The sequence below is a fragment of the Inquilinus sp. 2KB_23 genome (assembly GCF_052115705.1).
GTDB lineage: Bacteria > Pseudomonadota > Alphaproteobacteria > DSM-16000 > Inquilinaceae > Inquilinus > Inquilinus ginsengisoli_A.
Genome location: NZ_JBFRHF010000024.1, coordinates 56,030 through 111,507, shown reverse-complemented (window position 1 = coordinate 111,507; position 55,478 = coordinate 56,030). Strand labels below are relative to the sequence as shown.

General features: G+C 68.5%; 51 protein-coding genes and 1 tRNA gene (1 of these 52 cut by a window edge). 28 read left to right on the top strand and 24 right to left on the bottom strand.

The genetic code is table 11. From position 1 onward, the window contains the following. The first annotated feature begins 127 nt into the window (after positions 1–127). Positions 128–949 carry a class I SAM-dependent methyltransferase gene (locus tag AB4112_RS26700; RefSeq protein WP_441724041.1) on the top strand — a complete coding sequence of 274 codons (822 nt, stop codon included), beginning with the start codon at positions 128–130 and terminating at the stop codon, positions 947–949. A gap of 87 nt (positions 950–1,036) precedes the next feature. Here the strand turns inward: AB4112_RS26700 and AB4112_RS26695 are convergent. Next, a tRNA-Ser gene (locus tag AB4112_RS26695) sits at positions 1,037–1,126 on the bottom strand. 298 nt (positions 1,127–1,424) lie between these two features. Between AB4112_RS26695 and rplU the strand changes: the two genes are divergently transcribed. The 5 genes from rplU to AB4112_RS26670 all read left to right on the top strand — a co-directional run bounded on the left by rplU (position 1,425) and on the right by AB4112_RS26670 (position 5,071). Then, the gene (gene rplU, locus AB4112_RS26690) at positions 1,425–1,742 is read left to right on the top strand and encodes a 50S ribosomal protein L21 (RefSeq protein WP_309802108.1); all 318 of its coding nucleotides are present in this window, start codon (positions 1,425–1,427) and stop codon (positions 1,740–1,742) included. A 15-nt stretch (positions 1,743–1,757) separates the two neighbouring features. Further along, complete coding sequence (rpmA, locus tag AB4112_RS26685) at positions 1,758–2,024, top strand: 50S ribosomal protein L27 (protein ID WP_309802109.1); 267 nt, start codon at positions 1,758–1,760, stop codon at positions 2,022–2,024. 164 nt (positions 2,025–2,188) lie between these two features. Continuing rightward, positions 2,189–3,253, top strand: coding sequence for a GTPase ObgE (gene obgE, locus AB4112_RS26680; RefSeq protein ID WP_441724039.1), 1,065 nt, complete (start codon positions 2,189–2,191; stop codon positions 3,251–3,253). A 133-nt stretch (positions 3,254–3,386) separates the two neighbouring features. Continuing rightward, positions 3,387–4,241: a diacylglycerol/lipid kinase family protein gene (locus tag AB4112_RS26675; protein WP_441724037.1), complete on the top strand. Its 855-nt coding sequence runs from the start codon at positions 3,387–3,389 to the stop codon at positions 4,239–4,241. Next, positions 4,238–5,071: an inositol monophosphatase family protein gene (locus AB4112_RS26670; protein WP_441724035.1), complete on the top strand. Its 834-nt coding sequence runs from the start codon at positions 4,238–4,240 to the stop codon at positions 5,069–5,071. Before AB4112_RS26675 ends, AB4112_RS26670 begins: the two co-directional genes overlap by 4 nt. Positions 5,072–5,096: 25 nt before the next feature. Here AB4112_RS26670 and AB4112_RS26665 read toward each other — a convergent pair whose 3' ends face one another. Continuing rightward, the gene (locus AB4112_RS26665) at positions 5,097–5,444 is read right to left on the bottom strand and encodes a gamma-glutamylcyclotransferase family protein (protein ID WP_441724033.1); all 348 of its coding nucleotides are present in this window, start codon (positions 5,442–5,444) and stop codon (positions 5,097–5,099) included. Positions 5,445–5,604: 160 nt separating this feature from the next. On the opposite strand from AB4112_RS26665, the gene proB reads away from it, so the two are divergent. Both proB and AB4112_RS26655 read left to right on the top strand, forming a co-directional pair. Next, the gene (gene proB / locus AB4112_RS26660) at positions 5,605–6,720 is read left to right on the top strand and encodes a glutamate 5-kinase (RefSeq protein WP_441724031.1); all 1,116 of its coding nucleotides are present in this window, start codon (positions 5,605–5,607) and stop codon (positions 6,718–6,720) included. 108 nt (positions 6,721–6,828) lie between these two features. Beyond that, positions 6,829–7,293: a DUF1203 domain-containing protein gene (locus AB4112_RS26655; protein ID WP_309802119.1), complete on the top strand. Its 465-nt coding sequence runs from the start codon at positions 6,829–6,831 to the stop codon at positions 7,291–7,293. A gap of 8 nt (positions 7,294–7,301) precedes the next feature. Here AB4112_RS26655 and AB4112_RS26650 read toward each other — a convergent pair whose 3' ends face one another. Then, the gene (locus AB4112_RS26650) at positions 7,302–8,057 is read right to left on the bottom strand and encodes an AraC family transcriptional regulator (protein ID WP_441724029.1); all 756 of its coding nucleotides are present in this window, start codon (positions 8,055–8,057) and stop codon (positions 7,302–7,304) included. A 107-nt stretch (positions 8,058–8,164) separates the two neighbouring features. Here AB4112_RS26650 and AB4112_RS26645 point away from each other — a divergent pair, with 107 nt between their 5' ends. Further along, positions 8,165–8,575, top strand: coding sequence for a nuclear transport factor 2 family protein (locus AB4112_RS26645; protein WP_441724027.1), 411 nt, complete (start codon positions 8,165–8,167; stop codon positions 8,573–8,575). Positions 8,576–8,603: 28 nt separating this feature from the next. Here AB4112_RS26645 and AB4112_RS26640 read toward each other — a convergent pair whose 3' ends face one another. The 3 genes from AB4112_RS26640 to AB4112_RS26630 all read right to left on the bottom strand — a co-directional run bounded on the left by AB4112_RS26640 (position 8,604) and on the right by AB4112_RS26630 (position 11,931). Continuing rightward, entirely contained in the window at positions 8,604–9,518 is a 915-nt protein-coding gene (locus tag AB4112_RS26640) for a 1-acyl-sn-glycerol-3-phosphate acyltransferase (RefSeq protein WP_441724025.1), read from the bottom strand. A gap of 150 nt (positions 9,519–9,668) precedes the next feature. Next, positions 9,669–11,291, bottom strand: a complete 1,623-nt coding sequence (locus AB4112_RS26635) for a long-chain fatty acid--CoA ligase (protein ID WP_441724023.1) — start codon at positions 11,289–11,291, stop codon at positions 9,669–9,671. Positions 11,292–11,412: 121 nt separating this feature from the next. After that, on the bottom strand, positions 11,413–11,931 hold the full coding sequence (locus AB4112_RS26630) for a cysteine dioxygenase (protein ID WP_441724021.1): 519 nt from the start codon (positions 11,929–11,931) through the stop codon (positions 11,413–11,415). A gap of 134 nt (positions 11,932–12,065) precedes the next feature. On the opposite strand from AB4112_RS26630, the gene AB4112_RS26625 reads away from it, so the two are divergent. Then, on the top strand, positions 12,066–12,626 hold the full coding sequence (locus AB4112_RS26625; protein ID WP_441724019.1) for an Lrp/AsnC family transcriptional regulator: 561 nt from the start codon (positions 12,066–12,068) through the stop codon (positions 12,624–12,626). Positions 12,627–12,875: 249 nt separating this feature from the next. Here AB4112_RS26625 and AB4112_RS26620 read toward each other — a convergent pair whose 3' ends face one another. Together AB4112_RS26620 and AB4112_RS26615 are read right to left on the bottom strand one after the other, a co-directional pair. Beyond that, positions 12,876–14,090, bottom strand: a complete 1,215-nt coding sequence (locus AB4112_RS26620) for a sensor histidine kinase (RefSeq protein ID WP_309802131.1) — start codon at positions 14,088–14,090, stop codon at positions 12,876–12,878. 181 nt (positions 14,091–14,271) lie between these two features. Then, entirely contained in the window at positions 14,272–15,066 is a 795-nt protein-coding gene (locus tag AB4112_RS26615) for a response regulator (RefSeq protein WP_441724017.1), read from the bottom strand. 224 nt (positions 15,067–15,290) lie between these two features. Here AB4112_RS26615 and AB4112_RS26610 point away from each other — a divergent pair, with 224 nt between their 5' ends. Together AB4112_RS26610 and AB4112_RS26605 are read left to right on the top strand one after the other, a co-directional pair. Then, positions 15,291–15,506: a NepR family anti-sigma factor gene (locus AB4112_RS26610; RefSeq protein WP_309802133.1), complete on the top strand. Its 216-nt coding sequence runs from the start codon at positions 15,291–15,293 to the stop codon at positions 15,504–15,506. Between the two features lie 126 nt (positions 15,507–15,632). Beyond that, positions 15,633–16,235, top strand: a complete 603-nt coding sequence (locus AB4112_RS26605) for a sigma-70 family RNA polymerase sigma factor (protein WP_441724015.1) — start codon at positions 15,633–15,635, stop codon at positions 16,233–16,235. A gap of 74 nt (positions 16,236–16,309) precedes the next feature. On the opposite strand, the gene AB4112_RS26600 is transcribed toward AB4112_RS26605, so the two are convergent. Further along, a complete protein-coding gene (locus tag AB4112_RS26600; protein ID WP_441724013.1) occupies positions 16,310–17,545 on the bottom strand; it encodes an MFS transporter in 1,236 nt (411 codons plus the stop codon). Positions 17,546–17,712: 167 nt separating this feature from the next. Between AB4112_RS26600 and AB4112_RS26595 the strand changes: the two genes are divergently transcribed. Further along, positions 17,713–19,668 (top strand): adenylate/guanylate cyclase domain-containing protein, encoded by a 1,956-nt coding sequence (locus AB4112_RS26595; RefSeq protein WP_441724011.1) that lies wholly within the window; start codon positions 17,713–17,715, stop codon positions 19,666–19,668. Here AB4112_RS26595 and AB4112_RS26590 read toward each other — a convergent pair. Further along, positions 19,647–20,831: a citrate/2-methylcitrate synthase gene (locus AB4112_RS26590; protein WP_441724009.1), complete on the bottom strand. Its 1,185-nt coding sequence runs from the start codon at positions 20,829–20,831 to the stop codon at positions 19,647–19,649. The genes AB4112_RS26595 and AB4112_RS26590 overlap by 22 nt on opposite strands. Before the next feature lie 87 nt (positions 20,832–20,918). On the opposite strand from AB4112_RS26590, the gene AB4112_RS26585 reads away from it, so the two are divergent. Further along, a complete protein-coding gene (locus tag AB4112_RS26585; protein ID WP_441724007.1) occupies positions 20,919–21,977 on the top strand; it encodes a citrate synthase/methylcitrate synthase in 1,059 nt (352 codons plus the stop codon). Positions 21,978–22,007: 30 nt separating this feature from the next. On the opposite strand, the gene AB4112_RS26580 is transcribed toward AB4112_RS26585, so the two are convergent. The 6 genes from AB4112_RS26580 to iolE all read right to left on the bottom strand — a co-directional run bounded on the left by AB4112_RS26580 (position 22,008) and on the right by iolE (position 29,043). Next, positions 22,008–23,699 (bottom strand): calcium-binding protein, encoded by a 1,692-nt coding sequence (locus tag AB4112_RS26580; protein WP_441724005.1) that lies wholly within the window; start codon positions 23,697–23,699, stop codon positions 22,008–22,010. Positions 23,700–23,936: 237 nt separating this feature from the next. Further along, on the bottom strand, positions 23,937–25,046 hold the full coding sequence (locus AB4112_RS26575; protein WP_441724003.1) for a Gfo/Idh/MocA family protein: 1,110 nt from the start codon (positions 25,044–25,046) through the stop codon (positions 23,937–23,939). Beyond that, positions 25,043–26,173 (bottom strand): ABC transporter permease, encoded by a 1,131-nt coding sequence (locus AB4112_RS26570; RefSeq protein WP_441724001.1) that lies wholly within the window; start codon positions 26,171–26,173, stop codon positions 25,043–25,045. The genes AB4112_RS26575 and AB4112_RS26570 overlap by 4 nt, the downstream gene beginning before the upstream one ends. A gap of 15 nt (positions 26,174–26,188) precedes the next feature. Next, on the bottom strand, positions 26,189–27,193 hold the full coding sequence (locus AB4112_RS26565) for a rhizopine catabolism ABC transporter substrate-binding protein (RefSeq protein ID WP_441723999.1): 1,005 nt from the start codon (positions 27,191–27,193) through the stop codon (positions 26,189–26,191). Positions 27,194–27,244: 51 nt separating this feature from the next. Next, positions 27,245–28,147: a ChbG/HpnK family deacetylase gene (locus tag AB4112_RS26560; protein WP_441723997.1), complete on the bottom strand. Its 903-nt coding sequence runs from the start codon at positions 28,145–28,147 to the stop codon at positions 27,245–27,247. Beyond that, on the bottom strand, positions 28,144–29,043 hold the full coding sequence (gene iolE / locus AB4112_RS26555) for a myo-inosose-2 dehydratase (protein ID WP_441723995.1): 900 nt from the start codon (positions 29,041–29,043) through the stop codon (positions 28,144–28,146). The genes AB4112_RS26560 and iolE overlap by 4 nt, the downstream gene beginning before the upstream one ends. A gap of 325 nt (positions 29,044–29,368) precedes the next feature. On the opposite strand from iolE, the gene AB4112_RS26550 reads away from it, so the two are divergent. Then, positions 29,369–30,922, top strand: coding sequence for a calcium-binding protein (locus AB4112_RS26550; RefSeq protein WP_309802152.1), 1,554 nt, complete (start codon positions 29,369–29,371; stop codon positions 30,920–30,922). 113 nt (positions 30,923–31,035) lie between these two features. Here the strand turns inward: AB4112_RS26550 and AB4112_RS26545 are convergent, their stop codons facing one another. Continuing rightward, positions 31,036–31,785, bottom strand: coding sequence for a glucose 1-dehydrogenase (locus tag AB4112_RS26545; RefSeq protein ID WP_309802154.1), 750 nt, complete (start codon positions 31,783–31,785; stop codon positions 31,036–31,038). Between the two features lie 136 nt (positions 31,786–31,921). Further along, positions 31,922–32,821, bottom strand: a complete 900-nt coding sequence (locus AB4112_RS26540; protein ID WP_441723992.1) for a LysR family transcriptional regulator — start codon at positions 32,819–32,821, stop codon at positions 31,922–31,924. Between the two features lie 184 nt (positions 32,822–33,005). Between AB4112_RS26540 and mocR the strand changes: the two genes are divergently transcribed. After that, complete coding sequence (gene mocR, locus AB4112_RS26535; protein ID WP_309802157.1) at positions 33,006–34,463, top strand: rhizopine catabolism transcriptional regulator MocR; 1,458 nt, start codon at positions 33,006–33,008, stop codon at positions 34,461–34,463. 67 nt (positions 34,464–34,530) lie between these two features. Beyond that, a complete protein-coding gene (locus AB4112_RS26530; RefSeq protein ID WP_441723990.1) occupies positions 34,531–35,898 on the top strand; it encodes a serine hydrolase domain-containing protein in 1,368 nt (455 codons plus the stop codon). Positions 35,899–36,107: 209 nt separating this feature from the next. Here AB4112_RS26530 and AB4112_RS26525 read toward each other — a convergent pair whose 3' ends face one another. The 3 genes from AB4112_RS26525 to AB4112_RS26515 form a co-directional block, all read right to left on the bottom strand. Continuing rightward, the gene (locus tag AB4112_RS26525) at positions 36,108–37,283 is read right to left on the bottom strand and encodes an MFS transporter (RefSeq protein ID WP_441723988.1); all 1,176 of its coding nucleotides are present in this window, start codon (positions 37,281–37,283) and stop codon (positions 36,108–36,110) included. Between the two features lie 554 nt (positions 37,284–37,837). Further along, complete coding sequence (locus tag AB4112_RS26520) at positions 37,838–38,533, bottom strand: transposase (protein WP_441723986.1); 696 nt, start codon at positions 38,531–38,533, stop codon at positions 37,838–37,840. Further along, entirely contained in the window at positions 38,449–38,799 is a 351-nt protein-coding gene (locus tag AB4112_RS26515; protein ID WP_441723984.1) for a hypothetical protein, read from the bottom strand. Before AB4112_RS26515 ends, AB4112_RS26520 begins: the two co-directional genes overlap by 85 nt. Before the next feature lie 436 nt (positions 38,800–39,235). On the opposite strand from AB4112_RS26515, the gene AB4112_RS26510 reads away from it, so the two are divergent. From AB4112_RS26510 to AB4112_RS26490, 5 genes are all read left to right on the top strand, one after another. Then, positions 39,236–42,808 carry a hypothetical protein gene (locus tag AB4112_RS26510; protein ID WP_441723982.1) on the top strand — a complete coding sequence of 1,191 codons (3,573 nt, stop codon included), beginning with the start codon at positions 39,236–39,238 and terminating at the stop codon, positions 42,806–42,808. A gap of 35 nt (positions 42,809–42,843) precedes the next feature. After that, entirely contained in the window at positions 42,844–44,040 is a 1,197-nt protein-coding gene (locus AB4112_RS26505) for a hypothetical protein (protein ID WP_441723980.1), read from the top strand. A 319-nt stretch (positions 44,041–44,359) separates the two neighbouring features. Further along, positions 44,360–45,730: a glutamine synthetase family protein gene (locus AB4112_RS26500; RefSeq protein WP_441723978.1), complete on the top strand. Its 1,371-nt coding sequence runs from the start codon at positions 44,360–44,362 to the stop codon at positions 45,728–45,730. Positions 45,731–45,830: 100 nt separating this feature from the next. Next, positions 45,831–46,070: a DUF2630 family protein gene (locus AB4112_RS26495; protein WP_309802218.1), complete on the top strand. Its 240-nt coding sequence runs from the start codon at positions 45,831–45,833 to the stop codon at positions 46,068–46,070. Positions 46,071–46,193: 123 nt separating this feature from the next. After that, on the top strand, positions 46,194–46,727 hold the full coding sequence (locus tag AB4112_RS26490; protein WP_441723976.1) for a DUF3455 domain-containing protein: 534 nt from the start codon (positions 46,194–46,196) through the stop codon (positions 46,725–46,727). A gap of 126 nt (positions 46,728–46,853) precedes the next feature. Here AB4112_RS26490 and AB4112_RS26485 read toward each other — a convergent pair whose 3' ends face one another. Together AB4112_RS26485 and AB4112_RS26480 are read right to left on the bottom strand one after the other, a co-directional pair. Next, positions 46,854–47,507, bottom strand: coding sequence for a TerC family protein (locus AB4112_RS26485; protein WP_441723974.1), 654 nt, complete (start codon positions 47,505–47,507; stop codon positions 46,854–46,856). Between the two features lie 195 nt (positions 47,508–47,702). Beyond that, complete coding sequence (locus tag AB4112_RS26480) at positions 47,703–48,089, bottom strand: very short patch repair endonuclease (protein WP_441724069.1); 387 nt, start codon at positions 48,087–48,089, stop codon at positions 47,703–47,705. Between the two features lie 210 nt (positions 48,090–48,299). Here AB4112_RS26480 and AB4112_RS26475 point away from each other — a divergent pair, with 210 nt between their 5' ends. The 5 genes from AB4112_RS26475 (at position 48,300) to AB4112_RS26455 (ending at position 53,602) form a co-directional block, all read left to right on the top strand. Beyond that, positions 48,300–48,479: a hypothetical protein gene (locus tag AB4112_RS26475; protein WP_441723972.1), complete on the top strand. Its 180-nt coding sequence runs from the start codon at positions 48,300–48,302 to the stop codon at positions 48,477–48,479. Continuing rightward, entirely contained in the window at positions 48,476–49,738 is a 1,263-nt protein-coding gene (locus AB4112_RS26470) for a DNA cytosine methyltransferase (protein WP_441723970.1), read from the top strand. Before AB4112_RS26475 ends, AB4112_RS26470 begins: the two co-directional genes overlap by 4 nt. Before the next feature lie 332 nt (positions 49,739–50,070). Further along, positions 50,071–51,000: a hypothetical protein gene (locus tag AB4112_RS26465; RefSeq protein WP_441723968.1), complete on the top strand. Its 930-nt coding sequence runs from the start codon at positions 50,071–50,073 to the stop codon at positions 50,998–51,000. Between the two features lie 30 nt (positions 51,001–51,030). Further along, a complete protein-coding gene (locus tag AB4112_RS26460) occupies positions 51,031–52,743 on the top strand; it encodes a DUF262 domain-containing protein (RefSeq protein ID WP_441723966.1) in 1,713 nt (570 codons plus the stop codon). 193 nt (positions 52,744–52,936) lie between these two features. Continuing rightward, a complete protein-coding gene (locus AB4112_RS26455) occupies positions 52,937–53,602 on the top strand; it encodes a hypothetical protein (RefSeq protein WP_441723964.1) in 666 nt (221 codons plus the stop codon). Between the two features lie 222 nt (positions 53,603–53,824). On the opposite strand, the gene AB4112_RS26450 is transcribed toward AB4112_RS26455, so the two are convergent. Beyond that, entirely contained in the window at positions 53,825–54,493 is a 669-nt protein-coding gene (locus tag AB4112_RS26450) for a cupin domain-containing protein (RefSeq protein ID WP_441723962.1), read from the bottom strand. Positions 54,494–54,619: 126 nt separating this feature from the next. Here AB4112_RS26450 and AB4112_RS26445 point away from each other — a divergent pair, with 126 nt between their 5' ends. Continuing rightward, positions 54,620–55,478, top strand: the 5' portion of a protein-coding gene (locus AB4112_RS26445; protein WP_441723960.1) for an aspartate aminotransferase family protein. Its footprint extends 485 nt past the window's final position; 859 of the gene's 1,344 nt are visible here — the first part of the coding sequence; it begins with the start codon at positions 54,620–54,622; its stop codon lies off the right edge, out of view.

Here is a 55,478-nt window from a genome sequence, read left to right as displayed (position 1 = left end):
CCTGGATCTGGCCCATGAATCACAAAATCCCCCTGCGCGTCACGCACGGCGGTCCGCCGTCATCCCGGGAGGTTGCCACCCATCCGGCCGGCGCCTAGGCTCGGCCATGACGGTTGAGCGAGGCTCCATGAGCGGCAACGACCAGGGCGGCGCGTCCTCCGCGACCACGGGGATGGCCAGGCAGTACGGCGACAGCCGGAAGCTCGCGGCGCGGGCGCGCCTGCACCGGGAATACACGGTGGCCGAGATCCCCTGGTTCCCGTGGGTGGCGCGGCAATTGCCGCTCGAGGCCGGCGATCATGTGCTCGACATCGGCTGCGGCCCAGGCTGGTTCTGGGCCTCGGTGGCGGACATGCTGCCGGACCGGCTCGCCCTGACGTTGGCCGACCAGTCGCCGGGCATGGTCGAGGAGGCGACGGGCCGGTGCCGGCCGCTGCCGTTCGGCTCGGTCGCGGGCCGGCAGGCGGACGCTGCGGCCTTGCCCTTCGATGACGGCAGCTTCGACGCGGTCGTCGCGATGCACATGCTGTATCACGTGGCCGACCCGGCCGCCGGCATCGCCGAGATGGCCCGCGTGCTCAAGCCCGGGGGCGTCCTGGCGGTCACCACCAACGGCGCCGGCAACATGCGCGAGCTCTACGCGCTGACCACCGTGTTCGGCGGCGCCCCGTCCGAGCCGGTGGCTGCGATCTTCGGCTTCGACAGGGCCGAGCCATTGATGCGGTCGCAGTTCGGCAATGTGGCCCGGGCCGTCCATCCCGCGAGCCTCCGGATCACCGATCCCGAGGACGTGTTCCTGGCTCTGACGTCCTTTCCGCCGGGCGAGACCGCCAGCGAGGCTCAGCAGGAGGCCTTCCGCGAGGCCATCGACCGGGCCTTCGAGGAGGCCGGCGGAGTGCTGGGCGTGCAGACGGAGATGGGGCTGTTCCTCAGCCGCAAAAGGCCCTGACCGGGGCGGGCACGTTGCGGGCTTGCCCGTGCGCCGATCTGCGGTCCGTGCCGGAGGCCGCAGGGTCATCTGCTCTTGGAAGGAAAGTGGCGGAGAGGGTGGGATTCGAACCCACGGTGCCCTTGCAGACACAACGGTTTTCGAGACCGTCCTATTCAACCACTCTAGCACCTCTCCGCGAGGCGCGGCGGGCGGTGCAAGCACCCCCTCCGCGTGGTCGGCGCGGACCATAGTCGAGAGCGTCTGGCCATGCAAGCATGGATCGCGGGCCCGGCGCGGGGTCGCGCGCGGGCGAATTTGGGGCGGTCTGCGGGCGCTTCCGGCCATTCGTCGTTGACAGGCGGACGGTCCTGACTATAGTGCCGCGTTCACGGACACGGGTGCCGCCGACCGTTTCGGCTGGCGCCCGTGCGCGTTTTTGATCACCTGAGGACACTCCGCGAGGGGGCTCCTCGCAGTCCACGGCAGCCTGACCATGTTCGCAGTCATCCGTACCGGCGGTAAACAGTACCGGGTCGCCCCCGAGCAGCTTGTCACGGTGGAGCGTCTCGACGCCGAGCCGGGTGCGTCCATCACCCTCGACGAGGTCCTGATGCTCGGCGGTGGCGAGACCGCCATCCAGATCGGCACGCCGATCATCGCCGGTGCTTCGGTGACCGCCGAGGTGGTCGAGCAGACCCGCGGCCCGAAGATCATCATCTTCAAGAAGAAGCGCCGCCAGAATTATCGCCGGAAGAAGGGTCATCGTCAGGACCTGACGGTGCTCAAGATCACCGCCATCGCCGGCGCGTAAAGAGGAGATCGAGAGATGGCACATAAGAAAGCCGGTGGTTCGTCGCGCAACGGTCGTGATTCGGCTGGCCAGCGCCTCGGCGTGAAGCTGTTCGGCGGCCAGACCGCCGTTCCGGGCAACATCATCATGCGCCAGCGTGGCACCAAGGTTCACCCGGGCGTCAATGTCGGCATCGGCAAGGATCACACGCTGTTCGCGCTGGTCCCCGGCACGGTGCAGTTCAAGCTCAGCCGTGGCCGCATGACGGTGACGATCGCCGAGCAGGCGGAAGCCGCAGAGTAAGGCCTCGCCCCCATCGGGGGCTTGAGGCATGGGTTCGGGGGACGGGGGAATGGGCGACCATTCCCCCGTTTCGCGTTTGATGCGACAAGAGAGGGCGGCGGTCCCGGCGGGGCCGGCGCTGGACTCGAGATGGTCAGCAGCGTGCGGGTGAGAGCGGTCCGGTCATGAAGTTTCTCGACGAAGCCAAGATCTTCCTGAAGAGCGGCGACGGTGGGAATGGCTGCGTCGCGTTCCGGCGTGAGAAGTTCATCGAATTCGGCGGCCCCAGCGGCGGCGACGGCGGTCGCGGCGGCGACGTCTGGGTCGAGGCGGTGGATGGGCTGAACACCCTGATCGACTATCGCTACCAGCAGCATTTCAAGGCCGATCGCGGTCATCACGGCATGGGCTCCGACCGCTTCGGCGCCGCCGGGGCCGACGCCGTGCTGCGCGTGCCGGTCGGCACCCAGGTGCTGGACGAGGACAAGGAGACGGTGCTGACCGACCTGACCGAGGTCGGCCAGCGGGTGCTGCTGCTCAAGGGCGGCGACGGCGGCTTCGGCAATGCCCATTTCAAGACCTCGACCAACCGCGCCCCGCGCCGCTTCGATCCCGGCTGGCCGGGTGGCGAGCGCTGGGTCTGGCTGCGGCTGAAGCTGATCGCCGATGCCGGGCTGGTCGGGCTGCCCAATGCCGGCAAGTCGACCTTCCTGGCCGCCACCAGCGCCGCCAAGCCGAAGATCGCCGACTATCCCTTCACCACGCTGCACCCGAATCTCGGCGTGGTCCGCACCGACGACCACGAGTTCGTGCTGGCCGACATCCCCGGCCTGATCGAGGGTGCGCATGAGGGCGCCGGGCTGGGCGACCGCTTCCTCGGCCATGTCGAGCGCTGCGGCGTGCTGCTGCACCTGGTCGACGGCACCAGCGAGGACGTGGCCGAGGCCTACCGCGTGGTGCGCGGCGAGCTCGAGGCCTATGGCGGCGGCCTGGCCGGCAAGCCGGAGATCGTCGGCCTGAACAAGATCGACGCGCTGGACGACGAGACGGTGGCCGAGCGCCGCAAGGCACTGGCCAAGGCCGCCGGCCGCGGCGCCGTGGTGGTGACCCTGTCGGGCGCCACCGGCGGCGGCGTCCATGCCGTGCTGCGCCTGCTGTGGACCCGGATCGTCGCCAGCCGTCCGGCCCCGGCGCCGGAAGAGTCCACGCCGCAGGACATCAACCCCTGGGCGCCGCCGGAATCCGACTGAGCATTGCGAGGCGCCGGAATCGGCGATCCGGCCGCCGGCAACCGAGGTTGAATCTGCCGAAGCGGGGCGAGCAGAAGCGGGGCGAACGGAACCGGTGGGGCCTTCGGCTCATTAACCGGGCATGGATGTCTCGTTGTTTCACAATCCCAAGGCAGGCGATGGCGACTGGTCGCCCGGCCGGCTGATCCGCCTGCTCGAGATGTCCGGCTTCGCCCCGGCGCATTACTCGACCCAGACCAAGAAGATCGAACAGGCCCTCGAATCGCCGCACAAACTGGTGGTGATCGCGGGGGGCGACGGTGCCGTCGCCGAGATCGTGCTGGCGCTGCACGGCCGACCCCACACCATCGCCATCCTGCCCACCGGCGGCTCGAACAACATCGCCCGGTCGCTCGGCCTGCTCGATACGCCGCACCACCTCGTGGCGGGCCTGGCCGATGCCCGGAAGGCGAAACTGCATATCGGCTTGGTCAAGGGGCCGGAATGGGCCCGCAACTTCGTCGAGGCGGTCGGCGCCGGCCCTTTCCCGACCGCGATCCGGCAGAGCGTCGGCGCCAAGGAGCATGGCACCGACCTGGCCGAAGGGCGGCGCGCGGATCTGGCCCGGATCGTCGCCGACTCCAGCCCGGTAGGCTGCAGCGTCACCATCGACGGCCGGCGGCTGCGGCAGCCGGCGCTGATGCTGGAGATCATGAACATCCCGATGATCGGGCCGAACCTGCGGCTGGCCCCCGAGGCCGATGGGGAAGATGCGTCGCTGGTCGTGGCCTGTCTTCCGGTGGCCAAGCGCAGGGCCATGCTCGCCTGGCTCAAGGATCCCGAATCGTCGCCGTCGCCATTGCGGCGCATCAAGGCGCAGCGGGTGGAGATCCATCCCCATGGCGAACCCCTGCACATCGACGACGCGCTGATCGAGGGCGGCGAGGCGACACTGATCGTCTCGCTGGAGCCCAAGCCGCTGACCGTGCTGATCCCGAGGGACGCATGACCGACACGGACAATCCCGAACTGCCCGCGGCGCTGCTGCGGCAATTCGAAGAGACCGCGGTGGAACTGGCCCGGCTGGCGGGGGCGGAGATCGTCAGCGCCCTCGGCCGCACCCTCAACATCCGCTACAAGACCAGCGCCGACCCCGGCCACGACCTGGCCTGGCGGGATCCGGTCTCGGAGGTCGACCACAAGGTCGAATCGGTGATCCGGCATCGCCTCGGCGAGCTGTTCCCCGATCATGGCATCATCGGCGAGGAGATGGAGGACGCGCCGGCGGCGGCGGACTGTCCGGTCTGGGCGGTCGATCCGATCGACGGCACCACCAACTTCATCAACGGCCTGCCCCTGTTCGCCGCTTCGATCGGCGTGCTGCACCGCGGGCGGCCGATCGTCGGCGCGGTCTGGTGCTCGACCACCCACGCGCTGCGGTCGGGCATCTACCATGCCTGCAGCGGCGGGCCGCTCAGCTTCGACAGCGCGGCGCTGGAGGTCGGGCCGAATCCGGCGGTGCGCCGGCGCCTGGCGGGGGAACCCAACCTGGATCACGACCACGACCTGATCTGGGATGTCCGCAAGACCGGATCCGCCGCGATCGAATGCGCCTTCGTCGCCGCCGGGCTGCTGGAGGTGGCGCGGTTCGAAAGCCCCAATGTCTGGGACGTCGCCGGCGGCATCGCCCTGGTCTCGGCCATGGGCGGTGCTGCGTACACCTCGTCGGACGGCGAATGGGGCCGGTTCGCCGGCTTCGGCGACCATCCCCGCAGCTGGCGGCAGCCGCTGATCGTGGGGGGCGAGGCCGCCGCCCGCCGACGCACCGAAGCGGCGTGACACCCGACCAGGGATCAGGTCCCGCTCAGCCTTTGACGTAGACCCAGGCGTCGCTGCCGGATTTCAGCCGGACCAGGATCCGTTTGTAGTCCGACACCTCATAGGCATCGGCGGCGGCGAGCTCGGTGCCGGTGATGCGGAAGGCCATCCCGGACACCTCGTCCGCCGGGTCCCCGCTGGGCTCGACGATCGGGTGGAAGCGCTTGCCGCTGGTGCGGATCACCTCGGGATCGGTGATCTCGATCTCGCCCTGCCGCCAGCCCGGCATCGCGTCCGGCGTCCCCGCCAGTCGGCGGCCGAAAGACGTCAGCTGGACGTTCTCCTGCTGCAGCGTGCCGTAGGAGAACAGCAGGATGGTCGCGTCCTCGGTCATGGGTCGTCTCCGCCTGAACCCCGGCCGGCCCCGGCCGTCCGCGTCGCGCCCGGATCATATCCGCGGCGGCGCGAGGCCGGGAGGGGGCGCGGAACGGCTTTGCGTCGCAGGGCGGACGGGCTAGGAAGAGGACCCGTCCTTCTCGCCGCCGAATGCCTCCATGACCGCTTCCCTCGCCCAGGCCCGCCGCATCGTCGTCAAGGTCGGGTCCGCCCTGCTGGTTGATCAACGCACGGGGCAGTTACGCCGCGCTTGGCTGGATGCGCTGGCCGACGACGTCGCCCGCTGCCGGGCGCGGGGGCAGGAGGTGGTGATCGTCTCCTCCGGCTCGATCGCGGCGGGGCGCGAGCATCTCGGCCTCAAGGGCAGGGCGCTGCGGTTGGAGGAGAAGCAGGCGGCCGCCGCCACCGGCCAGATCCGGCTGGCCCATGCCTATCAGGAGACGCTGGCGCGGCACGACATCACCGTGGCGCAGATCCTGCTGACGCTGCAGGACACCGAGGACCGCCGCCGCCACCTGAACGGCCGGGCGACGATCGAGACGCTGCTGCGCCTCGGCGCGGTGCCGGTGATCAACGAGAACGACACGGTGGCGACGGCGGAGATCCGCTTCGGCGACAACGACCGGCTGGCGGCGCGGGTGTCGCAGATGATCTCGGCCGACACGCTGGTGCTGCTGTCCGACATCGACGGGCTCTACACCGCCGACCCCAAGCGCGACCCGTCGGCCACCCTGATCCCCGAGGTGCGCGAACTGACACCGGAAATCGAGGGCATGGCCGGCGAGGCGCTGCCCGGCTATTCCTCCGGCGGCATGGTGACCAAGCTGGTGGCCGCCCGCATCGCCATGGGCGCCGGCTGCCGCATGGTGATCGCCATGGGCAAGGAGGCGTCGCCGCTCGCCAGGATCGAATCCGGCGCGCCCTGCACCTGGTTCGTGCCGGGGGCGGAGCCGCGCACCGCGCGCAAGCGCTGGATTGCCGGGTCGCTGAAGCCGGTCGGCGCGGTGGTGATCGACGCCGGTGCCGCCAAGGCGCTGGCCGACGGCCGCAGCCTGCTGCCGGCCGGGGTGACCGGGGTCGAGGGCAGCTTCCGCCGCGGCGATGCCATTGCGGTCAAGGACGGCGAAGGCCGGGTGCTGGCGCGCGGCCTCTCGGCCTATGATTCCGACGACGCCAGCCGCATCCGCGGCCACAAGAGCCGCGAGATCGAGACCATCCTCGGCTATCGCGGCCGCGACGAGATGATCCATCGCGACGACCTCGTGCTGGGGTAGGACGCTGATCCCGCGTGACGGGGCAGACAATCGCATTCCCATCGCAAGAAACGGAGCGCATCCGGCGGCGACAACGACCATCTTCCGGTTGCAGACCAGGAGGATCAGATGTCCGATTTCCGCTGCGTCCCGATTCCCGCCGAGGTGGGAGGGCGCTGGAGCCGCACCGGCGTGGACGACAATGGCAACCAGCTGCGCCGGCTTACCGTCGACGGCGCGCCGTGCCGGCATTGCCTGCGCGATGCCGCGGCCGGCGAGGAATCGCTGCTCGGCTCGTACCGGCTGCCGCGGCCGCAGGGCATCTACTGGACCCCGAGCCCGATCTTCGTCCACGCCGAGCCGTGCCGGCCTTTCGAGGCGATCAACGAGGTCGCGCCGATCGTGCGCAACCGGCTGGTGTCGGTGCGCGCCTACGACCGCGACGACCAGTGCATCTACGATCTCGGCCATGTCGCCGACGGCAACGAGATCGACGAGGCGCTGCTGCGTGCGCTCGATGATGCGCGCACCGCATTCGTGAACATCCACACCGCGAAGCCGGGCTGCATGCTCTGCCGGGTGGAGCGCGCCTGAACCCGATCTCAGGCTGAGGGGGCTGCGTCCGGCCGATAGGCCGTCGGCGGCACGCCGATGATCTTGCGGAAGGATTGGCTGAAGGCGCCGACGCTCGCATGGCCCAGGGTCAGGGCGATGTCGGTGACGCTCTGCCCCTCGGCCAGCAGAGCGATGGCGGCGATGACGCGCCGGCGCAGCCGCCATTGCCCGAGCGACAGCCCGGTCTCCTGCCGGAACAGCCGGGTCAGGCTGCGCCGCGACAGCGCGAAGTCTCGGGCCAGGTCGTCCAGGCCGCGCCGCTCGGCCGGGTCCGCCATCAGGGCCGCGACCAGCTTCAGCAGGCGCGGGCTGCGCGGCAGCGGCAGGTCCAGCGCGTCCTGCTCGGTAGTGGCGATCTCGTCCAGCAGCACTGCCAGCAGGTGCTCGGTCCGGTCCACCGGCGCGTCGGCGGCGGCGTCGCCCAGGCGCTCCAGCACCGCCGCCAGTAGGGCGGTGCGGCGCAGCAGGGCCGGCGCCTCGGGCAGGCCGGCGCAGCGTGACGCCGGCAGGTAGGCGCCGAGAGCCCTCAAGCGGCCGTGGCTGACCGCCTCATGCTGCAGGCCGGGCGGGATCCAGGCGACATGCCCGGCGGGCATCGCCCAGGTGCCGCTTGCCGTGGTCAGCAGCAGGGCGCCGGCGGCGACCAGGAACACCTGCGCCCGGTCATGGCCGTGGGCGGGTGTGCGGTGGCCGTCCTCATGCTGCAGCCGCAGCGGGGCGAAGGGCAGGTCACGGTCGGGCATGCGGCCTCCGCTTTGGCCCGATAGGAACGAACGATGGCCCTTCCGCGCCAGCGGGCCAACTGGAATGGTCCTAGCATCCGGCCATCCCCAGCGGAAAGAGAGATCGGATGTCCCTGTTCATCACCCCCTGCGACGGCGCGGAGCTGAAGCGGCGGATCGCCCGGATGCTGCAGGCCGTGTTCGCCGACCCCGACCGGATCCCGGAATTCTTCACCGACGACTACGAGCAGGTGACGGATGGCGAACACAGCGACCGCGCCCGCTTCGACGCCCATGTCCGGCACGTCGCCGGGGCGGTGCGGTCGATCGCGGTCACCGTGCTCGACGCCGTCCGCCAGGGCGACGCCATCGCCGACCGGCATGTGGTCGAGGTCACCCATGCCGACGGCCGGCAGGCGGCGATCGAGGTCTATCTGTTCGGCATCCTGCGCGATGGCCGGCTGGCGCAGGTCAACGAGGTCACCCGGGTGCTGTCCGGCACCGAGGCGCTGCGCGAACTGGCGCGGGCGGTGGGGTGATGTTCTATGCGGGCCCTCTCGCCGTGAATCATGAGCCTGGTTCACGGTGAGGGAGCAAGGCGGGCGACAGTTCAAACACGCCGCGATGCAACCGCTGCAACAGCGCCTTGCGGTCACGCAATGGCGCGAGTTCTTCCCAGTCGAGCAGACGCCCTATCCGCGTCTCGATCGACTTGCCTGACAGGTGCGTGAATTCGCGTATCAGCAACGAAAGCCGCAGCGTCAGCGATAGCTTGCCGATGATCTTGGCAAGACGATTGTCGCGCTCGGTCAAATTCATCGCTCGACTGACAAGATGAAACAGGCGGCCGTTCTGGCCCGAGAAATGCACGGGAACGACTGCCGCCCTCGCTTCCTGAATAAGACGTGCAGCGAAGATCTTCCACGGCAGGTCCTGGGCCCCGCCGAACACATTCGGTGCGGTGGCGACGCCGCCGGCAGGAAACACAACGATCGTCACGCCCTGCTTCAGAAGGCGCAGCGCTTCATTGCGCATCGCGAGGTTGTTTTTGACAGCCTCTTTGGTTTCTGAAAAATCCACCGAGAGCGAATAGGCTTCTATCTCCGGCACCTTCAACAGGTCGGACGCGAGCATGACGCGGAATGGCCGGTCCAATTGTTCGGCCAGCGATAGAATGGCAATCCCATCGCCGATGCCGAACGGATGGTTGGCCAGGATGACCAACGGCCGGTCCGGCAAATCACGTGGCGGCCATTGGTCGGGGGTCCGAACGCTGACATCGATCAGCTCGAGCATGCGGGAAAACACGCGATCGCCGGTCGGCACGATATCTTTGCGCCAATGATCGTAAAGCGCTGCAAACCTGTCACGCCCGGACAGCCCCTCGACCGTCCGAATGAACCAGCGCTGCACCGCGTGTTGGCTTGGATTGGCGTAAGAAAGCTCGGGGAACGGCCGTTGCCGGATCTTCAACTTCATCATGTGGCCGCTCTACACCGGTTCCATGACAGGCGAATGAAGGCAGTGCGCGAACTGGCACGGGCGGTGGGGTGAGGGGCAACGCCGGCATCACGTCCCCTGTCATTGCCGGGCTTGACAGAATGGGAGGGGCCGTGAGAGGCGGGAGCCGACCTACGGTGAGAGATGGTCCCGATACCGTTTCCGCAGCTCGGTCTTCAAGAGCTTGCCGGTGGCGGTGTGGGGCAGTTCGTCGACGAAGATGACGTCGTCGGGCCGCCACCATTTCGCGACCTTGCCGTCGAACCATTCCAGGATCTCGGCCTTGGTCGGGGTGGTGCCCTCGGCTGCGACCGCGACCAGCACCGGGCGCTCGTCCCATTTCGGGTGGCGGGCGCCGATCACCGCGGCCTCGCGCAGCTTGGGGTGGCCGATGGCGATGTTCTCCAGGGCGATCGAGCTGATCCATTCGCCGCCCGACTTGATCACGTCCTTGGCCCGGTCGACGATCTCGACATAGCCGCTCTCGTCCATGGTGGCGACGTCGCCGGTGCGGAACCAGCCGTCGGCGGTGAAGGCGGGGTCGTCGTCATGGCCGAAATAGGCGGCGGCCACCCAGGGGCCGCGCACCAGGATCTCGCCGAAGGCGACGCCGTCCATCGCCACCTCGCGCCCCTCGGCGTCGACGATGCGCAGTTGCACCCCGGCGACCGGGCGGCCCTGCTTGCGCTTCAGCCTCAGCCGGTCGGCCGCGCTCCAGCCGGCCTGCTCGCGCTTCGGCGTGTTGTAGAGGCCGATCGGGCTGGTCTCGGTCATGCCCCAGGCGTGGTCGACGCAGGCGCCGTAGTCGCGCTCCAGCGTCTCGATGATCGGCAGCGGGCAGGCCGACCCGCCGATCAGCAGGCGCGGCGGCTTGGCGAAGCGGCTGCCGGTCTCGCGCAGGTGGTTGAGCAGGCCGAGCCAGATGGTGGGCACCCCGGCCGACAGGGTCACCCCGGTCTCCTCCATCAGCCGGAACAGCGAGGCGCCGTCCAGCCGCGGTCCCGGCAGCACCAGCGACGCCCCGGCCAGCAGCGCCACGAAGGGGATGCCCCAGGCGTTGACATGGAACATCGGCACGACCGGCATGACGGTGTCGACCGAGCGCAGCCCGAAGGAGTCCGGCTGGTTCGCGCCATAGGCGTGCAGCACGCAGGAGCGGTGGGAGTACAGCACGCCCTTGGGGTCGCCGGTGGTGCCGGAGGAGTAGCAGAGGAAGGCGGCGGTGTTCTCGTCGAATTCCGGCCAGTCGAAGGTCTCGGCGTGCCCGGCGATCAGAGCCTCGTAGTCCAGCACCTCGAAGCGGGCGGCAAGGGTGGCGGGCACCGTCTCGGCCGGCGGCTCCAGCAGCACCAGGGTCTTCAGGGCCGCCGGCACCCGGTCGCCGATCGCGCACAGGATGGGCAGGAACATCGGGTCGAGGAACAGGTGGGTATCGCCGGCATCGTTCAGGATGAAGGCGATCTGGTCCGGGAACAGCCGCGGGTTGACGGTGTGGCAGACCGCGCCGATGCCGGCGACGCCGTAATAGAGCTCGAGATGGCGGTGGTCGTTCCAGGCCAAAGTGGCCAGGCGCTCGCCCCGGGCGATGCCGCGCGCCGCCAGGGCATGGGCCAGCCGGGCGGTGCGGGCGGCGAGTTCGGGGTAGGACAAGGCGGCGGTGCTGCCGTCGCGGCGCTGGGTGGTGATCCGCGCCGCGCGGTGGAAACGCTCGGCGTAGCGGAGCAGGTGGGTGACCAGCAGGGGGCCTTGCTGCATCCGGCCGAGCATCCGATCCTCCCTTGTCGTGGCGGGTCGCGCCGCCTTCGGCAGAGGATAGGGGGAAACTCCGGTCGGCCCCAACCGGGAAACGCCGTCGCCGCGGCGGCGTGAGGGGTCCTCAGGCCGGTGCGAGCAGGTACTCCCGGTCGACGGAGGAGGCGTGCACCCGGGGGTCGTAGCCGTAGATGTGCAGCGAGATCGCGACCCTGTCGCTGTCGTTGACCATCTGATGGATGTTCGGGTGCGTCGTCGCCAGGCTCGCGATGTCGCCCGGCTGGTGCATGGCTTCCCAGGTCTTTGCCACCCGGATCCCGTCGAAGGCCCGGAAGCGGATCTCGGTCAGGTTGCCGCGGATCAGGCCGAAGGCGCAGGCGCAATGGTGGTCGTGGATCGCGGTCCGGGCGCCCCTGTCCCATACCATGGCCCACACGCTGGTCCCGGCATCGCTCCACAGCAGGTTGCGGGCGTAGGTGCCGGGTTGGCGTTCCAGGTCGAGATCGCAGATCAGCCCGGGATGCGCCGTGAAATGCTCCAGCATCGCCTGCGGTGATCCGCCGAAGTCCGGCAGGGTCTTCAGCCTCGGGCCGCTCCGCTGGGCGGTGGACTGGAAAGCTTCTGTGACAGCTGTGTGGTTCATGGTCCGGCCTGCCTCTCGACGCATGAGAACAGCGTAGGCCCGGCCGGTGGGAATCAGGTTGCGTTGTCGCCGGACGTCGACGCGTCGATGGCAAGCGGCTTTCGATTTTTGCCGGTTTGGTAGAATGTATTTCTATGTTTGACTTCTTGGGTGGTCTTTCCTACTCAGGATGGAGGTCGTTGCCGTCGCACAAAGGAGTTCATGCCGTGACCGCGCCGACGCCGCTCAAGCTCGACGAGATCGACCTCAGGATCCTGAAGGCGCTGCAGACCGATGCGACGATCGCGCTGGCCGACCTCGCGGTGAAGGCCGGCATCTCGGCCACGCCGTGCTGGCGCCGCGTGCAGAAGCTGGAACAGGCGGGCATCGTCCGCAGGCGCGTGGCGCTGCTCGACAAGGCGGCCCTCAATGTCGGCGTGACGGTGTTCATCGCCGTGCGGACGAGCCAGCACACGGTCGAATGGCTCGATCGCTTCAGCAGTGCCGTGCGCGACCTTCCGGAGATCGTCGACGTCTATCGCATGAGCGGCGAGATCGACTACCTGCTCAAGGCCTATGTCGCCGACATCGCCAGCTATGATGCGCTCTATCGAAAGATCATCGCGCGCATCGAGCTGGCGGATGTCACCTCCATGTTCGCCATGGAGGAGATCAAGTCGACGACGGAGATTCCGCTGACCTTCGTCAGTCCTTGACCGCCGTCATCCACACAAAAACAAGCCGCGGGGGACCGCGGCTTGGTTAAGGTCGTTAGGAAGCGGAAGGGTGCAGAAGGTACTGCACGACCGACTATAGCATGAATTCAGCAAGAGTGGAGCGTTTTTATAAAGGATCGGCGCGAGACGATTGATCGATAAAGACAATTTGCCATACAATTCGCTTGTTGCGAGTGATCAATACTATAGGGGCCAAAGTTAATCTGAATTATTTAAGTCGGTTCTGTATCAGTCTGATTCGGAACGGTTTTTAGAGGACTCTTTGGGCATGGGGAGGGTCAGCATCGTCCGGGTGCCGCCGTCGCGGGCGACCGCCAGCGTGCCGTCCAGCCGGCGGGCCATGGCCTCGACCAGGGTCATGCCCAGGCCGCGCCGCGTCACCTCGTCGGCGCGGCCGTCATCGACCACGGTCAGGACCAGCTGATCGGCCTCGGCGCGATGCAGCGACACCGCGATCCGGCCGCCCTGGCCGTCGTGGAAGCCGTGCTTCAGGCTGTTGGTCACCAGCTCGTTGACGATCAGGCCGAGATGGATGGCGCTGTCCAGTGGGATCGGCAGGGGCGGCGCCTCGACCGCCAGCGCCACCGGTCCGGTGGTGGCGGCGAAAGCCCCCTGCAGATGGGCGCACAGCTCATGGACATAGCCACCGGCATCGATATGCGACAGGTCCTGGGACCGGTAGAGCTTCTGGTGCACCAGGCTGAGCGACTGGATGCGGTTGCCGACCACCGCCAGCTCTTCGCGCACCGCCGGGTCCGAGGCGCGGGAGGTCTGCAGGTTCAGCAGGCTGGCGATGATCTGGAGGTTGTTGTTGACGCGGTGATGCACCTCGCGCATCAGCACGTCCTTCTCCTCCAGGCTGGCGCGCAGCGCCCGCTCGACCTCGCGCAGCTGGGCGTTGGCGGCGATCAGCTGCTCCTCGCGCTGGCGCAGCTCGGTCAGGCTGGCGATCTGCTCGATGGTCTGCCGGTGGACCTCCTCGAACGGGTCGACGCCGGTCTCGTCGGCCAGCGCCGCCATGGTCCGGTGCGCCAGCGCCGCCGGGTCCTGGCCGGTCGCGGCCTGCGCCAGCTCCTTGCGCATCACCAGCCGGACCACGCCGCGGGCGTGGCGCAGCTCTACCCAGTCCATCAGGGCGCGGACCGGCGTGGTGTCGAGGCGCGAACGCTGCAGCGGGCTGCCCTGTGGGCCCAGGGTGCGGCGTGGCGCGGCCAGCACGATCTCCAGCGCCGCCGGTGGGCCGCCCAGGATCAGGAGCGACAGGTTGGCCTGGCCGAAGCGGGCCAGGAAGCTGCGGGTCATGGCCGAGGCCGCGGCGACGATCCGCACCCGGTCGCGCCCGTCGAAGCCCAGTTCGGTGGCCACCAGCCGGACGCGCTGCCGGGCGGTGATGACGTCGCGCTCCTCGCGGGTGTCGATGGCGGTGATCAGGGCGCTGGTCATGCGGCCCGGCCCCATGTCTGATCCGCTGGCATGACACTCCCCCCGCCGATGATCGCGAAGCAGGGACGGCCCGGATCACGCCGATCCAGGGCCGGAGATGGGGCGATCACCGTCGGGGGGGAAACAGGCAAAACCCTGAAATGATCCATCCGGCGGGACCCCGGCCGGCGCATGGCCGCGGTCACGCCGCTGGCAGCGGGGGGTGCATGGCCAGCGCCTGGCCGATCACCGAGACCAGGGCATCGGGCTTGAACGGCTTGGTGACCACGAAGGTCGGCTCCAGCCGCTCGCCGGTCAGCAGCCGCTCGGGGAAGCCGGTGACGAACACGACGGGCACCGAGATGGCGCGAAGGATGTCCTGCACCGCGGCGATGCCGCTGTCGCCGCCCTTGAGCTGGATGTCGGCCAGGACGATGTGGGGCGCCGTCCGTTGCGACAGCGCCAGCGCCTCGGCATGGTCCGCCGCGGTGCCGCAGACGGTGTGGCCCATCTCCTCGACGATCCGGGCGATGTCCATGGCGATCAGCGGCTCGTCCTCGATGATCAGGATGCGGGCCGGGTGCTGGCGCTGCATCTCCTTCCGGGCGGCGTCGAGCTGGTCGCGGACCTCGGCCTCGGGCAGGTGCAGGATGTAGCCGACATCGGCAAAGGAGAAGCCCTCGAGCGAGACCAGCAGCAGCACCTGGCGCTGCACCGCCGACAGGTGCGACAGCCGCGCCTCGACCGGGATCAGCCCTTCCAGCGCCGGGACGCCGTCGCCGCCGGTGGCGTCGAGCAGGGTGCAGACGTCATGGAACACGGCGAACAGCTGGGCCCGCAGGTCGCCGTCCGGCGACACCCGCTCGGGATCGGCCAGGATCGCCTCCAGGAACACCCGCATATACTGGTCGCCGCGCTCCTGCGACCCGACCAGGGCCCGGGCGTAGCGCCTGAGGTAGGGCAGATGCTTCAGGATTTCCTTGGAAGTGCCGGTCATCGCGTCCACCTTGCCGAATTCGTATATGCTGGCCCGTCGGCTGCTATGCTTAGCGGCCGGAGACCGGGATCGCAATCCGTTCCCGCGCCGCAGGGCTGCGCCGCGCGGCGGGGTGCGGCCGCACTGGAACTTCCATCCCGGTCGCGGATTGGTAATGTAGCGCGGCACTATCGGCCGGGGCAAAGCGGGATCGAGTTCGGATGGACCGAAGGCGAGGCGATCGAATGCGGAAGCGCGAGGCAGGGGCACCCCGTCCGGCCGAGCCGGGCCGGGTGGCGCCGGATCGCCTGAAGAAGCCGCCGCAATTCGACAACTGGCTCTCGCAGCAGCTGAAATCCCTGTACGATCCGGTGCTGGACGAACCTTTGCCGGACGACTTGCTCGAAATGTTGGAGCAAGGTGCGAAGAAGCCAAAGCCCGAGGAGGACAAGGATCGTTGAGAGAAAGAGGCGAGATGGCCATGGGCAGGCCGGATTTCTGCCGTATTCGGTGCCGAAATTCCTGACCGCCATCAAGATGAATCCTGCGTGGGCGGTGGTGCCGTCGGCGACAACGAGGAGGGCAATGTGCAATTCGACTTTCACGCCGAGCTGACTGGGGCGATACCGCATCTGCGGGCCTTCGCCCGATCGCTCAGCGGTGATGCGGATCGCGCCGATGATCTCGTCCAGGACGCGATCCTTCGCGCCCTGCGGGCGGAATCCCAGTTCACGCCGGGCACCAACTTCCGGGCCTGGATCTTCACCATCCTGCGCAACCAGTACGTCAACCAGCTGCGGCGCCGGAAATTCGTGGCGGAACCCAAGGACGGGGTCGACCTCGACCTGCTGTGGGTACCGCCGTCGCAGGACGCCAAGCTGGAGTTCCAGGACTTCCGCCGGGCGCTGATGCTGCTGACACCCGACCAGCGCGAGATCCTGCTGATGGTCGGCGCCAGCGGCTTCAGCTACGAGGAGGCGGCCGAGATCTGCGGCTGTGCCGTCGGCACGGTCAAGAGCCGCCTGTCGCGGGCCCGCCGCGAGCTGTCGAGGCTGCTCAATTCGGGGCGAGAGTTGGCGAGACGAAGCGAATTCGTCGGCGAGCGGCGCGGACGCGGAACCGCCGCGGCGCCGGCGAAAGTGATGCGCCGTCGTCTCGCCGGTCCCTCCGCGCCACGGCAGGCCGCATAGCAGCCGCCGGGCAAGACCATACATCGGGGAAAGCGGGCGGCCTTCGGGCCGCCCGCTTCCGTTTGGACCGCTAATTACTCTCCGGCCTCACGCCGGGCCGCCAGCTCGCTGGCGATCGGGCTGGTCGCCGGCCGGTTGACGAAGGGCTCGCGCTCCTCGGCCGGGCGGGCGGGCCGCCGGGTCATGCGCCAGGCGGTGAAGATCGCGGTGACCGTGGCGATCGCGGCGCCGTACAGGAACAGACCGTCCGGCCCGATCGATCCCATGACGGCGGAGGCGATCAGCGGCCCCATGCAGGCGCCGACGCCCCAGCACAGCAGCAGGCTGCTCGACAGGGCCACGGCGGTGCCGCGCGGGGCGAAGTCGTTGGCATGGGCGACGCAGATGCCGTAGGTCGAAATCGAGGCCGCGCCCCACAGGCCGAACAGCACCGCCAGCAGCCAGTCCGATTCGGGCCGCAGCAGGCCCAGCGTCAGCGACACCAGGATGGTGACGACGCTGGACGCCAGCATGACCTGGCGCCGGTCGATGCGGTCGGAAAGGCGGCCCAGCGGCCATTGCGCCAAGAGGTTGCCGACCTGGGCCATCGCCGGGATGGCGCCGGCCAGGCCGACGCTCAGCCCGGTCTGCAGCCCCCAGATCGGGCCGATCGAGGCCACGGCGCTATTGATCAGCCCGCTGGAGACGCAGCCGATCACCGCGGCCGGGGCGATGCGGTACAACTGGCGCAGCGGCAGGGTGCGGATGGCGGCGATCGACGGGGTGGTGGCGCGGTTCATCGCCACGGGGATCAGCGACATCGAATAGAAGGCCGATGCGATCATGAACAGCCCCAGCACCACCGGCCCGCCGGTGAACAGCAGCACGAACTGGCCGCCGACCAGCGCCACCTTCTGGACGATGGTGTAGACCGAGAACACCCGGCCGCGATGGGCGTTCGGCGTCATCTCGTTCAGCCAGCTCTCGGCCACGGTGAACAGCCCGGCGGAGCAGAAGCCGGTGATCAGCCGCAGCGCCATCCACAGGGCCGGGTCGGGCGCGATGGTGAAGCTCAGCGCCGTCACCGAGGTGGCGGCGGCATAGGCGGCGAAGGCCCGGATGTGGCCGACCGCGCCGATGATCCGGGTCGACAGCATGCAGCCGAGCAGGAAGCTGAGCGAATGCGCCGTGGCCACCGCGCTGAAGGCCTGGATCGAATAGCCTGCCTCGGTCAGCGCGATCGGCAGCACGGTGACGAGGATGCCGTTGGCGACCTGGAGGACGGAGATGCCGAGGATGATGGCGGCGACGGGCAGGTAGAGGGCGAGCATGATCCTGGCGTCTCGAGGCGGTCCTTGCAGGCAAGCCCGGCGCGGCCGGCCCTGTCAAACGGCATGATCGAAGGGCCGCCCCGTTTTGTCGGTCATGACCCGATCGGGGAGGTTCCGGCCGGGCCGGCATCGGGATAGGGTGTCCGGGCACAACCGTGAGAAGGGGCATGCGGGGGGCGGCTGCAACCGGGCTTGGGCCGTGGAAGCTGCAGGTCGTGGTGGCGGCGGTTTTCGCCGTCATCGTCCTGGCGATCTCCGGCGGCCTGATCTGGTACAACCATGGCGAGGTGACGACGCTGGTCCGCGCCGATGCCGATGCCCGCTTCGACCGGATCGTCGCGCGGGTGCGGGACGAGTTCCGCAACGGACTGCACCTCGCCGATGTGGTGCTGGACACGGCGACGCTGACGATCGAGACCGACGTCCCGGAGGATCATCTGGGCGCGGTGATGCGCGGCACGCTGCGCGACCTGCAGGAGGTGCTGCCGGCCGCCGCATCCTTCTTCGTCGCCTGGGACGATGGCCGTTTCTTCCTGGTGCAGTCGCTGGCGACGGCGAATCTGCCGGAGGTCAAGGGCACGACGGTGCCCGGCGCGGCCTATGCGCTGGAATTCGTCGAGCCCATCCCGGATGGCGCGATCGCGCATTGGATGGTGACCAACGCCCAGGGGCGCCCGCTCGGCCCGCCGCAGGTGATGGCCACCAGCTTCGATCCCCGCACGAGGCCGTGGTACGCGCAGGCGACGGCGGCGGCCGGACCGGTCGTCACCCCGCCCTACCGCTTCGCCAACATGGACCAGGTCGGCGTCAGCCTGGCGCGGAAGTCTCAACTGGCGGAAGGCGTCGTCTTCGGGATCGACATCGGTCTCGCGGTGCTCGATCGCACCCTCTCCGACCTGCGCCGCGAGCATGAGCTCGAACTGGTGGTGTTCGACCGGTCCGGGGCGCTGATCGCGCATCCCGACGGCGTTCGCTACCGCACTGCGTTCCGGGAGGCTCGGGCGGAGCAACTGCCGCTCCTGAGCGAGTTGGGGTCGCCGATCCTGGCGGAGATGTACCGCAGCTTCCAGGCCATCGGCACCGGCCGGAACTTCACCGGTGTGCTCGGTGACCGGACCTATCTCGAGCGCTTCGAGCCGATGGGATCGAGCATGCCCGACGTCGTGCTGGGAATCTCCTATCCCTACGACCTCGTGGTCGGGCCGGCCGATCGCATCCGGTTGACGTCGCTGCTGATCGGCGTCGCCGCCACGCTGCTGGCGCTCGGCATCGTCATGGTCGCGGCACGGGCCTTGGCGCGGCCGCTGCGCCGGGTGACGGTGGAACTCGGCCAGATCATGCGCTTCGATTTCCGCCAACCGGGTGTTGCCGTGTCGCGGATCGAGGAGATCCGGTCGCTGGCATCCGCCATCGGCGTGCTGGAGATGACCCTGCGCACCTTTGCGGCCTATGTTCCCGGCCAGGTCGTGCGCAGCATCATCGCCCAAAAGCTGGCGCCCACCCTGGGCGGCCGGCGGCAGCCGGTGACGGTTCTGTTCTCCGACATCGCCGGCTTCACATCCCTGGCCGAAGGGCTGTCGCCGGAGGAGCTGATGGCGCGGACCTCGCGCTACTTCACCGCGCTGGGCGCGGAGCTGATCGCCACCGGCGCCACCATCGACAAATACATCGGCGACAGCGTCATGGCCTTCTGGAACGCGCCGGAGGCACAGCCGGACCATATCCGCCGGGCCTGCTTCGGCGCCTTGAACGCGGCGGCGCGGATCGACCGGCTGAATGCCGAGTTCGAGGCCGAGGGCCGCACGATGATGCTGACCCGCTTCGGCCTTCACACCGGCGAGGTGGTGGTTGGCAATGTCGGGTCGATCGACCGCATGAACTACACCGCGCTTGGCCACACGGTGAACGTGGCGGCGCGTTTGGAGGCGCTGAACAAGATCCATGGCACCACCATCCTGGTCAGCGAGGCGGTGCGTCAGGGGGCGGGCGAAGGGTTCGAGTTCCGCTTCGTCGGCAACGAGATCCCGCGTGGTGCCCGCGAGCCGGTGCCGATCTACGCCCTGGTCGGGCTGGCCGGCGAGGCGCCGCTCGCGACCTTGGCTCAGGGCTGCGGCCCGACATAGCGGGCGCGGGGGCGGATCAGGCGCGCCGCGGCGTACTGCTCCATGACATGCGCCATCCAGCCGGTGCTGCGGCCCAGGGCGAAGATCGCCAGCGGCGCCTCCGGCGGCAGCCCGGTCAGCCGTGCCGCCAGCACCAGGGCGAAGTCCAGCGCCGGCCGGTCGCCGGTCAGGTCGGCGACGGTGTCGACCAGGGTGCGGGCGACCGCCAGCTCCGGCGCGTCCGGCAGCGTCGCGACGATGCGGTCCAGCAGGTGCTGCCCGCGCGGGTCGCCATCGGGATACAGGGTGTGGCCGAAGCCGGGCAGGTCCTCGCCGCGCTGCAGCCGCTCCACCACCATGCGGCGGGCGTCGGCGGCGGCCAGCACCGCCTCCAGGAAGGCGCCGGTGCGCGCGCTCATCCCGCCATGCAGCGGGCCGTTCAGCACCGCGAGGCCGGCGGCGATCGCGGCATGCGGCGAGGCACCGGTCGAGGCGGCGATGCGGGCGGCGAAGGTCGAGGCGGTCAGCTCGTGGTCGGCGCACAGCACCAGGGCCCGGCGCACCAGGTCGGCGGCCTGCGGTGCGCCCCAGGCCGCGGCCAGGGCCTCATGGGCCGGGGTGGCATCGGCCGGCCGGCGCAGCATCGCCGCGGTCAGCCAGCGCAGCACCCGCATGCCGGTGCGCTGCAGCCCGGCGGCGGAGCGGGCGAGGGCGCGGTCGTCCTCGACCCCCAGCGCCGGCAGCACCGCCATCGCCCGCTCCAGCGGCGGCAGGGCCAGGCCCGCCGCGGCGATCGCGGCCGCGACCGGAGGCAGCGGCGGCACCGGACCGGCGAAGGGGTCGTCGGCGGCGACGCCCCACAGCAGGCCGGCCACGCTCTCCAGCGTCGCGCTTTCGGCCAGCCGCACCGCGTCGCGGCCGCGATAGTACAGGCGCCCGCCGGCCACCAGGGTGATCGCCGATTCCAGCACCGGCTGGCCCCAATAGAGCGGCGGCGGCGCGGTCTCGGGCTCCGATTTCCGGGCCAGGCGGCGGATGTCGGCGGCGGCGTAGCGGCGCGACCGCCGGCCAGGCTCGGCGATCGAGCGGATCATGCCGCGGCTGACATAGGCATAGAGGGTCGCCAGGCTGACCCCCAGCTCCGCCGCCGCCTCGCTCGCCGACAGGGTCGGTTCCTGGATCATCCCAATATATTGATCGTATCTATCAAGATTGACAACCTATGCCTCCCGTCCGACCTCTTGCTGCATCTGCGAAGAGGAGAGCGAGAGATGACCACAGGACTGGACGGAATCGTCGCCGCCGAGACGGTGATGAGCCTGGTCGACGGGCAGCGCGGCGTGCTGGTGATCCGCGGCATGGCGGTGGAGGAGGCGGCGCGGCGGCTCGATTTCGAGGGCCTGCTGGCGCTGCTGTGGGACGGCTTCGCCGACACCGCCGACCTCAAGCCCCGCCTCGGCGCCGCCCGCGCCGCCGCCTTCCGCCATACGCCGCGGCTGCTGCCGGCCGCCGCCGGGCTGCCGCCGGTCGACGGGCTGCGGGCGATGATCGCCGGGCTTGCCGATGACGCTGAAGGCACCCCGATCGGGCTGGTCGCGGCGATGCCGGTGTTCCTGGCGGCGCTGGTGCGGCAGGGCCGGGGCCAGGCGCCGGTGGCGCCCGATCCGGCGCTGGGCCATGCCGCCGACCTGCTGCGCATGCTGGCGGACAAGCCGGCCGACCCCGCTTCGGTGCGGGCGCTCGACGCCTATCTCGTCACCGTGGCCGATCACGGCCTCAACGCCTCGACCTTCGCCGCCCGCGTCGTCGCCTCGACCCTGGCCGGCACCGTGGCCTCGGTCACCGCCGCGCTGTGCGCGCTCAAGGGCCCATTGCATGGCGGCGCGCCGGGGCCGGTGCTCGACATGCTCGACGCCATCGGCACCGCCCAGGCCGCGCCCGGCTGGATCGAGGCGGAGCTGGCGGCCGGCCGCCGGCTGATGGGCTTCGGCCACCGCATCTACCGCACCCGCGACCCGCGCGCCGACGTGCTGAAGGCGGTCGTCGCCGGCCTGTCCAGCCCGCGCATCGCCCTGGCCGAGGCGGTGGAGAAGGCGGCCCTGGCGGCGCTGCACCAACACAAGCCGGACCGGCCGCTCGACATCAATGTCGAGTTCTACACCGCGCTGCTGCTCGACGCGGTCGGCCTCGACCGGTCGCTGTTCACCCCGGCCTTCGCCGTCGGCCGCGTCGCCGGCTGGACCGCGCATATCCTGGAGCAGGAGCAGACCGGCCGGCTGCTGCGGCCGGACAGCCGCTATGTCGGCCCCGGGGCCAGCCTGGCGGCCTGAGGCCGAGGGCACCCCCGGTGCGAACCGCGTCTATAGAAAGGCGAAGTCGTTGGCCTGCAGCGAGGCCCGGTCGACCCCCAGCAGGATGATCTTGTCCTGGGCGTCGACCGTGATCACCGTCCCGTCCGCGCCGTAGTCGGCGGCATGGGCCATGACCTCGGCGAAGCTGGCGAAGACGGCGCGGTCGAACAGGATCACATCGCCGGCCGCGCCGTTGAAATCCTGCACCACGTCGCGCCCGAAGCCAGGCTGGAACACCAGGGTGTCCGCGCCGTCGCCACCGGTGATCCGGTCATCCCCGGCACCGCCGAAGATGCGGTCCTCGCCGGTGCCCCCGGCGATGACGTCGGCACCGTCGCCGCCGACCAGCCGGTCGTCGCCGCCCAGCCCGCCGAGCCGGTCGTCCCCGGCCCCGCCGCGCAGGGCGTTGGCCGCGGCGTCGCCCTCGAGCCGGTCGGCGAAGGCGCTGCCCAGCAGGTTCTCGATGCCGGCATAGCTGTCTCCCGCCGCGTCGCCGGTGTTGCCGGCGGGCCGGTCGAGGCTGGCCTGGACCCCGGCGAGGCCGGTGGCGTAGCTTGCCGCGTCGATGCCGTCGCCGCCGGTCAGGGTGTCCGCCCCGGCGCCGCCGTAGAGCAGGTCGTCGCCGGCGCCACCGGCCAGGCTGTCGTCGCCGAGGCCGCCCGAAAGGTAGTCCTTGCCGCCACCGCCGTCGGCGATGTCGCCGGCCGCGCCCAGCAGCAGGACGTCCGGCCCGCCGGTGCCGGAATGGGTCGGGGCGCCGTTCTCCTGGAGGTAGACGTCGGAGCCGTCGTTGGTGTCGCCGGGCGCCAGCGCGTCGTCGGTGGCGATGACGGTGACACTGCCGTCGTCCGTGGTGTCGGTGGCCAGCGCCCCGCTGACGGAATGCTGCCCGGTGCTGCTGTCGTCGACCACCAGCTGGCCGTTCACGACATGCACGTGATAGCGCGGGCCGTCATATTCGGGGCCGGCCGACCCGAGATGGACACGGGTGGCGGCATCGAGGTCGCGCAGATACCAGCCGTCGCCCGTCCCGTCGGTGCTGTCCTGCCGGTAGACGACATATTTCGCATCGTCGGTGAGCGTGACGTTGAAGGCATCCTGCAGCACGGTCCGGTCGCCGGCTTCGGTCCGATAGAGGACGACGGGATGAAAATAATACCCCTCTGCGCCGAAATACTGTTCAGCGAACCAGGCCGCCGCGCCGTTCGCCAGCATGACCGGGCCGCCGTCGAACTCATAGGCGTCGCCATGGCTGCTGCCGGCGCTGACGGTGGTGCCGTCGGCCAGGTTCTTCAGCGTGATGCCATCGGCGCTGTAGATGCCGTTATAGGCATCGGCCCAGACCACCCATTGGCCGTCGCCGGAAATCAGCGGGCCTTCCCTGGAGATGGCCGGGTCCGCCGGATCGCCGGAGACGCGGTCGTAGGACTCGTCCGCGCCGACGACGAGGTTCAGGGTGGTGCGGTCGTCCGGCACGCCCGGCCCGCCGGCGCGCAGCACGATGGTGCCGGCCTCGGGCCCGGCATAGGCGTGCGACAGGTGGATCGAATTGCTGCCCGGCGCCACCTGATAGAGCTGCAGCGGGGAGCCGTCGCCCCAGTTGACCGCGAGCCGTGTGGCGCCGTTCAGGGCGACGTCGAGGCCCAGGGCCTGGCCATCGGTCGGGTCGGGCGAATAGGCGACATTGGTGATGAGCGGCATCTGAACCCTCCGAGATCAAGGATCGGTGGTTCGCGTCATGGCAGACAGGGCAGCCTCCGAAGCTTCTGTTTTCGGAAGGCTACCAGATCGATGCCGGACTCTGTGCCTTGAGTTGGAGGTTTCGTCCGGAATTGAAGGTTTAGGATCTCGGATCCTGAAGGCGTGTCGGGAAAGTCGAAGGCTGACTTCCGGCGAAACCTGGATTGGCTCGATCCCGCTTCCTCATCCGCGTGGTCCTCAGCCCGCGCCGGCCCGGCCGTCCGCCCGCTGCGCCAGGCCGATCAGCAGGGCCTGGTCCTGCCCGGCCTCCTCGATCGTGTTGCGCGGTGCGGCGCCGGTGGCGATCGCCGCCCAGAAGCCCTCGAGTTCGCGCACGAAGGCCTCCTCGAAATTCGGCCGGATCGTGGTGGTCTCCAGCCCGCCGGCGGCGCCGCGGCGGACCGTCAGCCGGGTCGGGTGATGGTTGAGGTAGGGGGCGGGGAACACCAGCTCGACAATCTCGTCGTCGAAATGCAGGGCGATGCGCTCGGTGTAGTCGGGCACCCCAGGCACCTCGACATGGGTCATGGTCCACAGCGCCTCGCCGTCGCGCAGCTGCACCGCCGCCTGGCCGCCGGCGCCGCCGGCGAAGACCGTCGCCGCCAGCACCGGCCCGGCGGGCAGCGCCATCGCCGCCAGCAGGCCGTGCACCGCGTTGACGTCGTGCACCAGGGCCGAGCAATAGGCCGAGGTGAAGCCGCTGAACACCGTCTCGGACGGCACGAAACCCAGCGCCGCCTCGACCTGCGCCCGGCGCCGGCGGTCGGTCTCTGCGCGCAGTTCCGGCGGCAGGTCGGTGGCGGCCACCAGCCGGTGGTGGCCCACGAAGGGGCCGGCGTCGGGGTCGTGCACCTCGACCGAGAGGTAGCGCAGCCGTGCGCCGCGGCCGGCGACGACGCCAAGCGCCGCCTCGTAGCTCGGGTCGAACCGCTTCATGTAGCCGACCTGCAGCACCCGGCCGGTGCGCCGCCGGATCGCCGCCAGCGCCTCGATCTCGGCCAGGCCGTAGCACAGCGGCTTCTCGCACAGCACATGCAGCCCGGCCTTCATCGCCGCGCCGGCCAGCTCGGCATGCCAGGGGTCGGGGGTGGCGATCACCAGCGCGTCGAGGCCGAGGCCGAGCAGGTCCGCCGCCTCCGGCACCGCGGCGATGCCGAAGCGGTCGGCGAGTGCCGCGCGCACCATCGGCGACGGGTCGCTGACCGCCTTCAGCTCGAACCGGTGGCCGAGCGCCAGCAGGTTCGGGATGTGCTCGACCTGGGCGATCAGGCCGCCGCCGGCGACGCCGACCTTGAGACGGTCCGTCATCGCGCCTCCGTCGCCTTGCGGCGCACATAGTTGTTGAACAGCACGGCGAGCAGGACCATCAGGCCGAGGAAGACCATGAACCAGTCGCTGTCGATGCCGGTGTAGAAGATGCCCATCTCGACGGTGCCGAACACCAGCGCCCCGAACATGGCGCCGATCGCCGAGCCGTAGCCGCCGGTGAGGAGGTTGCCGCCGATCACCGCGGCGATCACCGCCTCGAACTCCTTCTGGGTGCCGCGCAGCGTGTCGGCCGAGCCGGATTCCAGCACCTGGATGGTGGCGAACAGGGTGGCGGCGCAGGCGGTGCCGATGAACAGCAGGATCTTCACGCGCGCCACCGGCACGCCCATGCTGCGGGCGGCCTGCAGGTCGCCGCCGACCGCGAAGATCCAGTTGCCGAAGCGGGTGCGGGCCAGGATCCAGGTGGCCGCCGCGGTCAGCACCACCCACCACAGGATCGACATCGGCAGGCCCTGCACGATCGGCAGCCCGTCCGCCCGCAGCGGGATGGCGCCGATCTGGCCGAGCCAGCGGAACAGGCCGGTGGCGAACTTGCCGCCGAACAGCCACACCATCTCGGTCTCGGTGGTGCCCTTGGTGATGTAGGGGATCTGGGTGCGCCCGGTGATGGTGCGGGTGACCGCCAGCGACAGGCCGCGCAGCACGAAGTACCCGGCCAGGGTGACGATGAAGGACGGCAGGCCGGTGCGCATCACCAACAGGCCGTTGGCCGCCCCGACCAGGATGGCGAAGCCGAAGGCGACGGCGATCGACAGCCACATCGGCAGGCCGAACTGCACGGTGCAGAGGCCGATGACGATGCCGGCGAAACCGATCATCGAGCCGAGCGAGAGGTCGAACTCGCCGCCGATCATCAGCAGCGCCACCGCCGTCGCCAGGATGCCGAGCTGGGCCGACACCTGAAGGAAGTTGGTGATGCCCAGCACGCTGAACAGGCCGCTGTCGCCGGCGGTCAGGCCGAACACCAGGAACACGAAGATGGTGGCGCTCAGCGCCCCCAGTTCGGGCCGCCGCAGGGCGCGGGCGACGGCGCGGGCCAGGCGCCGGTCGCGCGGCTTGGCCCGTGGCGTGCCCCCGACTTGTGGCGGAGAGACGGTGCTGTCCATGCGGCGGTCCCTCGGTCAGCGGATGCCCTGGTCGGCCAGAGTTTTCACCGCCCCGGCCTCGGCCTTGGTGACGAAGGACGGGCCGGTGCGGATCGGCGCCTGCGGCAGGGTGCCGTACATCGCCTTGCCGGCCAGCAGGACGACCGGCAGATAGCCCATCAGGTACTGCTGGTTGTCGATGCCGAACATCATCTTGTCCTGCAGCAGCGCGTCCAGCACCTCGGGCGAGATGTCGAAGGTGCCCAGCTTGATCCGCCCGGCATAGCCGCGCTCGTCGAACATGGTCAGGATCGGGCCGGCCAGGGTGGTGCCCAGCAGCATCATGCCATCGGTGCCGGGATGGGCGGTCAGGTAGCCCTCGACCCGCCTGGTGGCGTCGGTCGGGTCCAGCGTCACCGCCACCACCGCCGACTTGCCGCCGGTCTTGGCCAGCCCGTCGGCCAGGCCCTGGCAGCGCTGGTCCTGGCTGACATTGCCGACCTCGTGGTTGACGCAGACCGCATCCTTGACCCCGGCCGACCCCATCAGCGTCCCGGCCTTGACCCCGTTGTCGTATTCCGAGCCGCCGCCGACGAACAGGTCGAGCTTCCAGGGCTGGACCTGGTCCTCGCCGGTGTCGATGACGATGACCGGGATGCCAGAGGCCTTGGCCGCCTCGATCGGGCCCTCCAGCGCCGTGGCGTCGGGGATCGAGACCACCAGCCCATCGGGATGGGAGGCTGTCGCCGCCTCGATCATCTGGCCCATCTTGACCACGTCGAAGGTGGCCGGGGCCTGGTAGTCGACCGTGACCTTCAGCGCGGCCGCCGCGGCCGTCATGCCGTTCTTGACCACGCTCCAATAGTTGTCGTTGGCCTGGCCGTGGGTGACGAAGACGATGCGGACCTGGTCCGGCGTCTTGATCTGCGCCGCGGCGGGGCCGGTCGTGGCCAGCAGCGCGCCGAGCGACATCGCCGCGGCGGCAGATAGGGTGGCGGCGGTGAAGAGGCGACGCAGCCCGGTTTTCGGCTTCTCGATCATGACGGTCTCCCTCTCTGTCTGGTTGCTGTTCTTGTTGGTGTTGCCCGGCGGTCAGCCGGGGGGTGTCGTCTCCTGAAAATCGCGCAGGCAGCCGCGCCGGACCGGCAGGCCGTCGATCCAGGGCGCGCTCTCGGCCGCGCGCAGCACCTCGTACTCCTCGATCCGGATATGGGCGGACAGCGGCTCGATCGCCTCGATCTCGCCCGGCGCATTGGCGTGCAGCGCCAGGTAGGTGAGGCCGGGACCGATGGCGCCGAACAGGGCGCGATAGCGCCCCGCCGCCGGCCGGTCGGCCTGCCACGGTGTCTCCAGCACCCGGTCGGCCAGTTGCCCGCCCGTTGCCTCGATCGTAGCCGCGTGCTCGTCATAGAGGGCTGCCGGCAGCGCGCCGAGATTGTGCACCGGGCCGTAGCTGCCGATCCGGCGCGGGAACAGCACCGGCACCCCGTATTCGGCGCCGAGCCTGATATAGATGCCGACGAATTCCGGTGCCAGCACCGCGCCCTGATGGGCATCGAAGTGGCACGGCGTCAGCCCGGCGCCGAGGAAGGCCTCGATCTGGGCCCGCAGTTCCGCCTCCACCGCCTCGGGCGCGGCCAGGCGGCGGACGTCGAGCGGGCTGCGGTGCAGGTAGCCGTCGCTGTCGACCAGGCCTGAGGCGCGGCCCGGCGCGGTCAGCGGCCGCCAGCGGTAATGCGCCTTCTCCGCGGTGATGGTCAGGTGCACGCCGAGCCGCAGCGACGGGTCGCGGGCACCGGCCTCGGCGATCTCCGGGAACCACGGGCAGGGCACCATCACCGAGCCGGAATCGCAGCGGCCGCGGCGGGCGAGGTCGAGATAGGCGGTGTTGGCGCCGTGGCACATCCCGACATCGTCGATGTTGATCACCACCATCGGCCGGTCGTCCGGCGCCGCAACTGTGGCGGTGGAGGAGGCGGGACCAGCCGTCCTCACGGCTCGACCGTCATTCCGGCGGCGACCGCGGCGGCGCGCAGGTTGTCGTAGCCCATGCGGGCATAGGTGGCGGGATGGGCCTTGGCCGGGTCCTGCTCGGCCTCGACCACCAGCCAGCCGGCATAGCCGTGCTCGGCCAGCCGCCGCAGCAGGCGGGGGAAGGGGAGGACGCCGTCGCCGGGCACGGTGAAGATGCCCTCCAGCACCGCGCCCATGAAACTCATGTCGGTGGCGCGGGCCTGGGCCAGGATGCCGGGGCGGACATCCTTGCAGTGGACATGCACCACCCGGCCGATGTGGCGGGCCAGCAGCGCCTCGGGGTCGCCGCCGGAGAAGGCGCAGTGGCCGGTGTCGTAGAGCAGGCCGACCGCGGCGCCGCTGTGCTGCATCAGGGCGCCGATCTCGGCATCGCTTTCGACGATGGTGCCCATGTGGTGGTGGAACGCCATGCCGACGCCGAACTCGGCCATGCGCTCGGCCAGAAGGGTGATCTTGGCGCCGTAGGCCGGCCAGTCCTCCGCCGCCAGGACCGGCCGCTGCGAGATCGGCTGGAAGATGCCGTCATGCCGGCCGCGCGAGGTGTCGGCGTAGACCACGCGGCTGGCGCCCAGGTCGCGCAGCAAGGTCAGGTGCGGCAGGATGGCGTCGAACTCGGCCTCGACCTCGCGCTCCAGGATGCGGCCGTCATACCAGCCCGACACCAGTTCCAGCCCGTAGCCACCGAGCACGGTGGCCAGGGCGGCGCTGTCGCGCGGGAACTTGCCGCCCAGCTCGGTGCCGCGGAACCCGGCGGCGCGGGTCTCCAGCAGGCAGATCTCGAGCGGCGTGTCGCCGCCCAGGGCCGGCACGTCGTCGTTGGTCCAGGTGATAGGGTTGATGCCGATCTTGACGCTCATGGCAGGGGCGGCTCCGGCTGTGCGTCCGCCATCTTCCCGAAGATCTGTCCTCATCACGAGAGCCAGTTCGGCAGCATTTGCAGGTGCCAGTTTGGGTATATCCGCGCCGACCGCTCCGCGGCATCCGGGCGGGCTGCAAAGTGTCGAGCCACAGAATTGATTGTTATTCCGGAATGAAAGAAAATTACCATATTCCTGTAACAATATAACAATTGGCGAAAATACGAGAAAAAGTGATTTTAAATGCATCTCAATACGATTGTATGCTAGCCTCCGAACGATTGGCAGAGTGACGCCAGTTTCCAATTTCCACGGAGACCATTTCATGACCAATTTCGTCGGCACGGCTGGCAATGACAGCCTGCCCAACCCTCAGCTGCTCGGTGCGTTGCTGGGCCTCGGCAACGACACGTTCCAGGGCCTCGCCGGCGACGACCTCCTAGTCGGCTACCTCGGCGATGACGTCATCAACGGCGGGTCCGGCGCCGACGTCATGCTCGGCGGCATCCTGACCATCAACCTCGGTATCGGCACGTTCCTCCTGGGCGGCGTCGACACGGCGACCTATGCCGGCTCGACTGCCGGCGTGACGGTTGATCTGGGGACCGTCCAGGACAACGTGTCTATCAGCATCGCGGGCATCACCATCAACTTGAACGGGGTTTCCGTTGGCGTCGGCGGCGACGCCCAGGGCGACCAGCTTGCCGGCATCACCAACCTCACCGGCTCGGATTTCGGCGACCGCCTCTACGGCAACGCCTCGGACAACACGATCCTCGGCGGCGACGGCAACGACACCCTGCGCGGCGGCGCCGGCGCCGACCATCTCGACGGCGGCACGGGCGTGGACATCGCCAACTACCAGGGCTCCGCCGCGGCGGTGACCGTCGATCTGCTCAATCACACAGCCTCCGGCGGTGATGCCCAGGGCGACGTCCTGACCAACATCGGGAACCTCTACGGGTCCAGCAACGCCGATCATCTGAGCGGTGACGACAACCGCAACATCATCGGTGGCGAGAACGGCAACGATGTCCTGGTCGGGAATGGCGGCGACGACGCCATGAACGGCGAAAACGGCGCCGACAGCCTCGATGGCGGCACCGGCAACGACCGGCTGGTCGGCGGTCAGGGCACCGACACCATCCATGGTGGCACGGGCAATGATTCGATCGATGGCGGCAGCGAGAACGATGTCATCTTCGGCGATGCCGGCATCGACACGATCTTCGGCGGCACCGGCGACGATCAGCTCAATGGCGGCGACGACAACGACGCCCTGATCGGGTCCGTCGGGGCCGACGCGCTGAACGGCGGCGCCGGCGTCGACGTGGCCCATTACGGCAACTCGTCGGCCGCGGTGACGGTGAATCTCGCCACCGGCCTCGGTTCGGGCGGCGACGCCCAGGGCGACACCCTGACCGGCATCGAGACCGTGGTCGGGTCGACCCATGACGACGTGCTGACCGGCGACGACAACGCCAACCAGCTGGCCAGCGGGGCCGGCGCCGACATCCTGACCGGCGGCGCTGGGGGCGATCTGCTGCGGGGCGGCACCGGCAACGACACCTTCGTCTACCTCTCGGTCAGCGACAGCACGGTGGCTGCGGCCGGCAAGGACTCGATCGGCGACTTCACGACCGGCGACCATATCGACCTGTCGGCGATCGACGCGGACGGCAACAGCGGCAACGGCAACTCCGCCTTCCACTTCAGCAGCGCGCCCGGCGGCTTCTCCGGCCAGCCCGGGGAGATCAAGGTGGTGGATATCAACGGTGTCCAGCTGGTGGGCGTCGACGTCAATGGCGACAAGTTCATCGACTTCGCCATCAACGTCTATGCCGACCACGCGCTGACGGCGGCGGACTTCGTGCTCTAACCGATATCGGCCCGGACGCCGCGTCGGCGTCCGGGCTAATTTCTCCAACACCTCCCGCTGGCCGGCCACGGTTCAATGGCTGGCCGGCTTTTTTGCGTTCGCCGCCTTGCGGATCACACCTGTGCCATGCCGCCATCCACCGCCAGGTCGATGCCGGCGACGAAGCTGCTTTCGTCCGAGGCCAGGAACAGGGCCGCGGACGCCAGCTCCTCCGCCCGGCCCATGCGGCCGAGCGGAATGATCGCCGCGAAATCCGACCGCAGCTTGTCCGCCGCCTCCCGGGTCGCCACCTGGCTGTCGATGATCGGTGTGTCGATCGGGCCGGGGCTGAGGGTGTTCACCCGGATGCCGCGATCCTTCAGCTCCAGCGTCCAGGTCCGGGCGAAGGACCGCACCGCGGCCTTGGTGGCGCTGTAGGTGCCGTGTGCCGGCATGCCCTTCACCGCCGCGATCGATCCGACCAGGATGATCGAGCCGCCGTCGCGGATCAGCGGCAGCGCCTTCTGCACCGTGAACAGCAGGCCGCGGGCGTTGATGCCGAAGGTCCGGTCGAAATGCTCCTCGCTGACCTCGCCGATCCGCCGGTGCTCGACCACCCCCGAATTGGCCATCAGGATGTCGATCCGGCCCTTCGTCTCCGCCACCGTGGCGTAGAGGCGGTCGAGGTCGTCCAGCCTGGAGACGTCGCCCTGGACCGCGGTGACGTTGCGGCCGATCAGCCCGACCGCCCGGTCCAGCTCCGCCTGGCGGCGGCCGGTGATGAAGACATGGGCGCCTTCGTCGACGAAGCGCCGGGCCGTCGCCAGCCCGATGCCGCTGCTGCCGCCGGTGATGACGGCAATCTTGCCCTCTAGTCTCGACATGGTCGGTTTCCTCATCTGCGGGCCGGTTCGATACCCGGCCGGTGTGCAGCAGATGACGCGGGCGGCGGCGATCAGGTAGGACGGCGACGGGAATAGCCTGCATTCCCAGCCGGAATACAAAGTCGAGGCGAGACCGCTACAGGCCGAAGCCGGTGCCGCGCAGCTGTTCCTCGACGAAGTCGGCGAAGGCGCGGGCCTTGGCGCTGGCGCGGCGGCCGGTCGGGAACGCCGCCCACAGGTCGATCGACGGCAGGGTCCAGTCGGGCAGCACCTGCCGGACCAGGCCCTGGGCCAGCGCAGGCTGGAACATCCATTCGGCGGCGACGCAAAGGCCAAGCCCCGCGAACACCGCCTCGCGCACGCCCTCCGCCGCGGTGACGCGCACGCTGTCCTTCAGCGTGACCGTCTCCTCTGCCGCCTCCCGGCGAAACGTCCAGGTCGCGCCACCGCCGCCCTGAGCATAGACCACCGCCGGATGGCCCGTCAGTTCCGCCGGCGTCGAGGGCTCGCCCGCCCGTTCGAAATAGGCGGGCGTGCCGAAGACCATCCGCCGGGACTGCCCGATCCGGCGCGCCGTCATCGTCGAATCCGCCAGGGCGCCCATGCGCAGCGCCACATCGATCCCCTCCTCGATCAGGTCGACAACGCGGTCGTCCAGGATCGCCTCGATGGTCAGCGCCGGATGCCCGGCCAGGAACAGCGGCAGCCGCGGGATGATGTGCATCCGGGTGAAGGTGATGGTGGCGCTGAACCGCAGCCGGCCCGACAGGCCGGTGCCGGCACCGCGCGCGGCCAGGTCGGCCTCGTCGGCCTCCTCGATCGCGCGCTTGGCCCGCTCGTAGAAGCCCTGGCCGGCCTCGGTCGGCGTCAGCCCGTGCGAGGAGCGCAGCAGCAGCCGGACGCCGAGGCGGTTTTCCAACTGGGCGACGGTCTTGGACACGGCCGGCTGGCCGACCCGCAGCTGCCGCGCGGCAGCCGAGAACGAGCCGGTCTCGATCACCCGGACGAAGGCCTCCATCGCGGTCAGCCGGTCCATGCCTATTCCTCTCGCGGGAACGGCCACGCCCATTCCCCATGGGAATATAAAGTATCACCGAGGCTGGCTCGCACCAACCGCCGGACCGGGCCCGTGCCGCGGCCGGCCCCGCTTCTGGCCGCTGGTCGCCGCCGGCCGGTTGGGGTCTAATCCGGCCCAGCGCCAGATGCCGGGGAGGGCCGCGATGCGCCGCAGCGTTCCGCTCGATGCCCTGGTGCTCGACCGCCTGTCGCCGGTGGCGCTGCACCGCCAGCTCTATCTCGCCCTGCGCCGCCTGATCCAGGACCGCACCCTGGCCGCCGGCACGGCGCTGCCCTCGACCCGCGGCCTCAGCCAGGATCTCGCCCTCGCCCGCAACACCGTCACCGCGGCCTATGACCAGCTGGTGACCGAAGGCTATGTCGTATGCCGCCAGGGCGCCCGGCCGACCGTGGTCGACCTGCCGGCCGGCCAGGCGGTAGAGGACCCGGAAGCGCCCGGCCAGACCCGGCCGGTCTCGGCCCGCGGCGAACTGATGCTGCGCCAGCCGGTGCATCACGGCGCGCCCGGCCATCTCGCCTTCCATCCCGGCATGCCGGATGCGGCGAACTTCCCCTTCGCCACCTGGAGCCGCCTGCTGGCGCGGCGTGCCAGCTTCGCCCGCGAAGGGTTGTTCGGCACCTACCATGTCACCGGCCACCCCGACCTGCGCGCCGCCATCGCCACCTATCTCAGGACCGCCCGCGGCGTGCGCTGCACCGCGGAGCAGATCGTGGTCACGACAGGGGCGCAGGCGGCGCTGGACCTGCTGGCCCGGCTGCTGCTCGACCCCGGCGACGCGGTGTGGATGGAGGAGCCGGGCTATTACGGCGCCCAATCCGCCTTCGCCGCCGCCGGGGCGCGGCTGCTGCCGCTGGCCGTCGGGGCCGAGGGCTGGCAGCTGGACCCGCCGGCCGACCCGAGGCTGCGCTTGGCCTATGTCACCCCGGCCTGCCACCACCCGCTCGGCGCCACCATGCGGATGGAGCAGCGGCTGCGCCTGCTGGAGATCGCCGACAGCCGCAACGCCTGGGTGATCGAGGATGACTTCGACGGCGAATACCGCTTCCAGGGCCAGCCGATCCCGGCGATGCAGGGTGTCGACCGCTCCGGCCGGGTGATCTATGTCGGCACCTTCGCCAAGATCCTGTTCCCGGCGCTGCGCCTGGGCTTCCTGGTGCTGCCGCCGACCCTGCCGGCGGGCATCGCCCACGCCATCAGCACCACCGGCCAGTTCGCGCCGCTGCTGCTGCAGGCGGCGCTGGCCGACTTCATCGACGGCGGCCACATGGCCCGGCACCTGCGCCGCATGCGCCGGATCTACGCGGTGCGGCGGCAGCTGTTCCGCAGCCTGTGCCAGGATCAGCTGGGCGACTGGATGACCTTGTCGGCCGGCGAGGCCGGGATCCAGATGGTCGGGCTGCTGCGCGACGGGCTGGACGACCGCCGGGTCGCCGCGGCGGCGCGGGCGCGCGGCGTCAACCTGGCGCCGCTGTCGATCCAGTACCGCCACGGCGCCCCGCGCCAGGGCCTGGTGCTGGGCTATGCCGGGGTCGACGAACCCCTGACCCGGCGCTGCATGCGCCTGCTGCAGGACGCGTTCCGCGAGGCCGCCGGCGGGTGAGGGGTGGGCAAGCCGCGCCGCGTCGTGGCAGGCTGCGCCATCCCATCCCGAACCGCGGATCCGAACCATGGCGAAATGGCTGCCCGCCGCCCTCGACTACATCGCGCAATGGCTCGACTTCCAGCTGCGCTCGACCGGGCAGCCGGGCTGCGTCGTCGCCGTCGCCGAGAAGGGCGAGATCGTGCTCGAGCGGGCCTTCGGCACCGCCGCGCTCGGCGGCCGCACGGCGCTGACGCCGCGGCACCGCTTCCGCGTCGCCTCGCACTCCAAGACCTTCACCGCCGCCGGCATCCTGAAGCTGCGGGAGGAGGGGAGGCTGAGCCTGGACGATCCGGCCGGCCGCCATGTCGAGGGGCTGGACCCCGGCGTCGGGGCGGCCACCTTGGCGCAGCTGCTGTCGCACAGCGCCGGCGTCACCCGCGACGGCGACGACACCGGCCAGTGGATGGGCCGCCGGCCGTTCCTGAACCAGCGTGAGCTGCGGGCCGCCCTGGCCCGGCCGACGCCGATCGAGGCCAACACCCGGTTCAAATACTCCAACCACGGCTTCGGCCTGCTCGGCCTGGTGATCGAGGCGGTGACCGGCGAGGCCTATGGCGACTGGATCCGCCGCGCCATCGTCGAACCGGCCGGGCTCGCCGAGACCGCGCCGGACATGCCGGCGGCCGGCGCCACGCCGCTGGCCAGCGGCCACAGCGGCGAGTTGCCGCTCGGCCGGCGGGTGGTGATCCCGGGCGACACCCCGACCCATGCCCTGGCCTCGGCCACCGGCTTCGTCAGCACCGCCGCCGACCTGGCGCGCTTCTTCGGCCAGCTCGATCCGGCGGCGAAGCGCAGCATCCTGTCGGTGGCCAGCCGGCGCGAGATGACCCGGCCGCAATGGCGCAACCCGGACGCCGAGGTGGAGCGGCATTACGGCCTCGGCACCATGAGCGGCCGCACCGGCGGCCTCGACTGGTTCGGCCATGGCGGCGCCTTCCCCGGATACATCAGCCGCACCCTGGTGCTGCCGGGGCACGACCTCGCGGTCTCGGTCGTCAGCAATGCGGTGGACGGGCTGGCCAACCCCTGGGCCGAGGGCGTGGCGCACATCTTCGCGACCTTTGCCCGGCACGGCGCGCCGACCGCCAAGGTGGAAGGCTGGGCCGGGCGGTGGTGGAGCATCTGGCGCGCCGGCGACCTGGTGCCGATGGGCGGCAAGGTGCTGCTGGCCGACCCGGCGCTGGCGACGCCGTTCCTGGACGCCGCCGAGATCACGCCGACCGGCCCGGACGAGGGCCGCATCACCCGCGCCCAGGGCTACAACAGCCATGGCGAGGATGTCCGCCTGGTGCGCGACCGCAGGGGCGCGGCGACGGAGCTGTGGTACGCCGGCAGCAAGCTGGTGCCGGAGGCGAAGCTGGCCGCGGAGATGAAGAAGCGCTACGGCGGGTAGGGCGATGGCCCGGGGGCGGGCGCCGTCGGTCTTCCGTTGCTGCTACGGGACGAAGTCGGCCGCGACCGGGGTGGTGGCGCTGACGACGTTGTTCTGCGTGTCGGGGCCCTGTCGCCGTTGATAGATGCTGTGGCAATCCCCTCGAAACACGGAATCTTGATAAGTGCAGCAGATGATGAAGGACCGAGCTCCTGCCCGCACGATCGCGGTCACGGCCGGTGGGGCACCGCCGTCGATGTGACCCCGCGCAGCCACCGCCGGTCCAGCGCCATCGCTGCCATGCCGATGGCCTGCAGGCCGAGCAGCAGCGGGGCCGCGGCGGCAGCGCCGCCTTCCGCCAGCAGTGCTGCGGCCAGCGGCATCAGCAGCATCAGCGCGACGTTGTTCAGGCTCTCGCCCAGCGCCAGCACGGTGCCGACCGCGGCACCCGCCCGCCGCACCAGCAGGCTGCCGCTGGCCGGTGCCGCGATGCCGAGGGCGACGCCCCACAGGCCGAGGCAGGCCAGCGCCACGGCTGGCGGCCCGGGCCACAGCAGGAAGCCGCCGACTGCCGCCATCAGCAGGGCCAGGGCGGCCAGCAGCGCCGCCTCGGGGCCGCCCAGGGCGCGGTCGACCCAGCCGGCCGCGAGATTGCCGAGGGCCAGCCCGAGGGCGAACAGGGCGGTGGCGCCGCCCGCCGCCGCCGGGCCGAAGCCGTGGCGGGCGCGCAGCACCTCGCCCGACAGCAGCAGGGCGGCGACGGCCGCGCCGAGCCACCCGGCCTTGGCCAGCAGCGGCCGCAGCAGCGCCGCCCGCAGCAGCCGGCGCAGCGGCGGGGCTGGTGGGCGGTTCCACGCCGGTGCGTCGGCGGGCAGCACGGCGCGGGCGACGGCGAACAGCCCCAGCGCGACGGCGGCGGTGGCGAGGAAGGGCGCGCGCCAGCCCCAGGCCTCGGTCAGGATCCCGGCCAGCGCGGGGCCGGCGGCGATGCCCGCGGTCATGCCCAGCGCCACCCGGCCCATCGCCGCGGTCTGCCGCTCCGCCGGCACCAGGTCGGCCACCAGGGCGAAGGCGCCGGGGATCAGCGCCGCCGAGGCCAGGCCGCCGATCAGCCGCAGCCCGATCGCGACCTCCAGCGTCGGCGCCAGGGTCAGGGCAACGCCGTCCAGCGCCGACAGCAGCAGCGCCGGCAGCAGCACCCGGCGCCGGCCGATGCGGTCGGCCAGCCGCCCGGCGAAGGGTGCGGCGGCGGCATAGGCCAGGGCATAGGCCGAGACCAGCCGCGCCGCCGCCTCCGGGGTGGCGGCGAAGGCGTCGGCCAGCGGCGCCAGCATCGGGGCCAGCATGAACTCCACCGCCCCCACCAGGCAGACGGACAGGGCGGGCACGAGCAGGATCGCGCGCATCGATCATCGCTTTCGACGGAATTGGGGGGCGACCGAAGCGGGGCCGCGGCGGGCCGTCAGGGGGAGGGTGCGCGGGCCGACCCCGGGATCAACCCGGCTGGGGCCAGCACGGATGGGGGGCGACGCGGATCGGAACCGGCCATGCCGGCCGCCCGTCCGGGCGCAGCAATGATGGAATAGCACCCCGCCGCGGCCCGGGCAAATCCGGCGGCTGCGAGAGGCTGAGGGCGGCGTGGATCGAAATCCGGAGCCCCGGCTCTTTATTGTCATGCCACGGCTTGCCCCCGGATCAAGTCCGAGGGGTGGCATCCAGGGGCGGCCAGGGCGGCTCTTAGCGGCCCCTGGATTGCCCGGTCAAGCCGCATAGGCGCTAAGATAAGAGTGATTGTGTCTGGTGTCGTCGCCTTCGAGGTGGTTCGGCGAGGTATCTCCATGCCTTGTGTGCGAGGTATGGGAGGGAGGTCCAGGCGGTTGCGGGACAGATGGCGGCGAGGGCGGTGCGGAGCAGCAGGGCGGTGACGCGCCAGATCGAGAGGGGCTGTGCGGGTCGGAGCTCAGGGGGGAAAGGCTCCGGGCAGAGCCGCGGTGTCGTCGATCAGCAGGGCGAGCAGGAGGTGGGCGTGGATCCAGGCGCGGGCGAGGCCTGGATCCTTGGCCGGGAGGCGATCGATGCGGAGCAGGGATTTCAGGCGCTTGATGGCGAGTTCGACCTGCCATCGCAGCCGATAGAGGCCGGCGATGCGTTGCGGCGGGTAGAGGTCGGGCGGCAGGGAGGTGAGGAGCAGGACATGGCCGGCGGCGACCAGGGTGCGGGGATCGATGCGGTTCTGGGCCTTGGCGCTGGCGCGGCGGGCGCGGCTGCGGCTGAGTTCGGCATCGGCGGGGGGCTTTGGGATCACCACCAGGCGCATGGGCAAGGCGGGCCAATCCGGGGTGCGGGCCTTCTCGACCAGGATTTCGGCGTCGGCGTGGCCGTGCGCGGTGGCGGCGTCGAACAGCGGCATCCAGGCGAAGGGCCGGCCGTCGCGATGGGCCAGGCTGAGGCTCTTCCAGGTGAGGCGGACGACCACATCGGCACCGTCGGCGCGGAGTGCTGCGAGGTCGTCGGGGCGGGGATAGCCGCGGTCGCCGATGCGGATCTCGCCGGGCCGCACCGGCGTCCGGGTCAGCTTCTCCGCGCCGGCCAGATCGGTGAGGACGCAGTGGCTGATCCGCTCTTCGGGCAGGTCATAGGCCAGATGCAGCCGCATCGCCCGGCCGCCCGTAGCCGCCCCAGCAGCGCCACATCGGACAAGGCCGCGATCCCGCCCAACGCCGCCGCTCCCGCCGCGCCCCGCAGCGACAGGCCGCCGGGACCATACATCAGCGCCAGCCGCAGCAGGGTCGCAGCGTCCTTGACCCCGCGCGCCCGCTGGAACGCCTTGTGCTCCCGCGCCGACCTCGTCAGCGCCTCGGCCCCGCCAAAGCGCTCGACCAGATCCTGCCAGTCCGCGTCATTCGTCAGATCGTGAGACATCCCAAGCTTGAATCACGATCCCGCCTTCTCCGGAATCCCCTATCTTAGCGCCTATGCGGCTTGACCGGGCAATGACATTAAGAATTGAGCTCAAGATCTATCGGCGGCGCCTCATCGAATACTCATGGGTCAAGCCCGAGAACGGCAAGGCTCGGCTTTGTCGAATTGTATGGTGTTTTAACTAAATCTACTGGTTTCGGGATGTAGGCGAAGTCCGGGTCTCGATGTCGAGCCAGATTCTGAATCTGGCACCATCGAAACCTGGAAACTGGACCTACCGGGTTATGCAAATCTGCGCATAATGGCGGCATTGCATCGTCGTTATTCCAATCAATTCGATCGATTTCGAGAACCGTAGAAATTTCCCGCCAGTGGCGCGCCGATGGTTTCTGCGGGCGAAGCGTCTTGGCCGAACCGGATGACAGAAAGGCCCATCATGAGCATGTTCAGCAGCGCGCTGCGTGGCAGCACGTCCCGCGTCGCATCCGCCCGCATGGCGTCCACCACGCCCGCCTCCGGGCCGGCGACCTTGAACCAGACCCAGGCGATGAACCAGGACTACCAGCAGGTGATGCAGCCGCCGGTGTCGAACCTGATGGGCAACGCCTTCTTCACCGTCCAGCGCCATCCACGGCGGGCCAAGGTGACCGAGCTGGTCACCGTCAGCACCGACAACGGCCTGATCTGGTTCCACCCCGACGCCGCATCCGGCTCGGGCTGGGCGCATGAGGTCAGCGAGGTCTTCCATGCGCCGCAGCAGAATGGCGGGCCGGCGGTGCCCAACGCGCTGCTGCCCTTCTACCAGCGCAACACGCTGTTCGTGTTCGCGGAATACGACAATGCCCCAGGAACGGGGGCCGCCACCTCGCAGCTGCTGGGCATGCAGCGGACGGAGAAGAGCGGCTGGGAGCAGGCATCGGTCGCCGTCCCGCTGCTCAACACCATCGACCAGATGGCCCAGGCCGACCTGTATTTCGGCCAGGACGGCCAGGGCTATCTCTACGGCGTCAGCTATGCCGACCAGCTGGACACCTATGGAGAATTCCTCATCGTCGGGTTCGCGCCTTTCCAGCGCGGCCAGCCGGGCAACGACCAGCTGACCGCGCTCTACCAGGAAACGCCGACGGCCCCGACCAGCTACAAGCTGCTGCCCGGCGCCAAGGCCGGCGAGTTCGTGATCCTGCGCCTGCAGGGGTCGGTCGCCACCTTCCAGGCGGGGACGCTGCAGGATGGCAACATCAACCTCACCGGCAGCCCCAGCAGCCAGGATCTCGGCGTCGGTGACCTGGCCGCCGACACGGTGGTGCCGATTCCGCTGGGCAGCGACGGCACGCCCAGCTTCCTGCTGCTGGCGGCGGACCAGGGGCTGTACCTCGTCAGCGGCAACGGCCTGAACGGCGGCGCCGCGGCCACGGCCACCCCGATCACCGGCGGCACCAACCAGCCGGGCGCGTTGCTCTCGGTCACCGGCGGCGCCCAGGCGGATGGCAGCGGCTTCACCGCCTTCGCGCTCGACGTCGCGGCGAATTCGCTGTGGACGCTGACCCAGCCGGCGGCCGGCGGCGACTATGCCTGGGTGCCGATGGGCAATACGGGCATCGCCATCGCCGCGCCGACCTTCATGGATGGCGGGCCCGAGCTGTTCCTGTGCGACCCCAAGACGGTCGTCTCGCACATCACCCAGCGCGCCGCCACCGGCTCCTGGTTCACCCTGCCGATCGCGACGCCGTCGCCGTCGACCCAGCCGATCAGCGAGACCTCCAGCTTCACCCAGCAATTCGCGCTGAAATCCGCGGCGGGTATGCCGATGGGGGGCGAAATCCTGAGCGTCTATGCCGAGCCGGCCCAGGTGCTGGTGGTCGGCGGCATCGCCTACAACGCCTCACCGAACCAGCCGGCGATCGTCCGAACCGATGTCACGGGCAACCTGGTGATCGCCTCCGCTGCCACCAGCCTGGCCTCGCCGGTGCTGACGGTGACCGGCGCCGCGTTGGACAGCAGCGTGCCGCCGCCGCAATATCGCGGCGACACCCAGTTGCACCAGCGGATTGCCGCGCAGGGCGGCTTCTCCTACAGCGGCCAGGACCTGATCACCGGCGGCGTGCTGCCGCCCAGCGCGTCTTCGTCGGATGCCGACAGCCTGGCCACCAACCTGCAGCAGGTCAGCGGCGTCGCGGTCAACATGGCGGCCAGTGGCACCGGCGACAGCGCCCGGCCGCCGACCGCCTTCACCATGGCCATCGCGGGCAAGCGCCTGCACAGCCGCGCCATCACGGCCGACGAGTTCGCCGCCATCGCCGGGGCCAGGGCTGCCGACTCCGTGTTCGGCGACGCCTGGGGCGACTTCGCCCATTTCTGCAAGCAGGCCTGGGACGACATCGAGAGCATCGCCATCCAGATATACGAGACCACGGCCAACATCGCCGTCAAGATCTACGATGAAACCAAGAGCTTCGTCCTCACCACCATCGACGACATCCGCGATGCGCTCGAGGTGATGCTGCAATGGTGCGCGAAGATCTGGGATGACATCGTCAACGTCATCGAGAAGTTCATCGAATTCATCAAGCTGCTGTTCGATTGGGGCAACATCCTCAACACCAAGACCGTGCTGCGCTATACGATCGAGCAGCTGTTCGTGGACATGCAGGACAGCACGAGCGGCGCCCAGACCTGGATCGGCGGCCAGATCAGTCTGCTCACCAACAACATCGACAAGGCCTTCGAGCAGCTGGAGAGCGTGTTCGAGCCCGGCATGACCTTCGCCAGCGCCGGGCAAAACCCGACCTCGACGGCGATGCAGCAGCAGAGCCAGGCCAACGCCGTCCAGAACAACTACGTCATGTCGAAGTCCGTGGTGCCGATGCCGCAGTTGAACCCGCCCGTGACCACCGGCGGCTACGACCCAGAGACGGCATGGCAGCAGGGCGTCCTTGGAGCTTTCGAATCGGCGTTCGCCGGCTCCGAAGCCGATGTCGAGGCTGCCTGGGACCAGATCAGCCAGTTCATGGATGACATCAATTCGGTGTCGGGCTTCCTGGATTTCGTGATCGCGTCGTTCCTCGCCGTCTGCCAGGCCACCATCGACATCATTCTGCAGTTCATCGACGCGGTGATCGACAGCATGCTCGACCTGATGGCCGGCGCGGCCACGTGCCTCAACGCCTATCTCGAGCGGAAGATCGACATCCCGGTGATCTCGGGCCTCTACAAGCTGATCTCCGGCGGCGACACGCTGACGATGCTGGACCTGATCTGCCTGATCGTCGCCGTTCCCACGACCATCGCCTACGAGATCCTGCACGACGCGCCGCCCTTCACCTCGGCCCAGGTCACCGCGATCACCAGCAGCCCGATCCCCTGGCCGTGGAGCGGGGATTTCCAGGGCCAGACCGCCGGCCCGTTCGCGGTCCTGGCCCTGGCGCCGGCAGCCTACCAGGGGCTGCTCGAGGTCCTCGCCGCGGTGTCCAACGGCGTCTACACCGCCTGCGACGTGATCTGCGACCTCGCCAACATCGGCGCACAGACCAATGATGGGGACACCGGCGACCTGGTGGAGGCCGCGAGCGCCCTGGGGATCGGCTTCAACCTGCTTGCGGCGATCGCCGGCGCGCCCTGGTACGCGCCGGCGCCTTCGGGGTCGCCGGCGGCCGGGTATGAGCTAGGGACCTTCGCCGCCGGCCTGCTGCCGATCATCGCCGACACGATCTTCTTCACCTACCGCAAGAAGCTGTCGCGCATGCAGTTCCGGGGCGGCCCCTGGATCTCGATGGGGCTCGGCGCCATCCAGACCGGGATGGGCATCGTCACGGCCGTCGAGATGGCCAAGAACGCCGGGGACTACCAGTACTCGCTGGCCGACGAGCTGGCCGGCCCTCTGTCCGGGCTGTCCAACCTGGGCAAGCCGTTCGTTTTCCTGGGCGACCTCGGCGGCGTCTGCGTGGTGGCCCTCGATCTGGCCGGCGACATCGGCACCATCATCACCGACGTCGCCGCAGGCACGAAGTGATCTCGACCCACGATTTTCAGAAGGAGACATTGATCATGGCATCGCATTCGCGTCGCGCCGAGATCTGCGCCACCGCCCTGTTCGGCCTCCTGGCCGCCGCGCCCGGGGCCTGGGCCCAGGCCCAGAGCAGCACCACCAACAACACCCCGGCCGGGATGGTCGCCTACTACACCGCGCCGGGGAACCCGACCACCCTGGACTGCCCGGCGGACTGGACGCAGTACCAGGACGGGCAGGGGCGGCTGATCCTCGGAACCACCGTGGCCGGCGAGGTCGGCACCAAGAGCAACGCGGCCCAGCCCACCGCCGACGGCCAAGTGCCGACGCACCAGCACCCCTTCACCGCCACCTGGAACCTGAACAAGCAGAAATCGGTCGGCGGGTCCGGCCAATACAAGCCCTTCGCCAGCTCGGGCGGCCAGTCCGGCGGCGGCACATCGGGTTGGGGGGACAGCGGCTACGGCTTCATCCAGTTCCTGGTCTGCTCCTCGACGACGTCCACCGGCGACGAGGTGCCGGTCAACACCATCGGCTACTTCACCACCCAGACCTGCCCCGCCAACTGGTCGCCGCAGACGACCCTGAACGGCTACTTCCCGCTGCCGGTCGCGCCCAACGGGCCGGTCAGCTCGACCTACAACGCGCCCGGCTGGCATGTCGGGTCGTTCCCGACCCACACCCACCCCAACGCCACGGTCGCCAGCTTCGCCGTGCAGAAGCTCGGCGTCCAGTACAGCGGCATCGCCAGCGGTGCCAAGGCGTCGACCGATTCGGTGCCGGTCAGCGCGCAGCTGCAGGCCAACACCACCGACGTGCTGCCCGCGGTCGCCCTGCTGGTGTGCCAGAAGACGCAAGGATCGGGGACCGGCTCCGGCGTTCCCTCGGGGATCAGCCTGTTCTACTCCCAGGCCAACAGCTGCCCGGTAAGCACCTGGGGGCCGGCGGTCGGCGCGCCGGGCTACCTGATCCTAGGCATCTCCGGCAGCACCTCGACGGGCGCCGGCTCATTCAGCCAGGGCCTGCCCATCGGGTCGCCGCTGACGCCCGGCGGCACCAACCCCGGCCACACCCATCCGATCAGCATCACCGCCGACCTCGGCGAGAACACGACCGGCGGGACGTCGGGCACGGTCTATTACGGCATGGGCGGGAACTACACCGCGACCGGCACGACCTCGTCGGCGACCATCGCCGTGCCCTATGTCGCCCTGCTGCTGTGCCAGGCCGGCTGACCGGGTGACCTCGCGGGCAGGGCCGCTCTTTACAATCCGGTGACTCCCCCCGCACACTCCGGGGCATGACGGGCGCGGCCGGAACCGGTGCGCGCCGACGTCGGCAAGGGCCGGGTGCTGCGGGATCCCCGACGGGGCGGACGCGGCGCGACCGGCCGGAGGGGATAAGCCTTGGCCTGCATCCGCGCGATCGTCGTGACCCGCCATCGGGAGCGGGTTGCCGAGCCATGGTGACCTCTCCGGCGGGCCTCTGCCCGCGGCGACCATGGCGGCGCGGGCGGGGCGGGGCCGCTCCCCCGATCTGCGCATTGGGGACGCCATGCATGATGGACAGCTGATCGACACCGACCTCGCCGCCGAGGTCGAGCATTTCCTGCGGAACCACCCCGAGACCGAGGAGGTCGACGCCTTCATCGTCGACGTCAACGGCAACGCGCTGGGCAAGCGCCTGCCGGCCTCGCATCTCCGCAGCCTCGCCCGCGGCGGGGTGCAGTTCTCGGCCTGTGCGCCGATCCTCGACTGCCGCGGCCTGGGCCACGACCCGGAAGGGCTGGGCGGCGCCGATGGCGACCCCGACGGCACCGCGATGCCGGTGCCCGGCACCCTGGTCCCGGTGCCCTGGGCCAGACGACCGACCGCCCAGGTGCTGTGTGCCATGGGCGAGGCCGGCAGCGGCGCGCCCTTGTGGTTCGACCCCCGCGCCATCCTGGCCGATGTGGTGGCCCGCTGCCGCGCCGACGGGCTGTTCCCGGTGGTGGCCTGCGAGCTGGAATTCTACCTGCTGGACTCCGCCCGCACGCCCGAGGGCGGCATCGTCCCGGCGGCGCTGCCGCGCACCGGCCAGCCGCCGCGCGTGGCCGCCAACCTGCAGCTGGCCGCGGTCGAGGAGCATGCCGAATTCCTGGGCCGGATCACCGCCGCGGCCGAGGCCCAGCGGCTGCCGCTGGCCGGCGCCGTGGCCGAATACGGGCTGGGCCAGTTCGAGGTCAACCTGTCGCACCTGGCCGACCCGGTGGCGGCGGCCGACCAGGCGGCGCTGCTGCGGCGGCTGGTCAAGGGCGTCGCCCGGGCCCAGGGGCAGGAGGCGACCTTCATGTCCAAGCCCTTCGCCGACCAGCCGGGCAACGGCTTCCACATCCATGTCAGCCTGGTCGACGCCCAGGGCCGCAACCGCTTCGGCCGCGACGGCGGCGAGGCGCTGCTGCGCAATGCGATCGCGGGCATGCAGGCGCTGATGCTGGATTCGGTCGGCATCCTGGCGCCGAACTTCAACGCCCATCGCCGCTATCTCGGCCTGTTCGTGCCGACCTCGCGCGCCTGGGGCGCGAACAACCGCAGCGTCGCCTTCCGCATCCCGGTGGGCGGCGGCGAGGCCCGGCGGGTGGAGCACCGCGTCGCCGGGGCCGAGGCCAGCCCGCATCTGGTGATGGCCGCGGTGCTGGCGGCGGTGCATCACGGCGTCACCCGCGGCCTGGAGCCGACCGCGCCCGCCACCGGCGATGCCGGCCGCCGGCGGGACCCGCAGTTCCCCGACGGAATCCTGGCGGCGCTGGCCCGGCTGGAGCGCTCGCGCCTGCTGGCGGAGTACATGCCCAGGCGCTTCCTGGCCGCCTACGCCGCCTCGAAGCGCGGCGAATACGCCGACCTGATCGGCCAGGTCTTCGCCCGCGAGTACGACTTCTATCTCTAGGGCGGCCGGGGCCCGTCCCCCTGCGCCAAGACGCGGCTTCCCGGATGGGCGGGACGCGCTATCCTCTCTCGGGAACGCGACCCACCGGAAGGACACCCCGATGACGACGGATCAGACGGTTCTCAACCGTATCGAGAAGCTGGTGGCGGAGGAGGAGGCGCTGTACGCGCATGGCGACCCCTCCATCGCCGACCGCCAGCGGCTGGGCACGATCAATGTCGAGCTCGACCGCTGCTGGGACCTGCTGCGCCAGCGCCGCGCCCGCCGCGAATTCGGCGACGACCCGGCGGATGCCTCGATCCGCCCGGCGAGCGTGGTCGAGGGCTACAAGGACGAGTGAGCCCGGCCAACTGCGGCCGCCGGTCGCGGCAACCGGCGGTGGCCCGGCCACGAACCGCGGGGAGGCCCCGGACCGGGCCACCGTCGCGCCGCTGACAGGCGCGGCGGCACCAAGGAGACGATGATGATCGGACGGAGAGCGGCAGCGGCCGCCCTGGTGCTGCTGGCCTGGAGCGGGGCTGCGGCCGCGGCGGACACGGTCCCCGCGGCGCTGCAGCCCCCCGGGGCGCGACTGCTGTTCACCGCCGAGGCCAGCGGCGTGCAGATCTACAGAAGTGTGGCGGAGGCCGGCGCCCCGCCCCATTGGGTGCTGGAGGCGCCGCTGGCCCGGCTGACCGGCGCCACCGTCTCGCTCTACCACTATGCCGGCCCGTCCTGGGAGGCGGCCGACGGCAGCAAGGTGGCGCGCGACCCGGCGGTGCCGGTGGTCTCGGTGCTGGCGCCGGACGCGGTCGCCGACATCCCCTGGCTGCTGGTGACGGTGACGGCGGACCCGGCGCCTGGGGCGACGGCCCCAGGCGCCCTGGGCGCGGTGGCCTATGTCCAGCGCCTCGCGACCCATGGCGGCGTGGCGCCGGCGGCCCCGCCGCTGCGCCCCGACACCCGGGTGGGCGTGCCCTACACCGCCACCTACGCCTTCCTCGCCAAGGCGCAGTAGGCGCCGGACCGGCCTCCCTCTCCGTCATCGCGAGGAGCGAAGCGACGTGGCGATCCATGGCGCCGCTACGAGCGGCCCGATGGATTGCTTCGCTGCGCTCGCAATGACGGAGAGAGAGCGGTTGGGTCAGCCCGCGGCCGGCGCGATCACCGGTTTGGCATGCACCCAAATTTCTTGGCCCCCATCCCACATCATCACCACGGCGACGTAGAGGATGATGGCGAGGCCGACATAGGCGATCCAGCGGTGGCGGTGCAGCAGCCGGGCGACGAAGTTGGCGGCCAGGCCCATCAGCGCCACCGACAGGGTCAGGCCGATGACCAGCACCATCAGGTGCTCGCGCGCGGTGCCGGCCACGGCCAGCACGTTGTCGAGCGACATCGACACGTCGGCCAGCACGATCTGGGTGACGGCCTGGCGGAAGGTCTTCGGCGGGGTGGGGCCGGGCTCGGTGTCGCTGTCCCGGGCCAGGGCGGCGGCCTCGGCGGCGTGGTCGGCGCGCAGCTCGCGCCACAGCTTCCAGCACACCCACAGCAGCAGGATGCCGCCGGCGAACAGCAGGCCGACGATCTGCAGCAGCTGGGTGGTGAAGATGGCGAAGACGATGCGCAGGACGGTGGCGGCGAGGATGCCGTAGAAGATGGCGCGGCGGCGCTGGGCGGCCTCCAGCCCGGCGGCGGCCATGCCGACCACGATGGCGTTGTCTCCGGCCAGGGCCACGTCGATGATGACGACCTGGACGAGGGCGGTCAGCTCCGCGAGCGAGACCCAGTCGGGCATGGCGCGATCCGGTGTGGCGAAGGGCAGGTCGTGATGTAGCGCAAGGGGAGGGGATAGGGAACCCGGCGCGGGCGGAGGGGGCGGTGTTCGGGGCCGCGACCCGCAGGGGCGCGGCCGGTGGGGATGATCGCAAGGGATCGATTGTAAGGAGCGATAAGGAAAGCCTCGCAAATAAGCCGATCCGGCGGGCATTTCTCAGGTGCGCCGAGAACCGAAAATCTCCTCAAGCCGAGCTAAAAGACGAGCCGGCTGACAAGCATCACATTCCCAAATGACTTCTACGCGCCAGCCAGCCGTCTTGAGCTTTTCGGATGCAGCGAGGTCGCGAGCGACATTGCGGGCGAGTTTAGGACCCCAATAGTCCTGGCGAGTTTTGGGCAAAGAGGCGCGACGGCAATTCTCATGCCTATGCCAAAAGCATCCGTGTACAAAGATCGCGATGCGATGGCGATGAAGGACGATATCAGGCGAACCGGGTAGGTCCCGGCGATAGAGCCGGAATCTAAGCCCCAGGCGATGAAGTGCGCTGCGCACGAGCAACTCGGGGCCAGTGTCTTTGCTCCGGATGCGCGACATGTTCACGCTGCGGAGAGGGTTAACCAGGGAGGCTTTCGGCACCTGTCACCTCCACGTTGGGCTGGAGTGAATCTGCTTTTTGCGCTGGAAATTGTTCCTCATTTGTTCTAATATACTGTCCCGCTAAAGTGTGCAGAAGTGCGCAGGAGTTGTGCTTTGTTTACATTCCCGAGGCCGCATGCCGCAATGGTAGCGAGCGAATCGAGGAGCGCAACGATGTCAACGACCGCGCGTGTGCACGTGCTGCTGCCAGATGAGGATGCGCTGAGGTTTGACGCATATTGCAAGGCCAAGGGTCACAAGAAATCCACCCTGATCGCTCGGCTTATTCGAGAATATCTCGATCACGAGCATTTCGGGGTGCAGCAGGACCTTTTCCGGGGGCGATCGCAGTGAGTAGCAATTTTTATCACCTAGCGCGACCTCGTCCGCGCGGAGGACGTCTAACAGCTGTCGACCTTTTTTCGGGTGCTGGCGGCCTCTCGCTAGGGTTGGCGAACTCCGGATTCGATGTCGTGTTCTGTTCAGACCGGGACGGGGCCTGCGCGGCGACGCACGCACGTAACATGCCAGAGATCCCCTTCGGTCACGCGGATGTGGAGGATCTAAGCGGCGGGAAGATACTTGCCGAGATAGGGCTCAAGCCAGGCGAGTTAGATCTGTTGATCGGTGGTCCGCCTTGCCAGGGCTTTAGTATCATCGGTCAGCGCGAAGTTTGGGATCCGCGAAATGGATTATTCCTTCATTTCCTGCGGATCGCGGCTGAGCTTCGGCCACGTTGCGTCGTAATCGAAAATGTACCGGGTTTGGCTACACTCGCGCACGGCAAGGTATTAAATGAGATTGGACGCGCATTTTCAGATGCCGGATATGCCGTTGAATGCGCGGAACTCCTTGCTGCTCAATATGGCGTCCCACAAATGCGGTGGCGGATGTTCTTCATCGGATGGCGTCTTGATCAAGGGCGTAGTGGCGGCTTTCCTGCACCTACTCACGGTCGCGCCGGGATCGGCGATCTCGTACCCAATCGTACGATTAGCCAGGAAGATATGAACGGCTTCCTCACCATTGGAGAAGCTATCAGCGATTTGCCAGCAATCGGTGCCGGAGAAGTCAGCACAGTTTATGATGGTCCGCCTCAGAGCGAATTTCAAAGCGCTATGCGGGCAGGTACCGAAAAGTTGCACAATCACTATGCGGCGCGGTTGTCTAAGCAGAATTTGGCGCGCATCTCATGCCTGAATCCAGGCCAAGATTGGCGAGATTTGCCACACGCTCTATTACCGCCGGGTATGCAAAGAGCGTTGCGGAAGGACCACACGCGACGCTATCGCCGAATGCATTGGGATAGCGTCGCGCGTTCGATCATCACCCGATTTCGGGATCCCAAGTCAGGAGAGTACACGCATCCTGCTCAGCATCGGACGATAAGCATTCGCGAAGCTGCGCGAATTCAAAGCTTCCCTGATTGGTTTGAGTTCGAAGGTAGCTACTCCCAGCAATACGACCAAGTTGGAAACGCTGTACCGCCCCTTCTTGGTCGCGCCGTAGCTGAGGAGCTTCGACGGATACTGGAGGAACCCGCGGGTGAGCGCCGGGCGCCAGTAAAATCACGCTACCGGATGCCGGCGCCACACCTGTTTGCAGCTGAATGACTATGGCAGCAAAACGATCTGGTCCTCAGGGAAATTTTGTTAGCGAATGGTTTGGCCACAGGATTCATCCCAATATTATCGCTACTTCCGCCTCAGTAGCTGATCAACAAGCGGAGCGGTGCCCATTTTTAAGTAGTGCTACTAATGAAAGCCGTAAGTGTATCAAGGCAGATGCCGCTCGCGGTGTCTGTACTATCAGCAGCCTTAGCAATGGGCCAAGACAAGATTGGCTTGTTTGCCCTTACCGTGCACTTAGCGATGAACTAGTCTCTAGGGCGACTCGCCAGCTCTTTTCTGTTCCTCCGTCGATAGCACCGTTCGTGACGCCTGCGGTGACATTGCAACATCTTGATGTGCGGAATGATATCGCGAAGCGCCTTGGCGAGGGGCAGCCGGTATTTATCTACTTTGACAAAAAAACTAGTGGTGAACTGTCGATACCCCCGACCGAGCGATCACCAGAATTTTCGTTCGATGTAACAATCGTAGAGGTCACGTCCGAGCAAGGACTGCCTCATATCGGACGCTTTGGTATCCTAGAAATCCAAACAATGGATTTCCACGGCTCATATAGGGATGCCGTACGCAATCTACGCGAAGGGTTGCGTATGCATCCCAAGCGATTCGGTCCCACTGTTCAAGAGAACCAATGGTGGCTCTCGGAGGGTGTTGAGGGGCCGAACATTGCCAATGTGTTCAAACGAACATTCTATCAGATGATGTTCAAATTTCAGCTTGGCCAACACGTGCGTTGCGCCGGCTGCGTTCTGGCGATACCGCAATCGGTATGGGACAGTTGGCAGCGACATTTGGGTGCGCCGGAATTGATCGCCGAGGCCGATGGAACTTATAGTCTCCTCAGTCCAGGGCGCACCCGGCAGCAACCGTGTCCGGCTTGGATCTATGTTTTTGATCCCGACGCAGCTTCGGCGCAAACGCCCTCGCCCATTGTCACGCGGAAAATGATTGGCACAGATGCGCAGTCGATCTCTCATTGGGCCCTCGAGGTCGCCCCGGCCGCAGCTCTATCAAACATTGATGCAGAAGCCGGGCTGCTTGCGGGACTCTCGCGGAGGCTTAGGCTATTTTGGCCCGAGCTAGCTCGAACGGTGACCGCCGATATCGCTATTGATGAGGAGGCAAGCGTGCCGCGGTCTCGTCCGAGAAAGCCTCGGCAAGCCGATCTTAAGTTGACAGAAATTGAAAAAATATCGGATCAGAAGAAGTCTGATTCAGACGATCATCACGAAGATAGTGTTTAGGATATAATAAATATATGGATGGAGTAGAATATGAGCGGGGGAATTACTGAAACGCCGGCCGTCGGAATCGGTAAAATGCTGATGGATAGCCGGTTTATTGTGCCAAACCACCAACGAGATTACTCTTGGCGAGTTGAGGAGATCGAGCAGCTTTTTGATGATATTGAAGATGCTATCTTAAAAGAGAGCGGCATATATTTTCTCGGGTTGATGGTTTTTTTAAGATCTCGCCCTAATATACTCACTGTTCTTGATGGACAGCAGCGCCTTGCAACAGTCGTGATTGTTTTGTCGGCTATACGCGCTTGGCTTCAGCAATATAGTGACCATGCTGACGATGCTGCGAAAATACAGGAATGGTTTATTGGTCGCAGCGAGCTCGGTGAAAAGGAATTGCAAGCTCGTCTAACGCTGAACGCAGCCAATAGTCAGACATTTAGCGAGTACATATTAAAATCGGTTGCGCTTGAGGATATTGAAGAAGTCAAAAATCGACTGAAACGGCAGGATCCCAATCGAAGGCTATTGGAGGCCGCAGTCTATGCGCATGAGCGTGTTCGCAAAATGGCGAATTCTCACGGAAGCCCTGCCGAAGCCGCAAAGTATCTTTTTAAGTTTGTATTATACATTCGTGATCAAACACATGCGGTAAGATTGATAGTTGAAAGTGAGGACGCTGCATTTACGATTTTCGAGACCCTAAATGATCGCGGCCTGGATCTATCACCTTTGGATTTAATAAAAAATCATTTGTTCCGAAGCGCGGACGCGAAGTCTGAGACTCAAGTGCGCGACCTTGAGAGTCGATGGGCGCAAATGATGGCAACTCTTGCTAATGTTAGTTCTGATAATTTTCTTAAGGTGTATTGGACATCGAGACACGGGCGAATTCGGACCACGAATCTCTTTAATGCCTTTAAGCGGCAGTATGCAACGCCGCAAAGTGCTATCGATTTGTCGCTCGATATGCTTGGTGCCTCCGAGCATTATGCTGCACTCGATGCGGCTGATGACCCGGTATGGGCTCGCTATCCGGAGGCTGTGCGAACTGTTCTCCGTTCTCAGGGAGCTATCGGCGGGCAGCTAATGCACCCCATAATGCTTGCGGCATTGAGCAAGCTTGCAGTCTCAGAGATGGAGCGGCTCTTAAGATTGCTTGAGGTTGTCATTGTTAGATATCAGTTGATAGGTGGAGGAAATACGGGGAAGCTTGAATCTTCGGCATCTATCATTGCTCGAAAGATTTTTGCTGGAGAGCTTACTTCGGCGACGGCTGTATTTCAGGATTTTCGTGACATATATCCCTCTGACGAAGAGTTTCGGCAGAATTTTTTGATTAAACAGGAGAGAAATAATGCAAGGGCCCAATATTATCTAAGAAAGATAGAGGCTGAGGCGATTAGATTAGATCGTGGTATCATGGCTCAAGAACTCCAGCCTGGATCTCTCACTGTAGAGCATATTCTGCCCAAAAATCCGGCAGATGAATGGAAGGATGTAATTGTTAAAGATCCGGATACTGTCGAAGAGAGTGTGTTTAGAATAGGAAATCTATGTTTGTTGACTCAAGTAAATAAGGATTTGGGTCGGAAATCGTTTTCCGATAAGCGGAAAGTATTTGGAGAAAGTAGCTTGCTAACTACTCGCATGGTGGCTGATGTCGACCTATGGGATCGTTCAGCTATCGAGCGGCGCCAAGAGCACTTGGCAAAGCTAGCTGTTTCTGCTTGGCGATTTCAGTAGCGTGACAAAGGTGATCATTCAATCGGGCACAAGGGCTTTGCTACGCGATACGTTAGCACCTTTCCTCGCCCGGGCCTTCGGGCCAATCAGTGAGGAGCGCTATTCCTGTCGCGTGTGGCGTCAGGAGTGGCTACGGGCGGGCTGCGCCCGCACGATATCGTGCTAGCGTTAACTCGCCATCCATGTTCTCTATATGTTCATGGACAAGGCGCCCTCCGCCCCCGAGCCGGCCCCGCCGAGCGATCCCGACCTGCGCTGGACGGGATGGGCGCTGCACATCCTGCGCGAGGCGGCCGAGATCGATCTGCGGGCCAAGCGGATGACCGCGCAGCAGCAATCGGTCACCCTGGCGGGGCCGCAGACGCCGGATTTCGCGCTGATGCAGTCGCGGCTGTCGCGGTCGCTGCGGCTGTCGATCGCCATGACCGAGCGGATCCGCACCGAGTACCTGATGCGCARGGGCGAGCGGGAGGGCTCGGGCGAGCAGGAGCGCCGCCGCCGGCGCCGGGAGCAGGCCGCCGAGGCCGCGACCCGGCTGGCCGCGGCGCCCGGGGAGGGCTGGAGCGTCGARCACACCCGGTCGGCGGTGTGGGAGAAGCTGGTCGAGGACGAGATCCTGGACGTRCAGCTCGACACCCTGTCGCCCGAGGAGTTCGTGCGCGAGGTCTGCCGCMGGATCGGCCGCCCGCCGGAGCCGGCATGGCCGCCGCAGGGCGGGGAGGATGGCGCCGGTGGCGAGGCCGGCCTGGCCGATGCGGCGGCCGTCGCCGCTGGCCCCGAGGATGGCTGGAGCGAGCCGCCGGAGGAATCCGGGGATGGCTGCCCGCCGTCCAGACTGCCGGCGCCGGACAGCAGTTGAGCGCCGGGGATGGGCTCCGTTCGTGACAATCCGGATCGTGTTGCCTCTCCCGTTTACGGGAGAGGTCGGAGGCGCTTGCGCCTCCGGGTGAGGGGCGGCACCGGCGGTGGGAAAGAGCCCTCACCCGGAAATCCAAGGGGATTTCCGACCTCTCCCGCGAGCGGGAGAGGCGACGTACGGGCGCGCCCTGCGGGCGCGCGGTCCTCATCGCAGGCGCGGCCTCTAAAAGCTCGGGGGCGTGCAGCTCGACACGATCTCGGCGGGCTCGTCGCCGACCACGCGGAAGCGGTGCGGCGCCCGGCTCTCGAAGTAATAGGCGTCGCCGGGGCCGAGGATGCGGCGGCGCGGGCCCACCGTCAGCTCCACCCGGCCGCGGATCACCACGCCGCCCTCCTCGCCGGCATGGCTCAGCGGCGTCGGGCCGGTGTCGGCGCCGGGGCCCAGCCGCTCATGCAGGATCTGCAGCGCCCGGCCCGACAGGTCGCGCCCGACCTGGCGGTAGGAGATGGCCGACGCGGCCCCCGGGGCGCCCCCCGCGCCCCCAGCCTTGGCACCATGCGGCCCGGCGGTCCTGCCGGCGATCTCGGTCAGCTCCGCCGCCGCGAAGAACACCGGGTCGGACGGCGCCTCGGCCAGGGCGAAGAACTCCGCCAGGCTCAGCGGCAGCCCGTCCAGCACCTTCTTCAAGGAGCCGATCGAGGGGCTGGCGCGGTTCTGCTCGATCAGCGAGACCGTGGCGTTGGAGACCCCGGCGCGGCGCGCCAGCTCGCGCTGGCTCAAGCCCCGGGCCTCGCGCAGGCGGCGCAGCCGGCCGCCGATGTCGATGCCATCCGGGTCCGGGCTCTCCGGGGCTTCGGGATGGGATGTGGGGACTGTTTTGCTGTTCGACATTCCGAACGCCAGAAGCAGGAGGCCGTAAAGGCAGGCTTTTGCCATCTTTCTCCGCCGGCGGGCGCTTGTCGAGCAATCCGAACACTCTTACGCTCCCGGGCAAATCTTCGACCGGAGGCTTCCGCCATGAACGACCTGCAGCCGCGCGCGGACACCCGCGCCCCGAACAACCTCGAATCCTTCTGGATGCCCTACACCGCGAACCGGTCGTTCAAGCAGGCGCCGCGGCTCTATGTCGGGGCCAAGGGCATGTACTACACCACGGTCGACGGCCGCCAGGTGCTGGACGGCACCGCCGGGCTGTGGTGCGTCAATGCCGGCCACTGCAACCCGCGCATCGTCCAGGCGATCCAGGACCAGGCGGCGGAGATGGACTACGCCCCGTCCTTCCAGATGGGCCATCCCAAGGCGTTCGAGCTGGCCTCGCGCGTCGCCCAGATGCTGCCGGGCGACCTCGACCATGTGTTCTTCGCCTCCGGCGGCGGGTCCGAGGCGGTCGACACCGCGCTGAAGATCGCCCTGGCCTACCAGCGCCAGATCGGCCAGGGCACCCGCACCCGGCTGATCGGGCGCGAGCGTGGCTATCACGGCACCGGCTTCGGCGGCGTCTCGGTCGGCGGCATCGTCGCCAACCGCAAGGCGTTCGGCACCCTGCTGACCGGGGTCGACCACCTGCGCCACACCCATGACCTCGGCCGCAACGCCTACAGCCGCGGCCTGCCGCAGCACGGCGCCGAACTGGCCGACGACCTCGAGCGGCTGGTGACGCTGCACGACGCGTCGACCATCGCCGCCGTGATCGTCGAGCCGGTGGCCGGCTCCACCGGCGTGCTGATGCCGCCGCAGGGCTACCTGCAGCGGCTGCGGCAGATCTGCGACAAGCACGGCATCCTCTTGATCTTCGACGAGGTCATCACCGGCTTCGGCCGCCTCGGCACCGCTTTCGGCGCGGACTATTTCGGCGTGCAGCCCGACATGGTGACGA

What these genes read in the sequence shown, in the direction of transcription:
- AB4112_RS26635 (WP_441724023.1), bottom strand. Translation starts at nt 11,291, where the DNA reads ATGCAGCAAGGCCCCCTGCTGGTCACCCACCTGCTCCGCTACGCCGAG.
- obgE (WP_441724039.1), top strand. Translation starts at nt 2,189, where the DNA reads ATGAAGTTTCTCGACGAAGCCAAGATCTTCCTGAAGAGCGGCGACGGT.
- AB4112_RS26665 (WP_441724033.1), bottom strand. Translation starts at nt 5,444, where the DNA reads ATGACCGAGGACGCGACCATCCTGCTGTTCTCCTACGGCACGCTGCAG.
- AB4112_RS26585 (WP_441724007.1), top strand. Translation starts at nt 20,919, where the DNA reads ATGACCACAGGACTGGACGGAATCGTCGCCGCCGAGACGGTGATGAGC.
- AB4112_RS26450 (WP_441723962.1), bottom strand. Translation starts at nt 54,493, where the DNA reads ATGTCGAACAGCAAAACAGTCCCCACATCCCATCCCGAAGCCCCGGAG.
- proB (WP_441724031.1), top strand. Translation starts at nt 5,605, where the DNA reads ATGACCGCTTCCCTCGCCCAGGCCCGCCGCATCGTCGTCAAGGTCGGG.
- AB4112_RS26570 (WP_441724001.1), bottom strand. Translation starts at nt 26,173, where the DNA reads ATGGACAGCACCGTCTCTCCGCCACAAGTCGGGGGCACGCCACGGGCC.
- AB4112_RS26525 (WP_441723988.1), bottom strand. Translation starts at nt 37,283, where the DNA reads ATGCGCGCGATCCTGCTCGTGCCCGCCCTGTCCGTCTGCCTGGTGGGG.
- AB4112_RS26625 (WP_441724019.1), top strand. Translation starts at nt 12,066, where the DNA reads ATGTTTGACTTCTTGGGTGGTCTTTCCTACTCAGGATGGAGGTCGTTG.
- AB4112_RS26700 (WP_441724041.1), top strand. Translation starts at nt 128, where the DNA reads ATGAGCGGCAACGACCAGGGCGGCGCGTCCTCCGCGACCACGGGGATG.
- AB4112_RS26460 (WP_441723966.1), top strand. Translation starts at nt 51,031, where the DNA reads ATGAGCGGGGGAATTACTGAAACGCCGGCCGTCGGAATCGGTAAAATG.
- AB4112_RS26515 (WP_441723984.1), bottom strand. Translation starts at nt 38,799, where the DNA reads ATGTCTCACGATCTGACGAATGACGCGGACTGGCAGGATCTGGTCGAG.
- AB4112_RS26510 (WP_441723982.1), top strand. Translation starts at nt 39,236, where the DNA reads ATGAGCATGTTCAGCAGCGCGCTGCGTGGCAGCACGTCCCGCGTCGCA.
- mocR (WP_309802157.1), top strand. Translation starts at nt 33,006, where the DNA reads ATGCGCCGCAGCGTTCCGCTCGATGCCCTGGTGCTCGACCGCCTGTCG.
- AB4112_RS26475 (WP_441723972.1), top strand. Translation starts at nt 48,300, where the DNA reads ATGTCAACGACCGCGCGTGTGCACGTGCTGCTGCCAGATGAGGATGCG.
- AB4112_RS26495 (WP_309802218.1), top strand. Translation starts at nt 45,831, where the DNA reads ATGACGACGGATCAGACGGTTCTCAACCGTATCGAGAAGCTGGTGGCG.
- AB4112_RS26590 (WP_441724009.1), bottom strand. Translation starts at nt 20,831, where the DNA reads ATGATCCAGGAACCGACCCTGTCGGCGAGCGAGGCGGCGGCGGAGCTG.
- AB4112_RS26630 (WP_441724021.1), bottom strand. Translation starts at nt 11,931, where the DNA reads ATGAACCACACAGCTGTCACAGAAGCTTTCCAGTCCACCGCCCAGCGG.
- AB4112_RS26485 (WP_441723974.1), bottom strand. Translation starts at nt 47,507, where the DNA reads ATGCCCGACTGGGTCTCGCTCGCGGAGCTGACCGCCCTCGTCCAGGTC.
- AB4112_RS26565 (WP_441723999.1), bottom strand. Translation starts at nt 27,193, where the DNA reads ATGATCGAGAAGCCGAAAACCGGGCTGCGTCGCCTCTTCACCGCCGCC.
- AB4112_RS26490 (WP_441723976.1), top strand. Translation starts at nt 46,194, where the DNA reads ATGATCGGACGGAGAGCGGCAGCGGCCGCCCTGGTGCTGCTGGCCTGG.
- rpmA (WP_309802109.1), top strand. Translation starts at nt 1,758, where the DNA reads ATGGCACATAAGAAAGCCGGTGGTTCGTCGCGCAACGGTCGTGATTCG.
- AB4112_RS26550 (WP_309802152.1), top strand. Translation starts at nt 29,369, where the DNA reads ATGACCAATTTCGTCGGCACGGCTGGCAATGACAGCCTGCCCAACCCT.
- AB4112_RS26580 (WP_441724005.1), bottom strand. Translation starts at nt 23,699, where the DNA reads ATGCCGCTCATCACCAATGTCGCCTATTCGCCCGACCCGACCGATGGC.
- AB4112_RS26670 (WP_441724035.1), top strand. Translation starts at nt 4,238, where the DNA reads ATGACCGACACGGACAATCCCGAACTGCCCGCGGCGCTGCTGCGGCAA.
- AB4112_RS26620 (WP_309802131.1), bottom strand. Translation starts at nt 14,090, where the DNA reads ATGACCAGCGCCCTGATCACCGCCATCGACACCCGCGAGGAGCGCGAC.
- AB4112_RS26615 (WP_441724017.1), bottom strand. Translation starts at nt 15,066, where the DNA reads ATGACCGGCACTTCCAAGGAAATCCTGAAGCATCTGCCCTACCTCAGG.
- AB4112_RS26640 (WP_441724025.1), bottom strand. Translation starts at nt 9,518, where the DNA reads ATGATGAAGTTGAAGATCCGGCAACGGCCGTTCCCCGAGCTTTCTTAC.
- iolE (WP_441723995.1), bottom strand. Translation starts at nt 29,043, where the DNA reads ATGAGCGTCAAGATCGGCATCAACCCTATCACCTGGACCAACGACGAC.
- AB4112_RS26545 (WP_309802154.1), bottom strand. Translation starts at nt 31,785, where the DNA reads ATGTCGAGACTAGAGGGCAAGATTGCCGTCATCACCGGCGGCAGCAGC.
- AB4112_RS26575 (WP_441724003.1), bottom strand. Translation starts at nt 25,046, where the DNA reads ATGACGGACCGTCTCAAGGTCGGCGTCGCCGGCGGCGGCCTGATCGCC.
- AB4112_RS26610 (WP_309802133.1), top strand. Translation starts at nt 15,291, where the DNA reads ATGCGGAAGCGCGAGGCAGGGGCACCCCGTCCGGCCGAGCCGGGCCGG.
- AB4112_RS26530 (WP_441723990.1), top strand. Translation starts at nt 34,531, where the DNA reads ATGGCGAAATGGCTGCCCGCCGCCCTCGACTACATCGCGCAATGGCTC.
- AB4112_RS26520 (WP_441723986.1), bottom strand. Translation starts at nt 38,533, where the DNA reads ATGCGGCTGCATCTGGCCTATGACCTGCCCGAAGAGCGGATCAGCCAC.
- rplU (WP_309802108.1), top strand. Translation starts at nt 1,425, where the DNA reads ATGTTCGCAGTCATCCGTACCGGCGGTAAACAGTACCGGGTCGCCCCC.
- AB4112_RS26600 (WP_441724013.1), bottom strand. Translation starts at nt 17,545, where the DNA reads ATGCTCGCCCTCTACCTGCCCGTCGCCGCCATCATCCTCGGCATCTCC.
- AB4112_RS26645 (WP_441724027.1), top strand. Translation starts at nt 8,165, where the DNA reads ATGTCCCTGTTCATCACCCCCTGCGACGGCGCGGAGCTGAAGCGGCGG.
- AB4112_RS26505 (WP_441723980.1), top strand. Translation starts at nt 42,844, where the DNA reads ATGGCATCGCATTCGCGTCGCGCCGAGATCTGCGCCACCGCCCTGTTC.
- AB4112_RS26500 (WP_441723978.1), top strand. Translation starts at nt 44,360, where the DNA reads ATGCATGATGGACAGCTGATCGACACCGACCTCGCCGCCGAGGTCGAG.
- AB4112_RS26655 (WP_309802119.1), top strand. Translation starts at nt 6,829, where the DNA reads ATGTCCGATTTCCGCTGCGTCCCGATTCCCGCCGAGGTGGGAGGGCGC.
- AB4112_RS26595 (WP_441724011.1), top strand. Translation starts at nt 17,713, where the DNA reads ATGCGGGGGGCGGCTGCAACCGGGCTTGGGCCGTGGAAGCTGCAGGTC.
- AB4112_RS26650 (WP_441724029.1), bottom strand. Translation starts at nt 8,057, where the DNA reads ATGCCCGACCGTGACCTGCCCTTCGCCCCGCTGCGGCTGCAGCATGAG.
- AB4112_RS26540 (WP_441723992.1), bottom strand. Translation starts at nt 32,821, where the DNA reads ATGGACCGGCTGACCGCGATGGAGGCCTTCGTCCGGGTGATCGAGACC.